54 protein-coding genes and 3 pseudogenes are annotated in these 57,671 nt (G+C 42.8%); 9 read left to right on the top strand and 48 right to left on the bottom strand.

The genetic code is table 11. From position 1 onward, the window contains the following. Positions 1-9: 9 nt before the first annotated feature. Positions 10-186 carry a hypothetical protein gene (locus tag WMO75_RS05745; protein ID WP_158583625.1) on the top strand — a complete coding sequence of 59 codons (177 nt, stop codon included), beginning with the start codon at positions 10-12 and terminating at the stop codon, positions 184-186. A gap of 129 nt (positions 187-315) precedes the next feature. Here WMO75_RS05745 and WMO75_RS05740 read toward each other — a convergent pair whose 3' ends face one another. The 18 genes from WMO75_RS05740 to WMO75_RS05655 form a co-directional block, all read right to left on the bottom strand. Further along, complete coding sequence (locus WMO75_RS05740) at positions 316-1,245, bottom strand: AEC family transporter (RefSeq protein WP_349077738.1); 930 nt, start codon at positions 1,243-1,245, stop codon at positions 316-318. A gap of 326 nt (positions 1,246-1,571) precedes the next feature. Continuing rightward, positions 1,572-2,351, bottom strand: coding sequence for an RpnC/YadD family protein (locus WMO75_RS05735; protein ID WP_349077737.1), 780 nt, complete (start codon positions 2,349-2,351; stop codon positions 1,572-1,574). Between the two features lie 664 nt (positions 2,352-3,015). After that, a complete protein-coding gene (gene tsf, locus WMO75_RS05730; protein WP_227222289.1) occupies positions 3,016-3,954 on the bottom strand; it encodes a translation elongation factor Ts in 939 nt (312 codons plus the stop codon). 30 nt (positions 3,955-3,984) lie between these two features. After that, complete coding sequence (gene rpsB, locus WMO75_RS05725) at positions 3,985-4,713, bottom strand: 30S ribosomal protein S2 (RefSeq protein WP_118252664.1); 729 nt, start codon at positions 4,711-4,713, stop codon at positions 3,985-3,987. Positions 4,714-4,925: 212 nt separating this feature from the next. Beyond that, positions 4,926-5,717 carry a pseudouridine synthase gene (locus WMO75_RS05720; RefSeq protein ID WP_227222288.1) on the bottom strand — a complete coding sequence of 264 codons (792 nt, stop codon included), beginning with the start codon at positions 5,715-5,717 and terminating at the stop codon, positions 4,926-4,928. 19 nt (positions 5,718-5,736) lie between these two features. After that, positions 5,737-7,938, bottom strand: coding sequence for a DUF6449 domain-containing protein (locus tag WMO75_RS05715; RefSeq protein ID WP_349077736.1), 2,202 nt, complete (start codon positions 7,936-7,938; stop codon positions 5,737-5,739). Then, a complete protein-coding gene (locus tag WMO75_RS05710) occupies positions 7,913-8,815 on the bottom strand; it encodes an ABC transporter ATP-binding protein (protein ID WP_349077735.1) in 903 nt (300 codons plus the stop codon). Before WMO75_RS05710 ends, WMO75_RS05715 begins: the two co-directional genes overlap by 26 nt. Continuing rightward, positions 8,812-9,183: a GntR family transcriptional regulator gene (locus tag WMO75_RS05705; protein WP_227222286.1), complete on the bottom strand. Its 372-nt coding sequence runs from the start codon at positions 9,181-9,183 to the stop codon at positions 8,812-8,814. Before WMO75_RS05705 ends, WMO75_RS05710 begins: the two co-directional genes overlap by 4 nt. Before the next feature lie 185 nt (positions 9,184-9,368). Continuing rightward, the gene (locus tag WMO75_RS05700; protein WP_243875189.1) at positions 9,369-10,091 is read right to left on the bottom strand and encodes a CPBP family intramembrane glutamic endopeptidase; all 723 of its coding nucleotides are present in this window, start codon (positions 10,089-10,091) and stop codon (positions 9,369-9,371) included. Positions 10,092-10,201: 110 nt separating this feature from the next. Continuing rightward, a complete protein-coding gene (locus tag WMO75_RS05695; protein ID WP_022214353.1) occupies positions 10,202-10,849 on the bottom strand; it encodes an HAD-IA family hydrolase in 648 nt (215 codons plus the stop codon). Between the two features lie 15 nt (positions 10,850-10,864). Further along, entirely contained in the window at positions 10,865-11,710 is an 846-nt protein-coding gene (locus tag WMO75_RS05690; protein WP_349077733.1) for a hypothetical protein, read from the bottom strand. 29 nt (positions 11,711-11,739) lie between these two features. After that, entirely contained in the window at positions 11,740-13,023 is a 1,284-nt protein-coding gene (locus WMO75_RS05685; protein ID WP_349077731.1) for a serine/threonine protein kinase, read from the bottom strand. A gap of 92 nt (positions 13,024-13,115) precedes the next feature. Continuing rightward, the gene (argS, locus tag WMO75_RS05680) at positions 13,116-14,882 is read right to left on the bottom strand and encodes an arginine--tRNA ligase (RefSeq protein ID WP_022214356.1); all 1,767 of its coding nucleotides are present in this window, start codon (positions 14,880-14,882) and stop codon (positions 13,116-13,118) included. A gap of 12 nt (positions 14,883-14,894) precedes the next feature. Further along, positions 14,895-15,767: a DegV family protein gene (locus WMO75_RS05675; RefSeq protein ID WP_349077730.1), complete on the bottom strand. Its 873-nt coding sequence runs from the start codon at positions 15,765-15,767 to the stop codon at positions 14,895-14,897. A gap of 224 nt (positions 15,768-15,991) precedes the next feature. Next, on the bottom strand, positions 15,992-17,248 hold the full coding sequence (locus WMO75_RS05670; RefSeq protein ID WP_349077729.1) for an ABC transporter permease: 1,257 nt from the start codon (positions 17,246-17,248) through the stop codon (positions 15,992-15,994). A gap of 14 nt (positions 17,249-17,262) precedes the next feature. Further along, positions 17,263-19,227, bottom strand: coding sequence for an efflux RND transporter periplasmic adaptor subunit (locus tag WMO75_RS05665; protein ID WP_022214359.1), 1,965 nt, complete (start codon positions 19,225-19,227; stop codon positions 17,263-17,265). Then, positions 19,224-19,904 (bottom strand): ABC transporter ATP-binding protein, encoded by a 681-nt coding sequence (locus WMO75_RS05660; RefSeq protein ID WP_118252658.1) that lies wholly within the window; start codon positions 19,902-19,904, stop codon positions 19,224-19,226. The genes WMO75_RS05665 and WMO75_RS05660 overlap by 4 nt, the downstream gene beginning before the upstream one ends. After that, positions 19,904-21,421 carry an efflux RND transporter periplasmic adaptor subunit gene (locus tag WMO75_RS05655; protein ID WP_349077728.1) on the bottom strand — a complete coding sequence of 506 codons (1,518 nt, stop codon included), beginning with the start codon at positions 21,419-21,421 and terminating at the stop codon, positions 19,904-19,906. The genes WMO75_RS05660 and WMO75_RS05655 overlap by 1 nt, the downstream gene beginning before the upstream one ends. Positions 21,422-21,720: 299 nt before the next feature. On the opposite strand from WMO75_RS05655, the gene WMO75_RS05650 reads away from it, so the two are divergent. After that, entirely contained in the window at positions 21,721-23,019 is a 1,299-nt protein-coding gene (locus WMO75_RS05650) for a hypothetical protein (protein ID WP_349077727.1), read from the top strand. Between the two features lie 80 nt (positions 23,020-23,099). Here WMO75_RS05650 and aspS read toward each other — a convergent pair whose 3' ends face one another. The 26 genes and pseudogenes from aspS to WMO75_RS05520 all read right to left on the bottom strand — a co-directional run bounded on the left by aspS (position 23,100) and on the right by WMO75_RS05520 (position 51,006). Beyond that, a complete protein-coding gene (aspS, locus tag WMO75_RS05645) occupies positions 23,100-24,896 on the bottom strand; it encodes an aspartate--tRNA ligase (RefSeq protein WP_022214363.1) in 1,797 nt (598 codons plus the stop codon). A 27-nt stretch (positions 24,897-24,923) separates the two neighbouring features. After that, positions 24,924-26,174, bottom strand: a complete 1,251-nt coding sequence (gene hisS, locus WMO75_RS05640; RefSeq protein ID WP_118698659.1) for a histidine--tRNA ligase — start codon at positions 26,172-26,174, stop codon at positions 24,924-24,926. A 12-nt stretch (positions 26,175-26,186) separates the two neighbouring features. Further along, entirely contained in the window at positions 26,187-26,747 is a 561-nt protein-coding gene (locus WMO75_RS05635) for an HD-GYP domain-containing protein (protein WP_118252671.1), read from the bottom strand. A 22-nt stretch (positions 26,748-26,769) separates the two neighbouring features. Beyond that, positions 26,770-28,320, bottom strand: a complete 1,551-nt coding sequence (hemZ, locus tag WMO75_RS05630) for a coproporphyrinogen dehydrogenase HemZ (protein ID WP_118252654.1) — start codon at positions 28,318-28,320, stop codon at positions 26,770-26,772. Then, positions 28,292-28,921 (bottom strand): MBL fold metallo-hydrolase, encoded by a 630-nt coding sequence (locus WMO75_RS05625; protein WP_302701034.1) that lies wholly within the window; start codon positions 28,919-28,921, stop codon positions 28,292-28,294. Before WMO75_RS05625 ends, hemZ begins: the two co-directional genes overlap by 29 nt. Before the next feature lie 26 nt (positions 28,922-28,947). Continuing rightward, a complete protein-coding gene (locus WMO75_RS05620) occupies positions 28,948-31,281 on the bottom strand; it encodes a RelA/SpoT family protein (RefSeq protein WP_118698658.1) in 2,334 nt (777 codons plus the stop codon). 65 nt (positions 31,282-31,346) lie between these two features. Then, complete coding sequence (locus tag WMO75_RS05615; RefSeq protein ID WP_022214369.1) at positions 31,347-31,871, bottom strand: adenine phosphoribosyltransferase; 525 nt, start codon at positions 31,869-31,871, stop codon at positions 31,347-31,349. A gap of 114 nt (positions 31,872-31,985) precedes the next feature. Continuing rightward, positions 31,986-33,698 (bottom strand): single-stranded-DNA-specific exonuclease RecJ, encoded by a 1,713-nt coding sequence (gene recJ, locus WMO75_RS05610; protein ID WP_022214370.1) that lies wholly within the window; start codon positions 33,696-33,698, stop codon positions 31,986-31,988. Between the two features lie 83 nt (positions 33,699-33,781). After that, complete coding sequence (gene secD, locus WMO75_RS05605) at positions 33,782-36,208, bottom strand: protein translocase subunit SecD (RefSeq protein WP_118698657.1); 2,427 nt, start codon at positions 36,206-36,208, stop codon at positions 33,782-33,784. 24 nt (positions 36,209-36,232) lie between these two features. After that, the gene (gene scfB / locus WMO75_RS05600; RefSeq protein ID WP_022214372.1) at positions 36,233-37,597 is read right to left on the bottom strand and encodes a thioether cross-link-forming SCIFF peptide maturase; all 1,365 of its coding nucleotides are present in this window, start codon (positions 37,595-37,597) and stop codon (positions 36,233-36,235) included. Between the two features lie 94 nt (positions 37,598-37,691). Further along, positions 37,692-37,832, bottom strand: a complete 141-nt coding sequence (scfA, locus tag WMO75_RS05595) for a six-cysteine ranthipeptide SCIFF (RefSeq protein WP_015541285.1) — start codon at positions 37,830-37,832, stop codon at positions 37,692-37,694. Positions 37,833-37,908: 76 nt separating this feature from the next. After that, complete coding sequence (locus tag WMO75_RS05590; protein WP_022214373.1) at positions 37,909-38,259, bottom strand: TIGR04086 family membrane protein; 351 nt, start codon at positions 38,257-38,259, stop codon at positions 37,909-37,911. 64 nt (positions 38,260-38,323) lie between these two features. Then, on the bottom strand, positions 38,324-39,985 hold the full coding sequence (locus WMO75_RS05585; protein WP_243111572.1) for a midas domain-containing protein: 1,662 nt from the start codon (positions 39,983-39,985) through the stop codon (positions 38,324-38,326). Between the two features lie 316 nt (positions 39,986-40,301). After that, entirely contained in the window at positions 40,302-40,892 is a 591-nt protein-coding gene (locus WMO75_RS05580) for a YdcF family protein (protein ID WP_118252650.1), read from the bottom strand. A gap of 20 nt (positions 40,893-40,912) precedes the next feature. Further along, positions 40,913-41,677: an N-acetylmuramoyl-L-alanine amidase gene (locus WMO75_RS05575; protein ID WP_022214376.1), complete on the bottom strand. Its 765-nt coding sequence runs from the start codon at positions 41,675-41,677 to the stop codon at positions 40,913-40,915. A gap of 69 nt (positions 41,678-41,746) precedes the next feature. Then, positions 41,747-42,673 carry a DUF5688 family protein gene (locus tag WMO75_RS05570; RefSeq protein ID WP_118252649.1) on the bottom strand — a complete coding sequence of 309 codons (927 nt, stop codon included), beginning with the start codon at positions 42,671-42,673 and terminating at the stop codon, positions 41,747-41,749. 249 nt (positions 42,674-42,922) lie between these two features. Then, positions 42,923-43,399: a low molecular weight protein-tyrosine-phosphatase gene (locus WMO75_RS05565; protein ID WP_227222276.1), complete on the bottom strand. Its 477-nt coding sequence runs from the start codon at positions 43,397-43,399 to the stop codon at positions 42,923-42,925. 215 nt (positions 43,400-43,614) lie between these two features. Beyond that, the gene (locus tag WMO75_RS05560) at positions 43,615-44,829 is read right to left on the bottom strand and encodes a site-specific integrase (protein WP_044960653.1); all 1,215 of its coding nucleotides are present in this window, start codon (positions 44,827-44,829) and stop codon (positions 43,615-43,617) included. 104 nt (positions 44,830-44,933) lie between these two features. Beyond that, positions 44,934-45,155 (bottom strand): excisionase, encoded by a 222-nt coding sequence (locus WMO75_RS05555; RefSeq protein WP_021650362.1) that lies wholly within the window; start codon positions 45,153-45,155, stop codon positions 44,934-44,936. A gap of 424 nt (positions 45,156-45,579) precedes the next feature. Next, positions 45,580-45,852, bottom strand: coding sequence for a helix-turn-helix domain-containing protein (locus WMO75_RS05550; protein ID WP_118698650.1), 273 nt, complete (start codon positions 45,850-45,852; stop codon positions 45,580-45,582). A gap of 36 nt (positions 45,853-45,888) precedes the next feature. Then, positions 45,889-46,086, bottom strand: a pseudogene (locus WMO75_RS20095) (sigma factor-like helix-turn-helix DNA-binding protein); the annotation flags it as partial. 700 nt (positions 46,087-46,786) lie between these two features. Then, positions 46,787-47,209: an RNA polymerase sigma factor gene (locus tag WMO75_RS05540; RefSeq protein ID WP_199704986.1), complete on the bottom strand. Its 423-nt coding sequence runs from the start codon at positions 47,207-47,209 to the stop codon at positions 46,787-46,789. A 434-nt stretch (positions 47,210-47,643) separates the two neighbouring features. Beyond that, a complete protein-coding gene (locus WMO75_RS05535; protein WP_349077726.1) occupies positions 47,644-48,561 on the bottom strand; it encodes a sensor histidine kinase in 918 nt (305 codons plus the stop codon). Between the two features lie 19 nt (positions 48,562-48,580). Further along, the gene (locus WMO75_RS05530; protein WP_349077725.1) at positions 48,581-49,336 is read right to left on the bottom strand and encodes a DUF2705 family protein; all 756 of its coding nucleotides are present in this window, start codon (positions 49,334-49,336) and stop codon (positions 48,581-48,583) included. Next, the gene (locus tag WMO75_RS05525; RefSeq protein WP_117962351.1) at positions 49,329-50,243 is read right to left on the bottom strand and encodes an ATP-binding cassette domain-containing protein; all 915 of its coding nucleotides are present in this window, start codon (positions 50,241-50,243) and stop codon (positions 49,329-49,331) included. The genes WMO75_RS05530 and WMO75_RS05525 overlap by 8 nt, the downstream gene beginning before the upstream one ends. Before the next feature lie 79 nt (positions 50,244-50,322). After that, on the bottom strand, positions 50,323-51,006 hold the full coding sequence (locus WMO75_RS05520) for a response regulator transcription factor (protein ID WP_005423706.1): 684 nt from the start codon (positions 51,004-51,006) through the stop codon (positions 50,323-50,325). Positions 51,007-51,203: 197 nt separating this feature from the next. Between WMO75_RS05520 and WMO75_RS05515 the strand changes: the two genes are divergently transcribed. Further along, positions 51,204-51,563 (top strand): helix-turn-helix domain-containing protein, encoded by a 360-nt coding sequence (locus WMO75_RS05515; protein WP_044996579.1) that lies wholly within the window; start codon positions 51,204-51,206, stop codon positions 51,561-51,563. 168 nt (positions 51,564-51,731) lie between these two features. On the opposite strand, the pseudogene WMO75_RS05510 reads toward WMO75_RS05515, so the two are convergent. Then, positions 51,732-53,147 (bottom strand): annotated as a pseudogene (locus tag WMO75_RS05510) (relaxase/mobilization nuclease domain-containing protein). A 79-nt stretch (positions 53,148-53,226) separates the two neighbouring features. Then, a complete protein-coding gene (locus WMO75_RS05505) occupies positions 53,227-53,517 on the bottom strand; it encodes a CD1845 family protein (RefSeq protein ID WP_118698648.1) in 291 nt (96 codons plus the stop codon). 456 nt (positions 53,518-53,973) lie between these two features. Here WMO75_RS05505 and WMO75_RS05500 point away from each other — a divergent pair, with 456 nt between their 5' ends. After that, entirely contained in the window at positions 53,974-54,333 is a 360-nt protein-coding gene (locus WMO75_RS05500) for a helix-turn-helix domain-containing protein (RefSeq protein ID WP_227222274.1), read from the top strand. 63 nt (positions 54,334-54,396) lie between these two features. Here WMO75_RS05500 and WMO75_RS05495 read toward each other — a convergent pair whose 3' ends face one another. Continuing rightward, positions 54,397-54,732, bottom strand: a complete 336-nt coding sequence (locus tag WMO75_RS05495) for a hypothetical protein (protein ID WP_005426510.1) — start codon at positions 54,730-54,732, stop codon at positions 54,397-54,399. 171 nt (positions 54,733-54,903) lie between these two features. Between WMO75_RS05495 and WMO75_RS05490 the strand changes: the two genes are divergently transcribed. The 3 genes from WMO75_RS05490 to WMO75_RS05480 all read left to right on the top strand — a co-directional run bounded on the left by WMO75_RS05490 (position 54,904) and on the right by WMO75_RS05480 (position 55,760). Continuing rightward, positions 54,904-55,167 carry a helix-turn-helix domain-containing protein gene (locus WMO75_RS05490; RefSeq protein ID WP_015541275.1) on the top strand — a complete coding sequence of 88 codons (264 nt, stop codon included), beginning with the start codon at positions 54,904-54,906 and terminating at the stop codon, positions 55,165-55,167. A 94-nt stretch (positions 55,168-55,261) separates the two neighbouring features. After that, complete coding sequence (locus tag WMO75_RS05485; protein WP_005426514.1) at positions 55,262-55,435, top strand: hypothetical protein; 174 nt, start codon at positions 55,262-55,264, stop codon at positions 55,433-55,435. After that, positions 55,422-55,760, top strand: a complete 339-nt coding sequence (locus WMO75_RS05480; RefSeq protein ID WP_019162149.1) for a type II toxin-antitoxin system RelE/ParE family toxin — start codon at positions 55,422-55,424, stop codon at positions 55,758-55,760. Before WMO75_RS05485 ends, WMO75_RS05480 begins: the two co-directional genes overlap by 14 nt. A gap of 53 nt (positions 55,761-55,813) precedes the next feature. Here WMO75_RS05480 and WMO75_RS05475 read toward each other — a convergent pair. Further along, a pseudogene (locus tag WMO75_RS05475) lies at positions 55,814-56,173 on the bottom strand (MmcQ/YjbR family DNA-binding protein). 400 nt (positions 56,174-56,573) lie between these two features. On the opposite strand from WMO75_RS05475, the gene WMO75_RS05470 reads away from it, so the two are divergent. Continuing rightward, complete coding sequence (locus tag WMO75_RS05470; protein WP_005426517.1) at positions 56,574-56,915, top strand: plasmid mobilization protein; 342 nt, start codon at positions 56,574-56,576, stop codon at positions 56,913-56,915. Then, the coding region (locus WMO75_RS05465; protein ID WP_349077723.1) for a relaxase/mobilization nuclease domain-containing protein at positions 56,864-57,671 on the top strand (808 nt) is incomplete at its 3' end. The genes WMO75_RS05470 and WMO75_RS05465, both read left to right, overlap by 52 nt.

Genomic DNA, 57,671 nt, shown 5'->3' with positions numbered 1-57,671 from the left:
AGGATCTCTATGACATTTGATTTATTTCATCAGTTACTCTATCTCAGCTCCAGTCAAAAGGATTCCTCTGCCTTTCTTCAAAAACTGGAACACATGACTGCCACAGATGTCGCACAGGCTTATGCCTCACTTCAGATTTCTTCCAAGAATCCTCTTCCTGCTTCCGGCATGCCCCATTCTGCCTGAGTTCGGTATTGCGATTCCTTCCATTTGCCGGTAATATTCAGCTTATTTTTTCACTATATACAATATATATAACAAGTGCCATACGGTTTTCTTGCTCCGTATGGCACTTGTTTATAAGTATTCTCTATTTTAATATGTAAAAAACGCAAGGATCATATACACCACGATCGACACAATGCAATACAGTGAATTTGTCGTGGATACATACGCACTTCCATCTTCTCTCTTGAGGAAAGTCTGCATACTGAACGTAGCCGGTGCAGACATATAGGTGATCACCGCAAGATCCAGCAGTGTATTACTTCCGATAAAACTATGTACCGCCAGGAGAACACCCACGATCATAACTGCCTGCAAAGCAATACGCATCACGATCGTCCGGATACACGATCCAAAAAGTTCCGGTGTCAGTTCCATGCTGAAACCTACCACGATCAGGATGACCGCTGTCAGAGCTGTGGTCAGAATACTTTCCACGCTTGTATAAATCCCGCCTGCCGGGCTTGCAAGCAGAAGTTTGATCACGCCTGTCAATCCCGCAATGATTCCCAGAACACTCGCGATAAATGCCGGTGTTTTTACTGCGCTTACTGCAAGATTTTTTACATTGATCTTCTCACCGTTCTCGGTCTGTCCAAGCATTCCCATATAAATACTGAATCCAAAAAGCAATCCCGCAATATCAAGAACTGCGATCTGTGACAGGTTTTCCTGTCCGCAGAGACTTGTGTACAGAGGATATGCCATCGAACCGCCCTCATACACACTGACCATAAATGGCAGATACTTGCGGTAATTTTCGGTCATAAGCGGTTTCATAAGAAATCCGATACTGAAAGATACCACAAGCATGATAAACATGATCCCGACCAGTTTCGCCGTTTCTGCTCCATAATCTGATGTCGCCAGTGCATGAAAAATTGCTACCGGAAGCATGATGTTTGTGACCAATGCTTTCATGTTGTCGATGCCGTTCTTGTTCAGCAGTTTCCATTTCCGGCATAAAATACCAAGAATGATCATCACCAGTACCGGTGATATGATTTCCAGAACTTTCATTTGTTTTTCTTCCTTTTTTACTAAAATAAAAAATACCCTGACCTCATAAAGTCCCAGGTACTTTCCATTATGTTAGCACTCTGAATCTCAGGTTTCAAGGTATTTTTCTTATACTTTTTATATTACTTTGAATGTCTTCCATTTTCCCTGTTTGAATCTCCACTCCGTTTGGAACTGCGCTCCAGAGGATCTTTTTCTGCAGGCTGACATCCAGTTTCATGATTCAGGTGCCAATGTAGCTGACCGGATTTTTTGAAGAAAATTCGATACAGTGCCGCACCTGCGTTATAGACTGCAAGTGTAGGATAGAAACATCCGCAATCAAATTATTTTGCGCATTCCTCAAGCCATTGAAAAATAACTGTTTCCTCTGTTTTAAGTACATCTGCAATCTGCGTGCTTGCCATTCCCAGCTTTGCAAGCTCTGCCGCAGTTTCCTTCGCCTTTCGCAGTTCTCCCTCTGTTAACCCGTTCTGCCTTCCACTGTCATATCCAGCCTCATATTCTGCTTCTCGAAGTTTCTTTTCTTCCTCTTCTTCTCTCAATATTTTGCACTGTTCCATTAACTCTCGGTTATGATCTTCATTGATATTCAGCGTAACTACTCTCAGCTCCAGATTTGGTTTTCCCTCCAAATGTTCAAATGCTTCAGACAGCAGATTTTCCCACCGATCTTCCTTCTTTCTTGTTCCATTATAAAACACAATAAAATTTGGTGCCGGTATCTTCTGTAAAATCGAAGGATACAACGATCTGTGATCCACCAATTTCTGATACTCACTGGATATGTACAATAAATCTCTCAACGGCATATTCGGATTATAGGTTGACTGATGTTCATATAAAAACAAATTCGTGTCTACAATAAATGCCAGATCATTTTTCATCCCCATATAAATAGCATTCTCAAGCGTTACAATTTCCAGTGCCTCTGGATTTTCATATGTAGTTCCATTAATCGCATTGTAAAGTGACAGTAGATTTTCACGATCAGAAAACAGCATCCGAAAAACTGTATCTTTATACTTCTTGTTTGCCCGCAACATCTTCCCGCTCATTTGTTTTTTCTTCGTTGTAACAGTTTCATGGTTCTTTCTTTTTGCCATAGGCATTACCTCCTGTTTTTTGCAGGAGCATCAAGAACGTGTCGTACTATTATTTAGTGCACTCCAAACCCCTGCTTTTCTTTTTAATTGGATTTAAAAGCATGGATTTCTGAAGTGAATATAGAAAATCAGACGGCAAAAAGCCTTGAATTTGTAGAGAAATATGCTTTGACTTTATAGTAGCATTGTTTTTCCTAAAATTCAATATATCTATATTAAATTTTTACTTTGCACATCCGCAGTATTCATCGACTTATTTTCCAACAACTGGGCATTCAAGTCATCTGATTTTACTCCTATTATTGACTCAAATTGTGCTTACTCATGTTTTGAGCATCCAATTTTAAAGCTTTCAATGATCCAGCTTATACTTATTATAATATGAGTCATACAATTTAAGAAGTTTTCGTAGGCTTGATTTATACTTATTGTTATTTAAGTCATACAGCTCCTGTAATTTCGTGGACTTTGTATGTAATTACTATAGTTTAGGTCATTTTCCATCGACATTTGCGTGGACTCTATTGACAGTTATTACAATCCGGGATACTCTCCTCAGACAAAAAGAAGCCCCGAAAACCTTATAACCACTCCCAAATGAGTGCTATAAGGCTTTCAGGGCCTCTTAGTAGTTGAATTATGATAGATATCTAATCTTTACAGATTACATACCAGCCTGTGCTGCAACCTCAGCTGCGAAGTCGTCCTGGCGTTTTTCGATACCTTCTCCAGTCTCGAAACGAACGAAACCTTTGATTGTGATCTTAGCGCCGTTTGCTTTAGCAACTTCTTCTACGTATTTAGCAACGGTCTGTTTTCCGTCTTCTGCTTTAACGTATACCTGATCAAGAAGGCAGATCTCTTTGAGTTCTTTCTTGATACGTCCAGTGATCATACCCTGGATAACCTTCTCCGGTTTCTGGGATTCCTTAGGATCGTTCTGGATCTGAGCAAGAAGGATTTCTTTCTCATGCTCGATGTATTCAGCACTTACTTCGCTGTCGCTTGTGTACTGCGGTTTCAGAGCTGCAATCTGCATTGCTACGTTTCTTGCCATTTCTTTGACTGCATCGTTAACAACATCTGTCTCAACGTCTACAAGAACGCCGATCTTTCCACCCATATGTGTGTAAGAAGCAACGAAACCGTTCTCTTCTTTCACCTGAGCGAATCTTCTGATGTGCATGTTCTCACCGATAACTGCGATCTGAGCTGCAAGAGCCTCGTTTACAGTCTTGGTTGTGTCAAGTGCCCATGGCTCTGCAAGGAAAGCATCAATATCTGCTGCGGAAGTTGTAAGTGCCTGTGCTGCAACTTCTGCAACATAGTTCTGGAATTTTTCGTTCTTAGCAACGAAGTCTGTCTCAGAGTTAACTTCTACAACAACTGCGTTCTTTTCGTCATCAGCAACGAGAGTCTTGCAAAGACCTTCTGCTGCAACACGGCTTGCTTTCTTCTGAGCTGTAGCAAGACCTTTTTCACGCAGGAATTCTACTGCTTTGTCCATATCGCCTTCTGTAGCTGTAAGAGCTTTCTTACAATCCATCATTCCGGCACCGGTCATTTCTCTTAATTCTTTTACCTGAGCTGCTGTAATAGCCATTGTATTTTCCTCCTGGAATTATTAAATTAATTATTCCTCTGTAGCTTCCTCAACTTCTGCTTCTTCAGCTTCTGTTGTTCCCTGATTTGCTTCGATAACAGCGTCTGCCATTTTGGAAACGATCAGTTTTACGGCACGGATAGCATCATCGTTACCCGGGATTACATAGTCAAGTTCTTCCGGATCACAGTTAGTATCGCAGATACCGATAAGCGGAATACCTAATGTATGAGCTTCCTGAACGCAGATTCTCTCTTTCTTAGGGTCAACGATGAAGATTGCATCTGGGAGACGTTTCATCTCTTTGATACCGCCAAGGTTCTTCTGCAGTTTAGCAAGTTCTTTTCTTAATTCAATAACTTCTTTCTTTGGAAGTACTTCGAAAGTTCCGTCAGCTTCCATAGCTTCGATCTGTTTCAGTCTTGCGATACGGCTCTGGATTGTCTTGAAGTTTGTAAGCATACCACCAAGCCATCTCTCGTTTACATAGTACTGTCCGCAACGCTCTGCTTCAACTTTGATAGCGTCCTGAGCCTGTTTCTTAGTACCAACGAAAAGGATGTTTCCGCCGTTAGCTACGATATCAGCTACTGCATTGTAAGCATCGTCAACCATACCTACAGACTGCTGAAGGTCGATGATATAGATACCATTTCTTTCTGTGTAGATGTACGGAGCCATTTTAGGGTTCCATCTTCTTGTCTGATGTCCGAAATGAACACCTGCTTCCAAAAGCTGTTTCATTGAAATAACGCTCATGATTTTTCTCCTTTTTGGTTAAATTCTTCCGCACAGATCACTTTCTATCCGGACCCAACCTCACACCGTAAGGGCACCATCCATCGGAATCTCTGTACGTGACTTTTTATTTGTGCGTCTTTACGCACATTGCAACTTCTAGAGTATAGCATAAGAAAACCCTCCGTGTAAAGAGGGTTTTCGCACTTTTTCTTATGAATTTTACTGATTCTTTAACGTTTTACGCATTCTTTCAGTTCTGTTACTTCTTTCTCTGTCAACGGACGGCATTCGCCTTTTTTGAGATCATCCGGGAGGGTGAGAGTTCCCATGGAGATCCTTTTGAGGTAGATGACCGGTGTTCCGACTGCTTCCATCATCCGTTTGACCTGGTGGAATTTGCCCTCGTGGATCGTCAGATGGAGTTCTGTGTAGACTTCCGGGAGATTTTCTCTGCGGACACGTGCTGTCTGTCCGAAAGATCCGTCTGTCTCTTCAAAGCTTCCGCCTACGATTTCTGCTTTTGCCGGCATGGTCAGTTTCGCTTCTCCGATATCCACGCCTTCTTCAAGTTTCGCGACTGCTTCCGGTGTCACATTCCCCTCTACTCTGACAAAATAGGTCTTGTCCACATGTTTTCCCGGGGCAAGCAGTTCGTGCGCCAGCATTCCGTCGTCGGTGATCAGGAGAAGTCCTTCTGTATCCTTGTCAAGACGGCCTACCGGAAAAAGTCCCTTCCTGTCAGATGGTACATATTCCATGACAGTTCTGTCGTTTCTGTCTTCTGTTGCACTGACGCAGCCCGCCGGCTTATTCAGAAGATAATAGACAAACTCCGGTGCCGCACCAACCGTCTCACCTGCAAGCACGACTACGTCTTTGTCCTGATCGACTTTAAGCTCCGGTTTCTTCGCCGGTGTTCCGTTGACCTGAACCTGACCTTTCTGTATAAATTTCTTTACTTCACTTCTGGTTCCCTTCCCTGCATCCGCAAGAAATTTATCCAGTCTTACTGCTTTTGCCATAATCACTCCTCATTCTGTCTCACTTTCCAAACCAGGCGAGCCACCTGCCCGAACTGTTTATGGTCTTCTGGTAGGTTGTCATTGTATCTCCGTCATCGTCACTGTTATCAGAAAACTCCGGGCTGATTCCAAGTTCCTGCATTTTGTCCAGTACGAAATCTGGTACATCTGCTCTCTTTAGAAACAGGGAATTCATCATCTCCCCCTGTTCCATGTAAACGGCAACAGCTACATTGGAAACTGTCTCCGTATCACCGCCCGCATATGCATTCCGTTCCAGGACCAGTGCATTCTGGATTGCTTTTATTTCCTCTGGTTTCGTATAAAAAAACTCTTCCTGTTCGGAAATGTTTTCCTCTTCATAATAAGTCAGTGAGATCTTGTTGATATCCAGTTCTTCTATTGTCAGAGGATATCCTGTTTTCTTAAGAATTGCAAGTGTATTTTTGAAAGAAGGTGGAACTCCAAGGTTCCAGTCCACATACGTAACTTCTTCATTGTTCTTGCCCGGCACAAGACTGTTGATATTACTTCTGACCGGAAGTGCATAATTAAAGTCAAGCTGAATTATTATTTCTTCCATCATATCTTCTGCTGATGCGGACTCGATGTCTTTTTTCAGTGCATCGAGAAGTTCCTGTTTCTGTCTGTCATCATTCTGGAAGATACTGTACCCCATTCCACATGCATCTGTCATTCCTATGGTCGTCAGATATTTTTCATCCAGATCCAGAAATTCGTATTTTTTCTCTTTGAGATTTTCTTCTGCGTACAATCCTTTCATGAGAGTTCTCAGATTCTTCACATCAGCCCAGTAACCTCTGCATACAACACGCCCGGATTTCAATGTATATTTCACAGAGATAAAATAAGATCTCTTTTTTGCTTTATCAACATTCAGGCTGTCTTTCACGATATTTTCAAGAGCCTCGTATGTCTCGTCTCCGATCCCGTCTGCCCCTGTCAGAGCATTTGCCGGATCGTACCAGTTATAATTATCTGTCAGATCATAAAATTCTCCATCTGCTGCTTTCTCTATATGAGCATAATAATCCTGATCATATCCGTTACTGATATTCACAGATGCAAGCTCCTCCTGTTTCGGAAGATAGCTGTCAAAATGAAGAAGGTCTTTCTGATAGATCATCGCACATCCGAACACAAGCACTCCTGCCAGTACAAGCTGCATTTTTTTTGCAAAAAATTTCTGGAAGCTCATATGGTAGATAATTTCTATCATACCATGTGAAAGTACCGTTCCCAGGATCAGGCCGAACACCCACCAGATCAGTTTTGTCCCTCCATCTGCCTGCGGATAAAAGATCCAGCCCACTGCCAGTCCTGTCGGGATCACGACCATGAATTTCACCAGTACTGCTACCCATCTGTATACCATGGATCTTCCTGCTGCCTCAGAAGGTCTTTTTTCATAGGCGATCCAGGAAAGAACCGCCAGTACAACGATAAGGATCACAAGTGCCACAAGATATTTCGCCGCGTGTCCGGCTGAGTAGGCATCTGCCAGACTGAACGCAAATGCCGCAGGCGAAGCATCCTTCAAAAGAAATGCCATGATCCCATATCTCTTATCTATAAAAGTATCCAGAAAAGTAAGTCCGCATGCCACCAGGACAAGTTCCAGTGCGATCCCGTACAGATACATTCCACCCAAAGTCAGGATTCCCATCAGCATATTTCCCGTTATACATAAGACCAGTACAACGCTGAAGTAGATCATCAGATAAACGAGCAGGTGAAGGCACAGCATTTTTACTGCCATTCCCATAAATTCCAGGCTGAAAAGCCCCCTCGCTGCCCCAACACAGACTGTCAGAAATTCTATAACGATATATGGCACCAGATAGTAGATCAGTCCCATTACTGCCTTTTCTGCAAAAAGTTCTGACCGTTTCATTGGAAGACTGTGATAAAAATCCGTTTTCTTTCTGGAATACAGATACAGGAATCCATTTACTGCATTCATAAATCCTGCCGCCATCGCAACAGCCATTCCTGTCAGGACAAATCCATCCTTCCACAAACGATAATACAAAAGTGTGATCTGATCCTGCGTATATCCCAGATTTCTCCAGGATCCCAGTTTCTCCAGTCCTATCACCGGAAATGCCAGGATAAATCCAAGTGTCAGAAACGCCGGTATCCATGCCTGTCCTTTGGATACCGTTTTGATATATTTAGAAGAAAAGATTCTGGATCTCATAACCAGCCACCTCCGTTTCACTGATAAAAATTTCTTCCAGACTCAGTGGAAGTACCTCGCAGAACAGTGGATTTTTTTCCTGGATCCTGTGCATGATCTCTGTCCTTGTCCCCCTTGCAGTGATAAGCGTGAGGGATCCCTGATGATCGATTTTGAGGACATCCAGTTCTTTCCTGAGTGCGTCTTCCAGTTTCTTATCCTGTAATACACACTGGATCTTGTGGATATGGAATTTCATGTCTTCCAGATCTTTACTGAGGATCATGCCGCCCTTATGCAAAAGACCCACATGGTCACAGATATCCTCGAGTTCCCTCAAGTTATGTGATGCGAGGACCGGTGTGAATTCCCGGCTCAGGATCTCTGCTGCAAAAAGGCTCTTGACCCCCTGCCGCACCACCGGATCCAGTCCGTCAAAAGTTTCATCGCAGAGAAGATATTTCGTTCCTGCACTGATTCCCAGAAGTACCATGAGCAGCTTCTTCATTCCTTTCGAAAAACTGCTGATCCGCTGTTTCTCATCAAGCCGGAACTGCCGCATCAGTTTGGAAAAACGCTGGATCTCAAACTTCGGATAATGAAGCCTGTAAAAAGCCGCCATATCTGCCGGTGTAAAATTTGTCGGAAAATAGCAGTCATCAGATATGTAAAAAAACAGCTCTTTCGCAGTTTCATTGTCATAGACTTCCATATCGTCAACGGTGATGCTGCCTTTATCTGGCTTCAGGATTCCTGCTACCATTCGAAGCAGGGTACTTTTTCCTGCGCCATTGCTTCCAACCAGTCCGAACACTTCCCTCTCTCCAATATCCATGGAAATGTTATTGACCGCCTGAAGTGCTCCAAATGCCTTGCTGCACTCTCTGATCTCTATCATTTCTGTTCCTCCTTGTACCCTCTCTGTACTAATGTGAGCAGTTCCTTTTCTTCAAATCCACTTCGACAGCCTCGCTTTACCAGTTCGAGAAATTCGCTGCGAAAATCTTCTTTGTATTTTTCCTGTATCTTCTGTGTGTCTGCCACGAAATTCCCCTTGCCTTTCATCGGATAGATCAGTCCTTCCTGCTCCAGCGTCATATACGCTCTCTGGATCGTGTTTGGGTTGATCGACAGTTCTATTGCCAGCTGCCGTACAGATGGAAGTCTGGAATCAGCCGGCAGTGCGCCCTGATAGATCAGCGTCCGGAATTTCTCTGTTACCTGTTCGTACAACGGCCGCCTGTCCTGATAGTCTAAAACGATCATAGGTCCTCCTTTCCTGCATTTTCTATGTGTATATAGTGTACTAATTGTTTTAATACACTCATTCTAGCATATCCATGCCTTTCAGACAATACTTTCAAATCTAAAATTTCCATAAAGCCGGTTTGAGCCGTTCGGGCAATAAAAAAACTCCCGGAATAAAATCTCATTCCAGAAGTTTCTTTTTCTTATATGATCCTTCGCTGTTCTGTATCCGTACGGTTTCGGAAATAGCTGATCCCGGCGCACATTCCAGTCAGAAGCAGAACCAGCATCACGGCAATTCCCATCGGATATCTATCAAGCAGCCATGCCGCCAGCTCAGGAAGGACCAGCGACCATATATTGGCACCCATATGGAGCAGGACACTTGTCCACAGGCTGCCTGTCTGTTCAAGAAAATACGCGAAAAGACATCCGAGTATACTTGCATAGACACCCTGCACCAGATTTCCATGATAAATGCCAAAGAACAGACCGGAGATCACGATCGCCTCACCGGAGCGCATATAATCCCGGAGTCTCAGATAGATCAGCCAGCGGAACACGATCTCCTCCGCAAGTGGTGCTATGATTCCCATGCACACGATCAGGAAAAACATGCTCTTGCCATCCGTCAGCTGGCTCATCGTCTCCTGATATTCCTCTGCATTGAGAAAGGAACCTATCATATTGACGAACATATTTGCAAACTGCGCAAAACCAGCTCCCATGACCAGGATCAGTCCGCATTCGCCAATGCTTAACCGATTCGGTTTCTGTCCTGTTACCAGCCCGCCGGCTATTCTCGCCCGACGGTCCTTCTTGTAAAAGTACAGACAGGGAATCATAGTGATAAGTCCGGTAAGCCCTGTGAGCAGGATCGCATTATTATAATAAGCCTCCGTTCCCCCTTCGCCCAAAAGCTGCATCGCAAGCCAGATTCCTGCATACCCTATGATCTGTGAGATCAGGAAATGGATTCCGCATGGATAAAGAACTCTCCATATCCGGCGGATGCGGCTTTGTTTACGCAGAGGGCTCAGTCGAAAAAATGAAGCAGTTCATCGACAGAATCAACGATCTTGAGAGGATTCGCCTCTGTCAGTTCTTCCTGTGTTCCATAACCATATGCAACTGCCACACAGTCAAGTCCTGCCGCACGCGCGCCAAGAACATCGTGCTCTTTGTCACCTACCATGAGAACTTCGTTTCGTTTATCGCTCATGTTGATGCGTTTCAATGCTTCCTCGATCACCTCTGATTTGCTTGTTCTGGCACCGTTCATTTCACTTCCTACAACCACATCAAAATAAGAACTCAGCTTGAAATAATCAAGGATCTGCGTTACATAGTACTCTGGTTTTGAGGAAGCGACTGCCAGAATGTAACCTTTGCGTTTCAGTTCCTGAAGCATCTCCTCCACACCCTCATATGGATGATTCTCGTAAATTCCCTTTACTTCATATCGTTCTCTGTAAAATTCTACTGCCTTGCGTCCAGTAGCCTCGTCCACACCGGCGTATTTCATGAACTGTTCCATGAGCGGCGGTCCGACAAAGACTTTCAGTTTCTCCAGGTCTTCTTCTGGTTTTCCGATCTTTTCCAGTGCATACTGAACGGATTTGGTGATTCCCTCGCCAGACTCTGTCAGTGTTCCATCCAGATCAAAAAAAATTGCTTTATACATAAATTTCCTCCATTGTCAAAAAATATTATACGTTAGTATAGCATTCTTTTTTGCTTCCGTCCACGACAATTCTTTCCTGCACACTATGGCTGTCTCGATTTCTGTCTGCATTTCCTGTGGGTTCAGTTTCAGCAGGATCCTGCTGCTCCTCCAGTGCCAGTCTGCTTCTTTTCCATTTATCCGGATCGAGACAACTGCGATCACACGTGATCGATCCGGGATGATTTCTGCCTCTGCTGCATTCCGGATCTCTTTTCTGCAGTAAATGAGCTGCATTTTCTGGCGGCATTCTTCTTCGGTAAGCTCTTCTTCTTTTTGTGGAACTGTCAGGATATTTTTCTGGATTTCTGAGACCGGGGTTGGAGTGGGACTGATGGATGGGATTGGTGTCATTGTTGGTGTGGGGGAAGGAATTGGTGTTGGAGATATGTCTGCGATCTGTTGTTCTGTATTTTCAATATTGTAAAGGGTATCATTACTGTTCTGATGGTCTGCGGCCCTGGCGGTTTCTGAGCTGTTATTTTGAGACACGGTGTTGTTGTTTGAAGTTCCATCTTCATACGAGTCTGCTGAGAAAAAATCGTTCCAGTCTATTTCTGGCTGTGCGGTATTGGTGTTTTCTGTCGTGTAACTTCCTGCACCTGCGCCAGAGGAATCGTCTCCTGTATTCCAGGAATCTTCTGTGTTGCTCCAATTGTTGTTACTGTCATAATTATCATTGTCGGACGATGTCGTCCCACCTGTGGTTTCTTCCTGATCCCAGCTGGAATCATCCTCGAAACTTCCTGTTCCCATATCAACATCAAAGCCGCCCAGTTCGATCGCCTGGACAACCTTTACTGCGAGCAGTAAAAATATCAACAGCGTAACTCCTGCCAGAAAGTTCTTTTTTATTTTGAGGATGCTTCTTTTTTCCATGCTTCTATCTGATTCTGCGTTATCCGACTGTTGTCTGTTTTCTTTTCTGATGTCTGTTTTTCCCATTCTCTGTATACCTCCATACTCTGTTCATATCGCCCCTGTCTGTTGAGAAAGTTTCCAAACTCCAGATAGCCTGCTCCGTATTCCGGTTCGTATGTGATCAGCTGTCTGTAATAAAACTCTGCTTTGTTTGCTTTGCCAAACAGTTCTCCGTTCCACGCCAGTAATTCCAGGAGGCGGATCTGCTCTTCACTTTTTCTGTAGAGTTTGAGCATCTGCTGTAATCTGTGTTCCGTATCCAGGCAGAAAAGTTCTCTGGATTTTTTATCGCTGCTTTGATATTCCATGCTATAAAATCTGGCTGTCACGGCTGCCAGTGCGTTCTGGAATTCTGGAAGTACCGGCTGCTGTTCTGCGCCGTGGATAACTGCCAGGAGGGTGAGGAGTGCAGCACAGACCGGAACCAGGACGGATTTCAGGGAGAATGGTTTCCAATTGATCTTTGCAAGATATTTTTCTGCTTCTTCTGCATTCTGCCAGCGTTTGTCCGGGTCCTGGCGGCAGCATTTGTGAATGAATTTTGCGAATTGCGGGGAGCGGATATAATAGTGGTATTTCTTTTTTCCGCAAAGTTTTTGCAGTGTTTTGCCGAGGGCGTAGAAATCGCTGGGTGCGGTCAGGATGCCTTCGTATTGTTCCGGAGCGGCGTAGCCTTTTGTTCCCTTTATCGTTTTTCTTGCAGTTTTGTAACTGCACAGGGCGCTTCCAAAATCTATGAGGTAGATTTTTCCATTTTCATCTAAGATTAAGTTGTCTGGTTTTAAGTCGCCATAATAAATGGAGGGTTTTTGTGAATGCAGGTATTGAAAAATTTGAAGAATTGTATGGGTGATCGTTAAGATTTGGTCGAAAGAAAATTGATAAGATTCTTTTAGATGGGATTCAAGGGATTTGCCTTTGATGTATTCCATAACGAGGTAGCAGGAATCGTCTTGTTCGGTGTAGTCTGTCATTCTTGGGAGGGATGGGTGGTTGAGATGTTTTAGAAGTTTTGCTTCGGTTTTCTTTGAGATGGGGAGTTGTTTGATGGTCCAGAAGGTGCCCAGGTCCATATCGCGGGAGAGGTAAGTGGTTCCCTCCCCGCCCTCTCCTATCTTGGATATGATGCAGTAGCGGTTTTTTAGGATTTTGCCTGTTAAATCTATAACTATTCTCCTTTCTAATTTTCCAAAACCGTCCGAGGGGGAACGCACTCGAAGTTGCGAAGGCCGTTTTTCCCCCTCGGGCACCCCCTTTTTCGGCCACGCTTTGTGGACAGGGGGAGATGGTTGAGGGACAGAAACTTTTACATGCGGTCTGGGGCTGAGAAGCCTAGGAGGTCGATGCTGGTTTCGAGGATGTTTTTGGTGAGGCTCAGGAGTTTGAGGAAGGATTCTTTCTGGCCCTGGTTTTCTTCGCTCAGGATCTTGGTCTCGTGGTAGAAGCTGTTGAAGGCGTTGGAGACTTCGTAGATGTAAGCGCAGATTTTGTGTGGTGCTTTTTCTTCGAAGGCGTTTTCGATGGTGCTTCCGAATTTGGTCAGTTCCAGCATGAGGTTTTTCTGGCTGGTGTTTACTGCCGGGAGGAGTTCTCCGGATTCGAGGTTTCCGCCTTCTTCTTTGTAACGGTTCAGGATGGATTTGATTCGTACAATTGTGTAGAGGATGTACGGACCTGTGTTTCCTTCGAAGGAGGTGAAGCGGTCGATGTCGAAGACGTAGTCTTTGGTTGCCTGGTTGGAGAGGTCACCGTATTTGATTGCGGAGAGGCCTACTACTTTGGCTGTTTCCTGCGCATCCTGGTCTTTGACGCTTCTGTTTTCGACAATCTTGTGGAACATTTCTTCGTCGATGTCTGCGATCAGGTTTTCAAGACGCATAACGCCGCCGTCTCTTGTCTTGAATGGTTTGCCGTCTTTTCCGTTCATGGTACCGAAGCCAAGGAAGGAAAGTTCTGTCTCTGGTTTTACGAGACCGGTCTTTCTTGCGCAGCGGAATACCTGGATGAAGTGGAGTTCCTGGCGTTTGTCTACGACGTAGAGGATCTCATCCGGATCGAAGAGTTTTACTCGTTCTACGATCGTTGCAAGGTCTGTTGTTGTATAAAGGGATGCTCCGTCGGATTTGAGAAGCATGCATGGCGGGATTTCTTTGGTGTCTGTGTCTTCTTTGACATCTACAACGAGTGCTCCCTGATCTTCGTATGCGAAGCCCTGGTCTTTCATCATCTGGACCATATCCGGGATGTATGGCTGTGCGTCGGATTCCTTTTTCCAGAGGTCGAAGGATACATTTAAATTGCTGTAGTTTCTCTTGAGGTCAGTTACGGAAACCTGCATGATGTGGTTCCAGAGAGCCATGTAGCCTGGTTTGCCCTGCTGTAACTGATGTGTTGCCTCAAGTGCCTCGTTACGGTATTCCTCATCTACTTTGGATTTACCGCTTGCACATGGATAGATCTCTTCCAGTTCGCTGATGGTGAACGGTGCTTCCTGCGGGTATTCTCCCTGATAGCTGTCGTCAAAGTAAACAAGCTCCGGTTTGCGGTGTTTGAGTTCTGTGATGATAAGGCCCATCTGGAGTCCCCAGTCACCGAGATGTACGTCACCGATCACCTTGTGTCCTACATATCTGCCGATACGTTTGATACTCTCTCCGATGATCGCGGAACGAAGATGTCCTACGTGGAGCGGTTTTGCTACGTTCGGTCCGCCGTAGTCGATGATGATGGTCTTTGGTGTCTCTGCAGTCCTGACAGAGTATTTCGGGTCTGCTTCCATTTCCTTAAGGTAGTCTGCAAGGAATTCTTCTCTGACTCTGAGGTTGATAAAACCTGGTTTTACAACCTCTGCCATAGAAAAGATCTTGCTGTCCTTGAGATATACAACTACATCATCTGCGATCATGAACGGTGCTTTCTTGTAAGCTTTGGCTCCTGCCATTGCTCCGTTGCACTGATATTCACATAAGTCAGGACGGTTGGAAACGGTTACTTTGCCGTATGACGGATCATATCCGGCTTTTTCAAAAGCAGAAGCAAGTTCCTCTGCCATTAATTCCATAAGTTTTTTCATTATCATATCTCCTTATTTTACAGTTACTTTTTTGGAGCAGGCTACGGCGAGTGCTCCGTGTCCGATGTGGCAGGCTACACTTAAAGAAAGCGGATCCATATGGATGTCCAGACCCGGGAATGCTGCCTGAACTTCGTTCTTGAATTCCTCTGCTTCTTCTTTATTTCCTGTATATGCCATCTGGAGGCACATCTCTCCTGCTTCTGCATATTCCTTAAAACGGCTGTCCCAGTCTTCTCTCATTGCTTTGAGCATGACTTTCTTTGCCTGTTTCTTACCTCTTACCTTGGCATAGGCATCCAGCTTCTCTCCCTGGATCTGAAGAACCGGTTTCAGGTTGAGGACAGTTCCGATCGCTGCTGCTGCCGGAGTGATCCTGCCGCCTTTTTTGAGGTATTTCAGTGTTTCCAGTGTGATGTAGATACTGGATTCCATTTTTTCTGCTTCGAGAACTTCTTTGATCTCTGCGGCTGTCTTGCCTACATCACGCAGTGCCAGTGCATCCAGAACGGACTGACGCTGTGTTACGGAAATCCTCTGATTGTTGACAACCTGTACTTTGCCGCCATATTCTCTGGAAAGTGCTGTTGCAGTATCGCATGCTGCACTTAATCCGCTGGACATTGGAATGTGTACAACCTCATCATACTCCTCCAGAAGATTATCCCACAGTCCGCAGACTTCTGCCGGGCTTGGCTGTGAAGTAGAGATTGCTTCATCGTTCTTGAGTTTCTCATAAAATTCTTCCTGAGAAAGTGTGATTCCCTCAAGATACATAACATCATTAATATAAAAAGGCATCGGAAGAACAGAGATTCCAAGCTCTCGTCCTTCATCCTGTGTAATGCCACTGTTACTGTCTGTTACAATCGCAATTTTTCCCATACTGTATCTCCTCATGTGTTTTTCTGCTTTCAGATAACAATACTCATATCCTTATTGAATCATTGCATACTGTTTATAGTTTAGCACATCTCACCCGGTATCTCAATTAAAAATATAAAAGCCAGATATTTTTTACATTTTATATAAAAAAACCTCTATGGTTCCCGGGAACCATAGAGGTTTTTTGTTACTGTTCACTCCGTTCACAGTAACGGATTTTTGACTTATTCACTTCGCAGTGCATCGATCGGGTTCAGGTCTGCTGCCTTAACAGATGGGAGCAGTCCAAAGATAACTCCGATCAGCATGGAAAATATTACGGATCCGATGATCGCCGGAATACTGATTGCCGTCGGTGCTCCCGAAAGCTTGGAGACCACTTTCGACAGGACAATTCCGACAATAACTCCAATGATACCGCCAATACTTGTCAGCATGGCCGCTTCTGTCAGAAACTGGAAAAGAATGACCTTTTTTCTTGCTCCGATCGCTTTCTTTAGACCGATCTCACTCGTTCGCTCTGTGACAGATACCAGCATGATGTTCATAACACCGATACCTCCTACCAGCAGAGAAATACTTGCGATCCAGATCAGCTGTGTATTGGTGCTTTCGCTGAGTTTCTGCATATTTCTTACCTGCTGCATCACATCGTCAGCCTTGTATTTGAACTTGGAAGAATTTGTATCAATTTCCTGATTCATAACTTCCGCTGCTGCATTTCCGGCAGAACTCATATTGTCTGTAGAATCCGCACGGATCACTGCATTCTGCGGCTCGTCAAACTGAAAAGCTGTCGGCCAGGTGGTTTCCGGGATCATAACTGTTCCCATGATGGTCTGATAATATTCATTGAACTCGTCAATCGTCTTGATGTTCGGAAGATAGTCGTCACTCTGCTGAACAACCCCGACAACGGTAAACGGTTCTGATCCAATCTCAATCGTCTTACCTACCGGGTTCTCTCCTGCAAACAGATTCTCTGCTGCATTATCATCCACAAGAACGACCTTTCTCATCTCATTGAGATCTTTCTGTACAAAACCTCTACCCGCTCTGACCATATACCCGCGAGTTTCCAGATACTCCATGTCTATTCCATAAATGCTTCCGCCCTGGAAACTGACATTCTGATAATAAACGTTGCTCGCATAAGAACGACTGTAAAAAAATGTCGCATTCTCTACATGATCCAGTTTCCGTACTTCTTCTTTCTGTTCATCTGAAAGAAGCGGTGCAGCTTTCCCATCACTCATTCCGTAATCCTGGTCATAAGCACTGTCTCCATAATTAAGCGTAATGGAAACCGTGTTATTACCCGCACCGATCAGGTCTTCCTTGATCTGTTCATTTGTTCCCTTCAAAGTTGAAACGATTGCAATAATGGAGGCAATACCGATAATGATACCAAGCATTGTCAGAAAGGATCGCATTTTGTGAGACCAGATTCCCTGAATGGATATTCTGATATTTTCAAGCATAAATTCCCACCTTCCTAGTAGCCATACATTTCGTCTGCTGAAACTTCTTTTGTTTTGACACCATCTGCAACATCATCGCCATAAGGAAAAGCAATTTTGTCTTCTCTGGTGATTCCTCCTGTTACGAGAACACTGTATCCACTGTTTACATTGCCTCCCACTTTCAGAATCTGTTTTTTCAGCACACCATTATCATCCTTGTAGACATAGCTGACTCCATTTTCAGTGCGGACAAATGCTCTGTCCAGAACAATTCCATTGCTGACCACATTTCCTGCCAGCATAACCGTAAGCCAGTCGTCATCTGATACTTTAACGGAACTGTCCTCTATAGTAGCTGTATATTCGTAGTAAGAAGCATTCGGATTCCCACTTCCATAATAGGAAGAATCGCCCGAAACAGGATACTCGGACACGTATGCCACCTTTGCATTAAAGTCACCATTTGAAGTGGAACATTTCAATTCTGTGCCTTCCTTTATCTGATCCAGCATCAGTTCACTTACCGTTCCTTTAACATAGTATCCTTCTTTGCTCTTAACTGTCATAAAAGTGCTTCCATCAGAAGATGAAGTTGTGGAATCTCCAACCTTTGCCACAGTTCCATCCAGTCTGCTGTAAATCGTTTCTTTCTGAACCTTCTTTTCCAGTTTACTGATATTCAGTTTGCTTTCCCGAATATCCAGACTCAGACTCTGAATTCTTGATTTCTGGATTTTGATTGCTTCATCTCTGGTAATTGAAGCGTTTCCTGAATCATCCGCATTATCATAATCTCCACCATCATCTGGTAATTCATCCTCATACTGACTTGCACCATCCAGTGTATATTCAATTTCCGAATCATTATCTACACGTTTGTCAAGAAGATTTCCATCAATGAGATAATACCCAATACAGGATGACTTTCTGTCCTGATAATCTGTCACCTGATTATTCTGATGAAATTCCAGCTGATACCAGTATCCTGTCTTTCCCGCATCTCTTGTACCGTCACTGTTAAACTGTGCCATTTTGTTAAGGAAAGAACCTTTTGCAACTACATATCCTTCGGACGAGTCACACAGGAACACAAACGGATCATCCTTTGTACCAGTTCCGGTAATAGGTTCTGTTTCATCATTCAGGATCTTCACAAACTGTGATTCTCCATCCATCAGTTTATCTTTATTCTCACCTGGTGCTATATCCACAATTTTTACATCATCCACAAAATCGTCCTGCGGCTGATCTGCTCCCGGTGTTTCCGTTGGTGTTGGTATCGGTGTCTCTTCCGGTGTTTCTGTTTGTTCAGGAATCGGCGTAGGTTCCGTATCATCTTCCCCTGTATCATCAGAACCAAAATCCACATCTGCGCTCGTATCTGCTTCCTCAGAGGAAGCTTCCTGCTGCGTATCCGTAAAATCCTCGGTCGAAGCTGTGCTTTCCAGCATGGCTGCCGCCAGAATTGGATTCATTACTGCTGCCAGATAAACTCCGTTCAGGGAACTTCCAGCCGAAGCCAGCTCATCTCCGGTGCTGCTTGTATCTGTGTCCGATGGCTGGTCTGCATTCAGAGAATCACTGCCTGCATCGCTTTCCTCAACAGGACCTCCATTCTGAAGACTCGCAAGTCGTTTCTGTGCCTTTGCCAGATTTTGTTCCTGCTGTTCCTGCTTCAGTTTCGCGATCTTGAGTTCCATCTGCACCAGTGTCATATCAAAAGAAACCAGTTTGTCTCCTTTTTTTACTGTATCGCCTTTTGATACATAAACATCCTGAACGATCATGTCTTTGTCTATGGTAATACTTTGAACTGCACTTGTAGCGATATTTCCCTCCAGGCTGGTATCATCCGTATAATACTGACTCGCCAGGCTGTCCACACTTACAACTGACACTTCACTCTGATGTGATTTTCTGTAATAAACTGCACCACCGGCAGTACCGCCCGCTATCAATGCAGCGATCAGAACTCCTATGATGATTTTTTTCTTCATGAATTCACCTCTTTTTCCCTGAGTTCACCGTCACGGATCGTTACTACACGTTTCGCATGTGCTGCGATTTCCGGATCATGCGTGATCATCAGGACTGTTACCCCCTCATCATTTAACTTCTGAAAAAGCTCCATGACCTGTGCTCCGGACTTACTGTCCAGTGCTCCTGTGGGTTCATCTGCAAGAAGCAGTTTCGGACTGTTTACGATTGCCCTGGCGATCGCCACTCTCTGCATCTGTCCTCCGGAAAGCTGGTTCGGCTTAAAGTCAACTCGATCAGCAAGTCCTACACGATCCAGTGCTTTGAGGGCTCTCTGTCTGCGTTCTTTCTTTGGAACTTTGGCATAGTTAAGCGGAAGTTCCACATTTGCTGCTGCTGACTGCCGCGGAAGAAGATGAAAACTCTGAAAAACAAAACCGATCTTGTTCAGACGGATATCTGACATGTCATTTTCGGAACAGGTTCCAATCTCCTGACCATCCAGAAAAAATTCTCCCTTTGTCGGTTTGTCAAGACATCCTATGATATTCATAAGTGTTGTCTTGCCTGAACCGGACGGTCCCATGATTGCCACATATTCTCCCTCTTCCATGGAAAAGTTGATATCTTTCAGTACCGGAACGCTCATTTTGCCCTGCTGGTAATCCTTATAGATTCCTTTTAATTCCAAGATCATTACTCTGCCTCCGTATCATCCTGTATCGGGACCAGATCTTCGTCCGGGAGATCACCATCTGTCATATCTGCCGTATCATCCCAGCTTCCATCATCTATTTCCCAGTCATCCGTCATCTCTTCAGAATCATCGGTCATATCACCCGTATCGTAATCACTTATCATGGTGTCGTCTGTTCCGTCATACCCGTAGTCAATGCTATCCATATTATCATCTGCCGGAAGTTCATCAGAACTCATATCAGAAACAGGCTCCATATCTACATTATCTGACTCAACAGCTTCTTCTCTGTTTTTGGTCGTTGCCATTCCCTCTTTGAGATTTTCTGCCGGGTAAGCAATATAATCATCCTTCGTAAGTCCGTCTACGATCTCATATTCTCCCAGTTCTTCATCATACTGTCCAAGAATCACGCTGCGCTTCTCAAGTTTCTTGTCCTTACCCATTGCCCAGACATACGGCTGGTCAGTATCTGTATCTGAAATATACACTTCACTCAGCCACAGGCCTGCTTTCTGATCTTCCTGTCCTTCGTCATTTTCTATGTAAACATGCTGTCCAAGCATGAGACCGTCAGAAGAATCAAGATTCACATAAAATGGATAGGTACTTGAAGAAGTCTGGGAATCTCCACTTGCATCCATCATACCGAAGCTGTTGCTGTTACTGTTGGTAGTTGCACTGTCCTTATCAATAGTACCCATGGTCCCATGCCAGATCTGACTGCTGTCCACACGAGACCGGACAATTACCGGTTCTCCTTCTACAATGTTCTGGATATTCAGTTCATTTACAGTTCCTTTGACTCTGTACGAACCAGTACTCAGAATCGTAATAAATGCATTGCTGCTTCCACTTCCTGTATCAGAATAAGAAGACATATCGTTAGCACTGTCATCCAGACTGTCTCCATCATCTGTTGATAATTTAGATGTGTCAATCTTCTGAATTACACCATCAATCGAACTTCTCACCTCAGTATTACCTGTTGCGCTCTGCAGTTTATCAATTTCTGCCTGCTTGCTTTTCTGATTATATTCATTTTTTTTGAGATTCATTTTGTTTGTCTCAATTTCAATTGTATAAGACAGCTGATTGTCCTGAGATGCCTGTTTCTTTTCTTTCTCGAGAGTAGCAATCTGATCATTCAGGCTGGACTCCTCATTCTTGAGACGGTCCAGTTCCAGCTGCGCTTCCTCCAGGCTGTCCTGAATACTGCTGAGATCATATTCAAACAAAAGCTGTCCTTTTTTGACCTGGTCTCCTGTCTTGACCTGGACTTCCTTGACAGATCTTCCACTCTCCAGTTCCACCTCAACCGTTTCCTGCGGTTCTACCGTGCCTGCATATCTGTTGGATACACCTGCAGCATCTCCATTGATCTCACTGATCAGTGTTACATATATAACATCTCCGCTGACTTCCTGCTGTCCAAACACTCCTGTTTTCCAGCAGACTCCCGCTGCGCCTCCTCCTATTATCAGGATCCCCAAAAGGATCAGAATTCTTTTTTTCATAATATGAAGTTTCCTCCTTACAGCCCTTCGCCATCGGACATTCTGACATATTCCTGTCGTTTTTTGTTTCTTAATTTATGTTACATGATTACTGCTACAATTCTGTAACAGCTACTTTTTTATCTTACCTATCATAGCAGATTGTTTCCAAAAAAGAAAGTCTTCCACAAAATCATTAAGATTTTCACATTTTTTTCACGTTTTCTTTCCAAAAACAGAGTAAAATATCCATTTTTTTGACTTTTGAGCTGATTTTTGGTAAAATGTATAAGAATATTTTTTTGAAAGGAAAGATACTTATGAAGATTGCCAAAAATCTGATCTCTCTTTTCGTTTTTATCCTTGCAGTTGTCTGTTTTGGCGGCTGTTCCCACCTCGATAAAACCGATGTAAAAACAGTGATCAGCAACGAACTGAATCTCCTCAAGAATCTGGACTCCGATACTGCCCAGAAATATGTATCCTATAAAGAACTGTTCCCCGACGCAACAACGGAAACTTCTCTTTCCCAGGAAGTAGAAGAAGTTTTTTCTCTCTTCTTTCAGGATTTTGATTATCAAATTCTTGATCTTGACGTCGACGAAGATAAAAAAGAAGCCACAGCAAAGATAAAGCTGACTACCATAGATGCTCAGACCTTAGCTTCCGATTACGCCGAAGCTTCCCTCAAAGCAGCAATCCTCAAGGCAGCCAGTTCTGATTCAGCAGACACCGAAGAAACTACAACTTCCATGGAGGACCGTTATCTGATCCTTGATGATCTGTTGAAGCAGAATCACTATGAAACTATGGAAACGGAATGTACCATCAGGCTCACAGACAAGGGTACTTCCAAACAGGAATGGGAGATCATACGGACCCATTCTCTGGAAAATGATCTTGTCGGCGGTCTTATGACTTATCTGTCCGACAGTGATCTCATGTCTCCAGAAGAAACACTGTCCGTCTATTTAGATACCCTCAAAACCATGGATTCTAAACAAATGGGAAATTATCTTGGTCTGGAAAGTCTTTTGAACACTTCAGATTCTGCCAAGAATTCCATTGCATCAGCTCTTGTCGATCAGGTTCACAAAACTCTTGATTATCAGATCACCAGTTGCAATATTCAAAGTTACAATGCTGTCGTAACTACAGAAATTACAACTTTTGACAGTGCATCCATACTTTCTGATTATCAGAGCAGCCGGGATACTTATCTCTCCTCTGTTGATGCCGTCATTGATGGTTCTTCCAAAAGATATGAGCATTCTCTGGAACTTCTCCTTAACAGCATTAAGGAAAACACAGATACCGTCACTTCTTCTGTTACTTTTCATCTTACCAACGACGGTGTATCCTGGAAACTCCTGGAAAACAGTGAAGCCATCGGAAATGCTATATTTGGAACGCTCAGCACCACACCTGTCCCAGATGAAAACAGCGAACTTTCAAATGATGAAAGTAACTCCGAACCATCTGACGAAACACTGTCTGATTCTTCCGAATATATCGATGAAGAAGATTTCGATTCCGGCTACGATTTTTCGGATGATGACGCAAATGCTGATAATTATGAAGATGACACTGCATCCGATGACAGTTCCTACGAAGAATAAACTTTCGTCCTTCTCCAGATCAAAAAACTCCTGCCAGACCTTTATATCACAGGCTGGCGGGAGTTTTTGTATATAATTAATTATTCAGCTTCTTCCGGAGCTGTCTCAAGTCCAAGTTCTTCAAGCTGCTGCTCGCTTACTCTGCTCGGCGATTCTGTCATCAGGCAGGAAGCATCTTTTACCTTCGGGAAGGCGATGACGTCACGGATGCTGTCAACTTTTGCCATCAGCATTACGAGACGGTCAAGTCCGTAAGCCAGTCCAGCGTGAGGCGGAACTCCGTATTTGAATGCATTCAGGAGGAATCCGAACTGTTCATAAGCAGCTTCTTTGGTGAAGCCAAGCATCTCAAACATCTTCTCCTGGATATCATTCTGGTGGATTCGAACACTACCACCACCGATCTCGTTACCATTCAGTACGATATCGTATGCTTTTGCACGGATCTTTCCAAGATCTCCGCTCTCGATCAGCGGGATATCTTCATCCATCAGCATGGTGAATGGATGGTGCATTGCTGTGTAACGGTTTTCTTCTTCGTTCCACTCAAGAAGCGGGAACTCTGTTACCCATACGAAACGATATTCATTCTTATCAAGAAGATCCATCTGTTTTGCAAGTTCTACACGGAGAGCTCCGAGAACATCGTATACAACTTTGTTCTTGTCTGCTGCAAAGAGAAGCAGGTCCCCCGGCTTACCTTCCATAGCCTGAACAAGTGCATCCATCTCTTCTTCTGTCATAAATTTGGCGAAAGAAGATTTGCGGGTGCCGTCTTCTGCGATCGCGATGTAAGCAAGACCTTTTGCACCATAAGTCTTTGCAAACTCAACGAGTTTGTCGATCTTCTTACGCGGCATGCTGCCCTGGCCTTCTGCGTTGATACCACGAACACTTCCGCCTGCCTCAAGAGCACCCTTGAATACTACAAATCCGCAATCCTTAACTACTTCGCTTACGTCATGCAGTTCCATTCCAAAACGCATATCCGGCTTGTCAGAACCGAAACGGTCCATAGCTTCCTGCCAGGTGATTCTCTGGATCGGAAGTTTAACATCTACATTAAGAACTTCTTTGAACAGGTATGCAAGGAATCTCTCATTTACGTCGATGACATCATCAACATCTACGAAAGAAAGCTCCATATCGATCTGCGTAAATTCCGGCTGACGGTCCGCACGAAGGTCCTCATCACGGAAGCAGCGTGCGATCTGGATATAACGGTCATATCCAGAGCACATCAGAAGCTGTTTGTAAAGCTGCGGAGACTGTGGAAGTCCGTAGAAAGAACCTGGATGGATTCTGGACGGAACAAGGTAATCTCTTGCACCTTCCGGTGTACTCTTACCAAGCATTGGTGTCTCAACTTCAAGGAATCCTTCGTCTGTGAAGAATTTACGGGTGAGCATCATAACTTTGCTCTTCATCATCAGATTTCTCTGAAGGTCCGGTCTTCTCAGGTCAAGGTAACGGTATTTCAGACGGATCTCGTCTTTTGTCTTGCTGTTTTCCTCGATCGGGAAAGGCGGAACATCGGACTCTGCCAGGATTCTTAAGGATTCTGCACGAAGTTCGAGTGCACCTGTAGCAAGGTTTTCATTTACAGCGCCGCCACGGTTCTCAACAGTACCTGTAACTGCGATCACAAACTCACTTCTCAGTTTGCCGGCTTTTTCGAATCCCTCTTCATCAATGCCGCCATTTTCAAAAATAACCTGCATGATTCCGGAACGGTCACGAAGATCAACAAAGACAAGTCCACCTTTGTTGCGGGCCTTCTGAACCCATCCCATCAGAGTTACTTTGCTGCCGACCATATCGTTTGTTACTTCTGCACATCGGCATGTCCTGTGCAGACCTTTCATACTTTCAGCCATGATTTTTCTCCTTTTGAAGCATTTATATTATTTATTAAAGAATTCTACAAATTCTGTATATCCTTCTGCGGTCATCTGTTCCTTCTGGAATTTCTTGTTTTTCTTCATGATAGAAATATTGACCTGAACGCCGTTCTTACGCTCTTCTTCTGCCTGTTTCAGAATTGGAAGAAGTTTGTCTGCCGGCATGTTTTTCTCGATCAGATATGCTTTCTTGGCTGCGCTTGTCGGGATCTCATATCCTCTCTCCAGAAGCAGCATAACGATTCTCTCAAATCCGATGGAAAATCCACATGCAGATGTATTCTGACCTGTAAATTTACCGATCATCTCATCATAACGCCCGCCGCCGCCGACAGAGCCGCCAAATTCATCCATTGCGATCTCAAAGATTGGACCTGTGTAGTAAGACATTCCACGAACCAGAGTCGGATCGAAGGAGATCTTGAAATCTGCGTTCTTTACAGAATCTACTGCTGTGATGATAGTTTCCAGATCTTCTGCAACCTTCGGATCAAGGACATCTCTCAGTTTCTCCTTGCAGTAGCGTACGCCCTCAATGTCAGAAGTGATTTCTTTGAACATACCAAGGTATGTATCAATGCTTTCTTTGCTGAAGCCTTCTTTTTCGAGTTCTTCTGCTACGCCTTCAAGACCGATCTTGTCCATCTTGTCAAGAATGATAAATACAGTATCAAAGCTTTCTTCCGGGAAGCCGCTGTACTGTGCCATAGCCTTGAGGATCTTTCTGTCGTTGATACGGATCGTGAAGTTATGGAAATCCAGTTTGCCAAGCAGTGTGGTAGTCGCCATGACCAGCTCGATCTCTGCAAGGTATGTGGACTCACCAAGAATATCGATGTCACACTGCATGAACTGACGGAAACGGCCTCTCTGCGGACGGTCTGCTCTCCATACATTTCCCATCTGCAGTGCCTTGAATGGTGCCGGAAGCTGGCTGGCATTGTTGGAATAATATCTGGAAAGCGGTACAGTCAGGTCATAACGAAGTCCGGAGTCTACCAGATCTGCCTCACACTCTGCTGTATCAAGTTTCAGTTTTTCTCCACGTTTGAGGATCTTGAAGATCAGTTTCTCATTTTCCCCACCCTGTTTGCTGCTGAGATTCTCGATGTGCTCCACGCACGGAGTCTCAATTGCTGTAAATCCGAATTTGCCGTAAGTTTCACGGATCATGTTCATCACATAATTACGGATCTCCATTTCCTTTGGTAAAATATCTTTCATACCGGTTACCGGTTTTTTCTTTAATGCCATGCTGTCCTCCTGTTATTTGTTATCATGTACCACTCTCTGAAATGCAAGAAAAACTTCCATATCAAAGTTTTTGATCTCATCGATCATCAGCTCTATCACACTGCTTACATCAAATGCCTTGCGGTAAGGTCTGTCTGAGATCAGTGCTGCATATACATCACAGACTCTCAGGATCCTGGCGCCCAGGGGAATACTGTCACCGGACAGATTGGATGGATATCCACTTCCGTCATAATTCTCATGGTGATAAAGGATACTCTGAAGAACTGTTTCCGAATAATCCTGATCTTTCAGTTCTTCATAACCAAGTGTCGAATGCATCCTGACATATTTCAGTTCCTCAATCAGAAGCGGATCGTTTTCCTGTCCGTTAATGTATCCTGTAAGTTTCAGTTTGCCAATATCATGAAGTATTCCTGCAATGGCAAGCTGATAACAGAACTCCTCATCCTGCCCCAGCTCCTTCGCTACCGCATACGCAAGATTACTGACCGCAATTCCGTGATTCAGTTCGGCAGACAGATCAAATTCCAGAAGCCTGTCCGGGGACTTTATCTCTTCTTCTTGTGTCATTTCCAACGTATATACCTCCTGCCTAGAGCCATTTCTGTATTCCTGCACGTTTTCTTTCTATCATTTCATCGATACGGGAAATATAATTAGTTACGTCTTTGACATTCTCTGCACGCTCGATGCGTCTGCCATGGTCAAAGACCAGTTTGGATGAGCCGCCTGCGCCAAGGGCAATGATCGGCTGTTTTTCTTCCATAATTAGTATATTGTAAATCCCGGCTTTGTCAACCTTTGCATAGCCTACATTTTCAAAATTACCCTTCATATTCTTCTGTCTGTACAGATAATAAGGTCCCATTTCCATTTCATAGGCTGTTTTCATGGTCATATCCATGATCTCCTGGTTGTTCTCAAACGTCATTTCCTGATATTTGTCTTTGAACATATTCAGGCGCGCTGCTCTCTTTACCGCCAGGGAATGTACCGTCAGACTGTCAGGTGCAAGCCGTCTGACTTCCTCTAATGTATGCTCCACCATCGCTTTGTCCTCACCTGGAAGTCCCACGATCAGGTCCATATTGATATTATCAAAGCCACACTCTCTTGCAAGTTTAAACGCCTGCTCTGTTTCCTGTACCGTATGTCTGCGTCCGATGATATCCAGTGTCTCCTGGTTCATGGTCTGTGGATTTACAGAAATCCTCGTGACAGGGTAATTTCGGATCATCATCAGTTTTTCTCTGGTGATACTGTCCGGTCTTCCTGCCTCGATCGTAAATTCCACAAGGTGCTCGCAGTCAAAATGTTCCATAAGGGAATCAAACAGGACTTTCAGCTGTTCTGGTTCCAGAGTAGTCGGTGTTCCGCCTCCGATGTAGACAGTGTCCAGTTTTTTACCCTTTTGTCTCATAATCTCAGAGACAGCTTTGATTTCTTTGCACAAAGCCTCAAGATACAGATCTACCCTGTCCTTCCACTGTTTCAGCGGATAAGAGCTAAAAGAACAGTAAAGGCAGATACTCGGGCAGAACGGGATTCCGACATAAAGACTGTAACCATTCTCATAATCAATGTCCTTCAGGATTTCCCGCTCTCTGTTTGCGATCGTGATCGCCAGTGCAGTTTTCTGGGGGCTGACCATGTAGCGGTCTCTCATTTCCTGCGCTGCTTCTGTGTTTTTCATTCCGGACTCAATAAGTCCCATTGCCAGCTTCGCCGGACGGATCCCGGTCAGGTTTCCCCATGGAAGGGTTTTGCCCGTCAGGCTGACCAATAACCTGTACAGTGCCAGTTTCACGATGTCCTTGCGTTCTTTACGGATTGCATGTGCCTGTTCTTTCGCATCAGCATCTTCTGACGCCGAACAAGAAACAAGGGCATCCGAAGACTGCCCTTCTACAAATTCTGCACTTGTCACACCTTTGTTCTCATGATCCTCATAGCGGATCATGCAGGACTCATCCTGCTTTTCGATCCGGAAATAAAGATCACAGCCTTCCTTTCTCTCATCATAGGAAGAAGTGATTTCACTTCCTGGATAAAAAGCACGGATCAGTTCATAAATATCATGTTCAAATTCTTTATCAAGAAAAAGTATATCAATCTTATACAAATGGATTGTACCTCTTTTCATAACCGATTGTTGTCGATGCATCATGCCCCGGATATACCTCTGTCTCATCCGGCAGTGCATCCAGAAGACGATGAAGGCTTCTGACGATTGCTGCTGTGCTGCCCTCCGGAAAATCCGTTCTTCCTACTGATCCATGAAATACGGTGTCGCCACTGAAAAGCACACCCTCATCCTTGATATAATAACAGCAGCTTCCAACAGTATGTCCCGGTGTCTCGATCATCTGTACTGAAAATCCGGCCAGTTCTACGGTCTGAAGATCCTTAAGATAAACATCCGCATCCAGTGTACAGCTTCCATGGCCAAACACTGACAGATTCACCTTCGGATTCAGAAGTGTTGTCTCTTCTTTTTCGCTTGCATAGATTGGAATATTGTATTTCTTTCTTACCTCATCTGCTGCCATGATATGATCAAAATGACCATGCGTCAGAAGGATTCCGACAGGCTTGCCCTGCATCTCGGAAACTTTGCGCTCGATCGTATCCGCCGCATCTCCCGGATCCACGATCAGCAGTTCACCATTTTCTTTATTTTTGAGGAAGTAGCAGTTTGTGTATACACTTCCGACAATGCATTTTTGTAATTCCAGTTTTTTCATGCACTCTTTCTCCTATATATCGTTCATCAGCCTGGAGTTCCACGTTCTACATCAAGTACGCTCTCGATCTGACGGAGTTTCTCAATGAGAGACGCCAGTTCTTCCTTGCTTCCGATCTCAAAGCTGATGGAAATTGTGGCTTTCTCCTGCTTGTTGGTACGGCTGTTGATCGTTCGCATATCAATCTTACGTTCTGTGAACACTTTAGAAAGGTCTACCAGAAGACCTGTACGGTTATTGGCAAATACCTGAATATCTGCCATATATTTCTCAGAGCTTTTGTTCTCTGTTGGCTGCCATTCTGCCTCGATCAGACGGGAACGGTCTGTCTCTGACATGTTCAGAACGTTTACACAGTCCGTCCTGTGGATCGTGATTCCACGGCCTCTTGTGACAAAACCTACGATCTCATCTCCCGGAATCGGACTGCAGCACTTGGAAAAACGGACTGCAACATCATGGATACCCTTTACTACGATTCCGCCCTTGTTCTTGGTTATATGAAGCTTCTCCTGCTGTTCACCGGCCGCCTCAAGGACCTGCTCATCAGTAAGATGCTTCTGATTTTCCTTCTCATAAGCTTCCAGTAGTTTATTGAAGACCTGGCCTTCCTTAAGTCCGCCATGTCCGATTGCTGCCAGCACAGAATCCCAGTCACGGAAACCATACTTGCGCATAACAGATTCCAGAAACTGTGATTTGGTATAATTACTGATCTTATATCCCTTGGACTTCGCATACTGTGTCAGCATTTCCTTGCCCTTGAGGATATTGTCTTCTTTAAGTTCTTTCTTGAACCACTGATTGATCTTGTTCTTTGCCTGTGTACTCTTGACGATCTTGAGCCAGTCACGGCTCGGTCCCTGGGAATTCATCGAAGTGATGATCTCAATACGGTCACCATTCTTGATCTGATACTCGATCGGGACAAGCTTGCCGTTTACTCTCGCACCTACCATACGGTTTCCTACCGCACTGTGTACACTGTACGCAAAATCGATCGGTGTGGAACCATTCGGCAGAGTCTTGACATCTCCCTGCGGAGTAAAGCAGTAAACACTGTCCGCAAAAAGGTCTAGGTCATTCTTGAGAAGGCTCATGAACTCCCTGTTATCGGACATGTCCTTCTGCCATTCAAGGATCTGACGGAGCCAGTTCAGCTTCTCCTCCTCGCGCTTATCTACCGGCAGTTTGCCATCGGAAGATTCCTTATATTTCCAGTGTGCAGCGATACCATATTCTGCTGTCTTGTGCATTTCGAAAGTACGGATCTGGATCTCAAATGGCTGTCCATTTGGTCCGATCAGTGTGGTATGCAGGGACTGGTACATATTTGGCTTCGGCATGGCAATGTAATCCTTGAATCTGCCCGGGATCGGTTTGTACATCTCATGGATGACGCCAAGGGCTGCATAACAGTCCTTGACTGTATCTACCAGAATACGGACTGCAAACAGATCATAAATCTGATCGATCGTCTTGTCCTGATTGACCATCTTCTTGTAAATACTGAAGAAATGCTTGATTCTTCCATCCACCTGTGCCTTGATTCCGGCATCGTCCATATGCTGCTTGACCTGGCTTACGATATTATTGACAAATTTCTGGCGTTCACTCTTACGAAGAGCGACCTTGTCCACAAGATCATAATATACATCCGGTTTGAGATATTTCAGTGACAGGTCATCCAGCTCCACCTTGATCTTGGAAATACCAAGACGCATGGCGATCGGTGCATAGATGTCCATGGTCTCTCTTGCCTTTTCCTGCTGTTTCTCCGGTCTCATATACTGCAGGGTACGCATATTATGAAGTCGGTCAGCAAGTTTGATCAGGATTACACGGATATCCTTTGCCATGGCAAGAAACATCTTACGAAGGTTCTCTGCCTGCTGTTCTACCTTGTCTGAGGAATAGCTCAACTGTCCCAGTTTTGTTACACCATCTACAAGAAGCGCAACCTCTGCGCCAAATTCCTTCTCCAGTTCCTCGCAGGTCATCCAGGTATCTTCTACAGAATCATGAAGAAGACCTGCAACAATTGTTTCCTTGTCCAGTTCGAGATCGGCAAGGATGATCGCAACGCACAGCGGATGAATGATATACGGCTCTCCTGACTTTCGCTTCTGATCCTTATGTGCCTCTCTTGCAACTTCGTATGCCTTCTCTATCATAGAAATATCCGTAGAAGGATGATATTTCTTTACGCTGGAGATCAGCTCATCGTATAAGACTTCCGGGCTTGTAAAATCATTCATGGATTTTACTGCCGCATCTGCCCGTTTTACAGATTCCAGTTTTTCTTTTTCTACCTGATCCGGATTCTTCTCAGGCTGTGCATTTTGTTTCTTCTCTGCCATTCTCTCCCACCTGCCTGCCATCGTTTAGATTTTGTATCTGTGCTTCTTATCGGGTTACTTCTACATTATTTGCCATCGTATTTGATGACAGAAGCTACATCATAGCCTGCAAGTTTTTCTCTGCCTTTCAGTCCGGCAAGTTCCATAAGGAAAACAACCTTGACTACTTCACCGCCAAGTTCCTCTACCAGTTTGATCGCAGCTTCGATAGTACCGCCCGTTGCGATCAGGTCATCTACGATTGCAACCTTCTGTCCTGGTTTGATGGAATCCTTATGCATCTCGATCGTGGCACTGCCATATTCCAGATCATAGCTCTGTGAGACAGTTTCGCACGGAAGTTTGCCCTTCTTACGGATCGGTACAAATGGTTTGTGAAGATTGTATGCAATCGGCACGCCAAAGATAAATCCTCTGGATTCTGTTCCTGCGATCACATCTACCTCTGTATCCTTAAGACAGGCCTGCATGGAATCAATTGCAAGCTGTAAACCATCCGCATCCTGAAGAACACTTGTTATATCACGAAAAATAATGCCCGGTTCCGGAAAATCCGGAATGCTTCTTACATAATCCTCTACTCTTTTCATATATGCGTACCTCCGACTTTTTGTATAAATCTAGGTAATCAGTATATCACTTTTTTTTGATGGAATCAATGTCTAACCCGACAAGAGTCGTGAAAATACAGGGATTTTCGACTTTTAACAGTAGTTGCGAATGACAACCTGCAGGGTTTCACGTCCCTGATATACATTGATCTCCGGGTAATATGTCACGGAAATCTCCTCCTGCTGCCGTACAAAATCCGCAAATTTCTCCGCTTCTCCGAAGTACACCGCATCCATCTGCATGCCGGTCTGATCCTCCAGTTTCATCTTTGCCACATTCTGATTCTTCCCAAAAATCCTTAAGTTTAAAACCCGTAACCCCTTTTGTGCAAAAATCGGCTTGGTGTTTCCTTTGCCAAACGGCTCCAGAATTTTTAACTGCTCTGTAAGTTCCCTGGAAAGATAAGAAACCGGCATTGGTACATCGATCACGATCTTTGGACGGAGTTCTTCTTCTGTCAGAGTACAGTTTGCATTCAGCTGTTTTCGGAACAGTTCAACATTTTTTTCTTCGATAGAAAGTCCTGCTGCCATCGGATGTCCGCCAAACTGGATCAGAAGATCTCCGCATTTGACCATTTCTTCGTACATTGAATACGCTTCTATGGAACGGCCGCTTCCCTTGACAGAGTTTTCACCCTTTGTGAGAACAAAGACCGGTTTATGATACTTTTCACGGATCCTGCCCGCAATGATACCTGCAAGACTTTCGTGACAGTCCGGAAGATAGACCACCAGCACACGATCCTCATTTAAGCCCGTCTCTTCGATCAGGCGGATGGCTTCTTCTTTTCCTTTTTCTGTCATTGCCTTTCTGCTCTGGTTCAGGGCAAGAAGATCTCCCGCCAGCTCTGCTGCCTTTTCTTCGTTTGTTTCGCAGAGAAGTTCCAGTGACCTCGCAGCCGTGTCAAGACGTCCGCTGGCATTGATGCATGGTCCAAGCACAAAACCTACATGATATGCCGTGATCTCCGCACCATCCAGATTATTCGCACGGATCAGTGCCCGAAGTCCCGGTGTATGTGTCGCCGAAAGCTGTCTCAGACCTTCTTTTACGATGATCCTGTTTTCTCCCTGCAGATCCATGACATCGCCAACGGTCGCAACAGCTGCCAGTTCTGTAAAATCCAGAACTTCACTTTGTGAGATTCCATTTTTTTCATATAATGCCCAGATCAGTTTCCATGCAACGACTGCCCCGCAGAGGTTTTTGTTCGGATACGCACAGTCTGCCTGTTTCGGATTGATCACCGCATCTGCCGGCGGTATGATCCATTCTTTTCCATTTTCTGTCTCTTGGAATGGAATGTCATGGTGGTCAGTGATAACTACCGTCAGGCCACGTTCCTTTGCATCCGCGATCTCTGCCGAAGCTGCAATTCCATTATCACAGGTGACGATCGTATCAATCCCATCCTCCACTGCTTTCTGGATAAGCTGTTCATGGATTCCATATCCATCTTTGATCCTGTCCGGAATATAGGTGTCCGCATCCGCCCCCAGTCTCTGGAATCCTTTGAGCAGAATGCAGGTCGAGGTAACGCCGTCTATATCATAATCCCCGATAATCCTGATTTTTCTGTGTTCTTTTATTTTTTCCTGAAGGATCTCCACTGCTTTGTCCATGTCTTTCAAAAGCCACGGTGATGGAAGTTCCTTTAATGTCCCATAAAGATAGGAACGGATATTTTCTGTTCCTTCTACATCCCTGTTCCTGATCAGTCTTGCGATCACCGGATCGATCCCGAATTCCTGGCTGATCTTCTGAAAATCTGCACGTTTCGCGCAGACTACCCATTTTTCCATAGTTCTTTCTCCCTGTGTCTTCTTCCATAAAATACATATTCCCGGAACAGATATCCTGCCCGGGAATATGGTTTATTTATTGATTATTCTGTTTTGTTTTCGTTATCTGCCGCTTCTTTTGCCGCTGCTTCCTGAGCTGCGAGACGTTCTGCAACTCTCTTGCGGTTTTTCTTCTTCGGCTGATTCTTATCCTTCTTGGAAGGCTGATTGTTCTGTGCTGTATTGGTCGGCTGTTTTGCAGAAGATTTGCTGGAACCTGCTGTCTTGCCAGCCAGCGCTGCCTGTGCCACGGCTTTGCCCTGGCGGCGCTTCATTACCAGCCACAGTGCACCTGTAATGCATACAGAAGAATATGCACCGCAGATCACACCTGCCATCAGAGGAGCTGCAAACTCACGGATGGAGGATACTCCAAGGATGTACAGTACTGCAACCATTACGAAGGTTGTAAAGGAAGTATAAATACTTCTTGTCAGTGTCTGTGTGATACTATCGTTTACGATCTGCTCCAGATTATCCGGATTCTTTCTTCCATGCATGTTCTCACGGATTCGGTCAAAGATGACGATCGTTGCGTTAATAGAATAACCAACGATTGTCAGCATGCAGGCAATAAAGGTATTACCTACAGAAATTCTGGAGATCGCATAGAATGCAAGAACAACCAGAACGTCATGGAGAAGTGCAAGGACCGCACTGCTCGCAAAACGGATATCCTTGAAACGGAACCAGATGTATACCAGCATGCAGAGTGTTGCAACAAGAACTGCAACGATCGCATCTCTTCTCATCTCAGAACTTACAGTAGCAGAAATACTTTCTGTTGTGATCAGGCTGTCATCTACATCGAAGTTCTCAACCAGAGCCTGATCCAGTTTCTCACGTTCTTCCTGTGACAGAGTACGTGTCTTGATCACTACCTGATTTGTTCCAGATACCTTGGTCGGCTGTACATTCTTGTCTCCTGTAACCTCTTCTACAACTGGTGTAACTTCAGAATCGATCTGCTTGATATCCATATCTTCGTTGAATGTTACTGTTGTAGCTGTACCACCGGAGAAGTCAAGTGCATAGTTTAATGCTGTTCCGCCAGTCTGATGATGAACCACCATTGCAACCGGACCGCTCAGGATCAGGATAATGGAAATAATGAAAAATACTTTACGCTTTCCAACAAAATCAACAAATTTACGCTGTTTTGCACTTCCGTAGAATTTCGGATCACGGACACCTACTGCATACAGTGCATTTACGATCAGTCTTGACACAACCAGTGCGGTAAACATAGAAACTACGATACCAATAGCCAGTGTGTATGCAAATCCCTTAACCGTACCGGAACCTAACCACATCAGGACCAGTGACGCGATCAGAGTTGTAACATTACCATCAAGGATTGCGCTGAACGCTTTGGCAAAACCTGCTTTGATGGAAGTTCTCACGGAGCTTCCTGCTGCGATCTCCTCCTGGATACGTGCGTAAATGATAACGTTGGCATCCACCGCCATACCGATACCAAGGATGATACCCGCGATACCTGGAAGAGTAAGTGTAATATCAAATGCATTCAGTGTGATCAGCACGATCGCTGTATACAGAACCAGTGCTACACCTGCAACCACACCAGGAACACGATACATCAGGATCATAAAGATGATGACGATCACAAGTCCGATCAAACCTGCCATAACGCTGGTGGAAATTGCTTCCTCACCAAGCTGTGCTGCTACTACGCTGGAACGGAGTTCTTCAAGTTCGATACTCAGAGAACCGATGCGGATATAGGAAGCAAGATTCTGTGCTTCTTCTACACCTGACATACCGGTGATCTGTGCCTGTCCTCCGGTGATTGCTTCATTTACCTTCGGAGCACTTAAGATCTGGTTATCATAAACGATTGCAATCTGTTTTCCGACATTTGCCTCTGTTGCTTCTGCAAATTTCGTCTTACCTTCATCTGTAAGAGTCAGGCTGACAGCATATTCTCTGGAACTGTTTTTGTCAGACTGGAAAGCGCCTCCCTGGGCATCCTTCACATCTGTACCTTCCAGTACTACTGATCCTGCTTCGCGGATCTCATCCAGACTTCTTGCAAGCGCATAACCGCTTCCTGTGCTTGAGAAGTTTGCATTACCGTCATCGTCTGTCTGTGTGATAAAACACAGAGAACCAGGTTTACCAAGATCATTGAGGATCTGGTCTGCATCTGTTACTCCTGGGATTTCTACTGCGATACGGTCGCTTCCTTCTTTGTACACCTGTGCTTCTGTACTGTACTGTTCTACACGCTTCTGGAGCTTGTATACAGTATCTGACATGTCTTCAGCACTTGGGTTGCTGTCTTTTGCCTGATAGGTAATGCTGACACCACCTGACAGGTCCAGACCGGTCTTGATGTTCTTTGCTGCACCGGTTCCTGTTGGTCCGAGGCCAATCCCAGCCGTGTAACACAGAAAGACTGTGATAATGGCGGTCAGGAGCAGCGCAACGATTGCTCTGTTTTTCTTCATCGTTCTTTCCTTTCCTGAATTATTTTATTCCGCTAATGCGGCCTTTATCATGATCGCGCACTCCACTCTCTTACGCTGAAGTTCGCATCCGATATCATAATTGCCATTAATATCTTTCTGGAAATGATAAGCATTGGCAGCACATCCGCCACTGCAGTAAAATCTTGCAAAGCAGTCCTTGCAGGATTCCTTTGTATATACATTACATTTGCTGAAATCGCAGCGGATCTCCGGTCTTGTGATTCCCTCGTCCACATTTCCCATAAGGAACTGTTCCTCACCAACAAACTGATGACATGGATAAAAATCACCCCACGGAGTTACCGCCAGATATTCGGTTCCTGAACCACATCCGGACAGACGCTTGTACACACAAGGACCACCGGTAAGGTCGATCATAAAGTGGAAGAAATTGAAGCCCTTGCCGGCCTTTTCCCTGGCGATCATTTCCTTTGCCAGTTTATCATATTCTTCCTTGATCTGCGGGATATCTTCTTCTCTGATCGCATAATCCTCTGTGTCAGCCGCAACTACAGGCTCTACAGAGATCTGCTTGAATCCGAGATCTGCCAGATGCAGAACGTCATTGGAGAAATCAAGATTATGATGAGTAAAAGTACCTCTTACATAATACTTGTCCTGATTTCTGGATTCTGCGAATTTCTGGAATTTCGGAATGACCAGGTCATAGCTTCCGGCTCCCTTGCGGAACGGACGCATGAAGTCATGGACTTCCTTACGGCCATCTACGCTGAGAACAACATTTCCCATCTCACGGTTACAGAACTCCATCACTTCGTCGTTGAGAAGGACACCATTCGTGGTAAGTGTGAAACGGAACTTCTTATTATGAAGTTTCTCCTGTTCTCTTCCGTAGGCAACCAGGTCCTTGACCACCTGCCAGTTCATCAGCGGCTCACCGCCAAAGAAATCAACTTCCAGGTTTCTTCTTGAACCGGAATTTGCGATCAGGAAATCCAGTGCTTTCTTTCCAACCTCGAAGGACATCAGCGCACGTCTTCCGTGATATTCTCCTTCTTCGGCAAAACAATATCGACAGGCCAGATTACAGTCATGGGCAATGTGCAGGCACAGAGCCTTAACTACGGTCTGTCGATTCTTGGTAAATTCTTCTATTACATTCTCATATGCATCTCTGGTAAAGAGCATTCCCTGCTCCTTAAGTTTCTCGCACTCGGAAACAGAAGTACGGATATCTTCTTCCGGGAAACGATCCTTTAATTTGGAAACAATTTCCTCTGCGTTCAATCCTTCTTCCATATATGGAAGCACTTCGTATGTAACCAGGTCTACCAGATGGATGCATCCACTGTTTATGTCCAGAACAATATTGTATCCATTGTTCTGATATCTGTGAATCAGACTCATCTCTCTGAAAATCCTTTCATTATAAAAACTTTTTAATCATAAGAATAAGCAGCGGATTTCACTCCGCTGCTTAACTGATTGCTTTGAACTTGCTTTATTTGTTCTCGCAGCTCTGATTTCCTACAGTACAGGAAGTTTTGCAAGCAGACTGGCAAGATGTCTGACATTCACCACATCCACCTTTTTTCACTGTGTTCTGCAGATTCTTTGTATTTAATGTTTTGATATGTTCCATATTATCATACCTCCTTATGTATAGTTATCTGGGCATAGTATAGCATAAATCCTGCTCAATTAAAAGCATTTTTTTCTTAAGATAGCATGCCTCCAAGAGTACCTCCTCCAAGGCACATACAAAGCGTTGTTATCATATGTCCCGGGCTCATATCCCAGCTTCCGCTCACGATAAAAGAAACAGTTCCCAAAAGTATGAAATAAGAGAGACCTACCAGGGCGCCCCAGCGGTATTTCTCTCTCCTGGTGATCTTTCCCGCCAGAAATCCACCAGCCATGCAGGAGATCACATAAATCACGATAATCCCAACCGTGACCGGACCTGTCCCGATATCCATCTGGAATACAAGAAATGCAAGAAGCAAAAGACATATTCCTGTCAGCGCATACGCCAGAAACAAAGATCTGAGTACTGCTTTTATTTTCATGCAGGCAACCCTCCCATATAGATTATATGAAAGGATCACCTGTATATTCCCTCGGATTTATTTATTATTTTTTTCTTTTTCTCAGATAAACGATCACACCAACGATAGCTGCTGCTGCAATTGCAAGGATCACAAATGGAAGAATGCTGGTCGTATCTCCTGTATGTACCGCTTTAACAGAACTACTGTTATCTTCCTCACTGTTCTCATCTTCGTCAGAAGAATCTGAAGAAGTCTGTGCAGTACTGTCCTCCGGTGCAGATGTAACTTCTGTATTCGTGGTATCTGCTGCTGAACTGTCTGTAGTCGTAGTTGTATCTGCTGTATCAGCGGCTGCTGAATCATTTGTATCATCTGCTACTGGTGTGAGATCCGCTGAACCGGCAGCATCCGGAGTTTCTGTCACTACTGCTGTGTCGTAGCCATCTTCCTCAATTTCCTCACCAACCAGTGTCTTACTTCCTGCAATTCCAAACGGACTGAAAGAATGTGTGCTGAAAATCATGGTACTTCCATCTACACTCGGCACAATTGTTTCCATTGCTCCGCTGTCCAGAAGATGTTCGATCGTATAGCTGTAGCCGGCTTTAACCGGAACTGTCACACTGACGTATTCTCCATCCGGAACCTCATATTCTGTATCATTCTTGAGATCCCACAGTTCAAACTCGTAGGACTGGAAGACATTTGCCTCAGATTCATTGGTAAATTCATAATCATCTCCACTGGCAACACGGAACTGAACATAGTACGGCAGGTCGATTCCTGATACGGTAATTCCATTTGCACTGTGATTTTCTTCAGCAAGTGCTGCCTTCTGAGCATCAGTCAGATCTTCCTCAAAATCTGTAGAACGGTTATCCTCTTTGATATCCTTGTCTGCACCATCAAAGATATTGTCCTTGTCAGCTTCCGGAGTCACTGTTGCCTCTGGTGTCTCGGTTGTTTCCGGTGTTTCTGTTACTTCTGGTGTCTCAGTTACCTCCGGTGTTTCAGATGGAGTGACCTTCGCATCTTCTTCGGCAGTATCTTCTGTTTTGTTGTTTTCTTCGGATTTCTGCTCTTCCTTTGTATCTGTTTTGGTTGTTTCTGACTCACCATCAGCTTCTTCTGACGGCTCCTCAGTGATTTCTGCTTCTTTCTCAGAGCTTTCTTCTTCAGCCGGAGCTGCTGTTACTTCTGGTGCTGCTTTCTGGTCATCCTCTGCTGAATCTTCCTTCTGCCCCTCATTTGCGTCGGAAGAATCCTGGTTTTCGTCATAATTATCCTGATTTTCGTCATTTTCTGTTTCGGAATCGTTATAATTTTCGTCATAATTCTCCGAAGAATCTTCATTCCACTCATCAGATTCCTCTGAATTTGATTCCATTCCACTTACAACCACTGTCACAGTGCTGTAAATTGCGTCAGATTCTCCATCCCATCCGGAAATTTTTGACAACACAGAAGAATCGTATGGTTTGAATACGACATCATACGACTGCACCCTTTCAGACGGCACGCTGGATGAATCTACCCAGGAAAGTGTTCCATACTCACTGTCCGGAAGTGAAATATCAGAAAGCGGCATTGGCTGTTCTACGGTCACGTTATCCGGGATCAGACTGCTTAACTGCACAGATGTGCTCTCAGCATAAGCCGGTGAAACTGAAACCTGTCCTGCCATAAGAGTTGCTGCAAGAGCTGCAATTGCAAAAAGATGCATATTTTTATTATTATTTTTCATAATTATTCTACCTCAATCTATTCTAAACATTATATAAATGATCAACAATTTATCCTGACCAGATGTGCTTATGTTATAATTCATTTCATTGCCCGTCCATAAAATCCGCTCAGTTATATTCTATCTATCAGTAAATTTAATTCAAATATTCTGACATTACTTTTTTCAAGATATGCCAAACTTCAATATACCAAACTTTTACCTTTTTGTAAATATTTCGTAACATAATATTTTCTTTTACGACACACGTATTATATCACAGTTCTGCTTTTTTCGACACCCCTAAATTATTTTTAGAATTTACAAATTATGGGATTTATTTTTGCATCATTATCTGAAATTGGCTGACAATTCGTTTTATCTCTGCCAGCACTTCATCAATTCCATGCTGAGTCAGTTTCCAGTTTTCTTTTGTAATTTCATCCACAGAGCAAGGGCATACCAGAAATTCTGTTTCCGGATACGCCCTCTGATAATACATAAATGCTCTTCTGGCATGATAATTCTTGCAGCACAAAATTGCTTTTTTCACTTTTAATCCGGCCTGATCTGTCACTTTTCTCGAAAAAAGTGCATTCTGCCATGTAAAAGTTGCCTCGTCTTCCCTTAAAACGGCATTCTCCGGCACGCCGTTTTTCATCAGTACATCCTTCAGGAATTCCCATTCCGTCTGGTAGGCTCCATTATATTTCTCTGCCTCTCCTGTCACTCCGGAAAACTTTCCTGCAGAAATACTGTATCTTCCACTTGGAAGAACCATCGGCGCCAGCCCCAGTCGATAAAGCTCTGCCGCTTTTTCTGCCATATAAGGGTAACTGTTTCCCGGAACAAAAATAATATCCGCCGATTCCGGCTGATTCTCCATAAAAACAAAGTTTCCTACTTCCTCCAAAAATTTCTCGTACATAAATTTCTCCTGTCTGTGTTTTATTTTGTAACGATTATCGTACTGTATCCCGCGTCCCGGAGTCTCTGTTCCATCTGGATCGCATTGCCGATCTGCTGAAAAGCTCCTACCTGAACCTTATACAGATCACCTTCATAGAGCAAAAATGCAGGAAATCCCTGATCTGTCAGCTGATACAGCATCCTGTCTGCATTTTCGCGACGCCGGAAAACTCCTGTCTGAACCCGATAATACAATGGCTGTTCTATCGTCTCATCATTCAGGGTTCCAAGAATAGATGTCGCGATCGCCTCTGCAATTTCCTTCTGTTTCTCGTCATACAGCTTATTGTCCTCATCTGAATTCAGAAATCCTGTCTCCACCAGAAGTGCCGGCATCCTGGTCTTACGAAGAACGACAAGACCTGGCCGCGCATTGACCCCCAGTTCTTTGAATCCAAGTTCACCCAGGGCTCCCACAATATTCTGCGCCATATCATATTTGATTCCACTCTTATCATATACCAGCACTTCTACTCCCTGATACTGATTCTCCTCCGGGCTGCTGTTTCTATGGAAAGAAATAAAATAATCTGCACCCGCCTCGTTTGCAATCTTCGCTTTCTCAAAAGGTGTCTGATAAATATCTGTAGTTCTAGTATACACCACATCTATCCCATTGTCTTCCAGGATCTTGCCCACTGCCAGCGTCAATTCCAGATTATCATCTTTTTCTTTTCTTTCCTTATATATAGCACCTGGGTCTGTACCACCATGGCCTGCATCCAGCACAATTTTATACGCCAAAGTCTTTCCTCCAGAAATCCTTTCTTAATATTATATGCATCCACCCGGCATTTGGCACTGTCGTTTGTATCACAAGACACTAAATGATCCTGTCTCAAGATCATAATGATAAATCTGATATGTCAGAAAATCTTCTGGCGGAGTCGTTTCATTCACGGTATCCTCCAGAACCTTTTTTAATTCTTCCGGATCTGCACTCTTTTCATTGTGGATCATCACCTCATGAATGCTGGTAAACACCATATAAAATCCTCCCCCCATCAGCTGCCCGATCCGCTCTGCCACACCGGGCAGAAAAATTGCCACAGCTCCATTCGTCCGGATTGTCGTACTGAGACAGTTCCCCAGTACATCTTTCTTCAGCTTGTAATCACATAACAGGTTCATGAAATTCTCTCCTGCATAATCCGGATCAAAAATCAGCTTTTCCCAGCAATAGATCCTTGGTGGCGAAATAAAATATGTATTCAGCAAAGCTTCCTCAAAAACCTGTTTTGGCTCCTGCTCCCACTTTTCCAACATGTGTCGTTTAATCTTAATGCTTGCACTGCTGCCATTCAGTTCTCCCATTCTCGCGTAAAGCACCAGTGCAATGTCGCCAATCGTTCTGTAAATACAGTCTTCAAGTTCTACCTGATTTTTTTCTATATTTAAAAGACGGATAAACAAGTCCTCTTTTATCTTATCATAATCCTCAAGATTTCTGGAGCGCTGAAAACATTCTGATCTTGCGATCGCATCCAGCCGCTCAACGATCTCCCGCACAATCGCTTCCATGCTCCAGCCATTTTGATATTCCCTGAACAGGTCCTGCACATACAACGCACAGACTTCCATGATTTCCTCATTCCGCTGTCTCTTCAATAGAAGCCGATCCCCCGATGTAGGTGGATATTCCGTTTCCTGCTTATAACAGATCATCTCCTCATCGTATCCTGTCGCTTCAAGTAACTCTGAACGAAGTGTTTCTACAAAACTTTCGTATGTCATTTCCATATTTAATTTCCTCGTCTTTCTGAATGTTCGGGCGAACGCCCCTGATAAATGATAGATAGAAAGGGAGCCTGACTGCTCCCTTTTAAGAGTTGCTGTATGAACAGTATATACAGATTTGAAATGTGTGTAAAGAAGTTTTCATCGACAAATTCTCCCCGTCGATGTTGAATGTCGTTGAATAAAAAAGAATCTAAACTTATTTCGAAGGTATTTGTCCATTCTGCATACTGACAAATATTACTGTTTATTTTATATAGAGCCTTTGCGCCTCAGATATTCCAGAAATCCCTCGCATCCTTCTACAATATCTCTGTATGTCAGCTCAAAGTTTCCCGTATACCACGGATCTGCAATATCCCTCGGCCGGTCTGAATAATCCAGCAGAAGACTTACTTTGTGTTCCGGATCACTGCCAAGGATCCGCAGCATGTTTCTCCTGTTCACGCCTTCCATCCCGATCAGATAATCATATTTATCATAATCCGATTTCTTAAGCTGCACCGCCCGCTTGCCCTCACAGGAAATCCCATGCTTTGCAAGCTCCCTCTGCGCCGGCGGATAAACCGGATTCCCGATTCCATTCCAGATCTCCTCCGTACTCGTCGCAGCAGACGCAATATAGAAATCCGACTGCAGTTGTTTTTTGTTGATCATGTCTTTGAAGACGAATTCTGCCATTGGGGAACGGCAGATGTTGCCGTGGCAGACAAATAACACACTTATCATTGCTTAAAACTCCTTGAAATGCTGTATTTACGCTGTTTGCAGGCATTTTCCGATAATCTTCAATCCTGTCATTTTCCTGTATATCACAGCATAAATTCGTATATTTTCTTATCCAAATTTAGTAACTTCTTAGTAATAATCAGCCTGGAAAACAGGCTTTCTAAGAACCTTATAATCAGATTATTCTTAATTCTTTTTTCTATTATTTTATCATACTATGCCAGTTTTGCAATCCTATTCATCTCTTCTTTTGCATCAATTAATCCCAGATGCGTATATACATTTAACGTAACCCCTATATCAGAATGTCCCATTAAATATTGGAGTGCTTTCGGATTCATTCCAGCTTTCGCCATATTGGAACAATATGTATGCCTGCATACATGAGGCGTGATCTTTGGCATTTGTTCCTCATGAGTACGATTATACTTTCCTAACGCCCACTGAAAATGTTTTTCCCAATGAAGTGCTACTTCAGGCATATCTTTTTTATCCAGAAATAAGAATCGACTATATCCATCTATAATCGGCTCAACCCTTACTTTTTTACGGTTTTTCACAATCTGTTCAAAACATTCATAAACTTCATCTGTCATCGGTAACATTCGTGTTCCACTTGAAGTTTTGGTATCTTCAATGACGTACTGCATTCCTCTGGTTCTCTGAAGCTGATGATTCACATTGATTTTTCTCTCCTGAAGATCAATATCTTTCACTGTCAATCCACAAAACTCAGAAATACGAAGTCCAGTCTTAAACAAAATAAACATTCCATTATAGTATTTTGAGTAATGGTCATCATTTCGGATAAACTCCAGAAATAACTCTTCCTGTTCTTTTGTAATTGCCTGTCTTGTAACACTGTCATTTACGACAACTGTACATAATTGAAATTCAAAAGGATTCTTGCGCAGTAAATCATCTTCAACTGCCATCTGAAATGCAGGTCTTACAATTCCACGCACACTGTGAATGGAACTGTATCCTCTTCCATCTGCTTGCAGCTTAATAAACCATGCTTTTGCATCCGACAATTTTATTTTATCTATTCTTCTGGTTCCGAATTCTTCTTTTTTTATTATATTGATCACAAAATCATAGTTCGCCTGAGTATTATGACGAACCCCCTTTTTTTGTCCAATATATTTTTGAACCAAATCCAAAACTGTTAAATTTCCTCCGTAAGGTACTATACCATCATGTAAATCTCTTTGGATATTTTTTTCTTTTTCCCTTAGAGCTAAGCATGGTCTGCATCCAGTTGGCAGAGAATCTGTTGGCTCTAATTTCCAACTATACAAAAACTTCTGCTTTCCATAACAATCTGTATATACAAACGCATATCTTCCATCTTTTCTCTGACTTTCTCCGTTTCGTAAAATTCGACCTTTTTTATCTCGTCGTTTTTGGTCACGTTTTGTTTTACCCAAACGTCTTCGCCCCTTTCTACGAAGAAGCCCTAGCACGATATAGGTATTATATCATACCAGGGCTAGCATTTCCACTTTAAAGTGCTAAATTGTTCGTATATTTTTTACAAAGACGTAGTCTGATCCAGAAAGGCCTCAAATTTCTTACGGTTAATCAATGACTTACACCCCACCTGGACTGTAAAGCAACATTCTGAATTTAGATGTTCCGAAATAAGCATCCTTATTTTCTTTTCACCTATTCCAAAATATTGCACTGCTTCATCCACCGTAAGCATATATTTTTCCCAAATTGGAATCTTACCTTTTTCAATTTTAATCGCCACTCTTCTCTCCTCCTTTTCTCTTTGGACAAAACATTTTTATCTGCCCATGACAATTTACAATTTTATACACTGTCATCGGCAGATAAAATTACAATACAGGTGGCAGTTCAGTACTCTGCCCACATCGGTTTTGCACCGTCATTAAATATGACCAGATTTTTTCTGGAAGTATCATTATCACAGATATGCTTCGTCGCCCTGTGCAGCTGCTACACATTTTGTCAAATTCTTCTCGCTCCATACCTTTACTTCAATGTTATATTTCAGCATTTCCTCGTATTTACTCCATTAACAGAGCAGATATATCATGGCGGATTTACCTAGTGGCTCTACATATCTTCACGTCCTGTATGTAAAACAATATACAATTTTCAAGGTACAAAAATTCCTGAAGGGGAAAAGGAATCTATATTAAATACTCCCTTTACTGATTACTTTTCCTTACATATGATTTCGTATCAAATCCCAAGGTCTTAGTAATCAGTTTTGCTTCCAGGCGTTGACGCAGAGTTTCATCTACACAATAATGCACCTGTCCAAATTCGTCAAACATTTTTCTGATAGCCAAAACTGTTATGTACCCTTCATAATGCTTCAACACTGCCTGGATTGCCTCAGTATCACCAGTTGATGCTGCCTCAATAACATGGAATGGCAGCAAATCAAATGCGCATTTCTGTTTTTTACTTTTTTTCATTTGCAGATTCCTCCATATTTTTCTCATCAGTTCCAGTGATCGTCTACGATGCTCATTAATTGTGCTGCGTACAAGATTCATTTCTCTGGCAATGTCTGCATCACTCATATCCATAAAATATGATAATAACACAACATTCCTTTTCTTTTCAGTAAGTGTCTGCAGTGCTTCAGCAATCAATGCATCTTTGACTTCTATGTCGTAACCCAGGACCTGAAAACGATGTGTTTCCATTTCATGCTCATCCATTATAAAAAGTCTGCTCAACTCCTTTTCTGATAATTCTGACAACATCACTTCATACTTCTGGCGATATGCCATATGCTTTTCATAATTAATAACTTCACTTTTCAATGCCAGCTTGCACAGAGAATCAAACTGATGTCTGACTGTCTGCTCATCTTGAAAAGAGGATTGCTCCATAAGAGTTCACCTCCTTCCCCGCCGGTAGGCAATAAGCAAAGTTCTTGCTTCCCCTTCACACATATCCCAAACAGATGAGTGCATTTGTCGGGGTGTGGGAAGAAATTTTTAAAAAATTTCTTAATAAATACGAGAAAATTGTTTTTCCTGTATTTTGAGGTATATAAAAAACGTCCTAATCCTGTTTTGAAACAAGACGTAAGCACTGTGAACAAAAACAGCTTTCTCGTTATATACGGGAATCGGAAAAGCATGGCTATCATGTGGAAGCTCAAAGCTAGCCTTTCTTAAATACGATCAATATCTCACTACAGGCAGCCAATACTGTGACTGCTTTATAGTGATGCTTTCATAATTGTTAAAAACATTTGTTGTCAAGGTTCAGTTTTTTGCTACGAGTTTTATTTTCGTAGCAAGGTGCAGAAGGCTTATGGGAACCTCGGGCCACTGTGACCCGAAGTTCTGTTGCCTTTCATAAGCCTTTTCATTTTTGAGGCAAAAACGGTACGCCTTACAAAAATTTTTTTAAATATTTTTCTAAGTTCTTCAGTCCCCGCTCAATCGCCACACGAACCACCTTTTCATCCGCGCCCTCAGCCCGGGCAATATCCTTTTTTGTCATGCCAAGAATGAAATGAGCATAAATCCGTTTTGCCTGTTTATCAGGCAGACTGGAAATGGCTGCGTGAAGTTCCTGCATGGAAATCTTGCGTTCATACAGTTCATGGGGAGAAAGAGAAACAAATACCGCTTCATGCTCCAGCCCATCATCCCGATCAAGGGAGTAGTAGGCTTTATGGCGGTAGGTACGCAGACGGTAAGCCGCCTCTTTCCGGTCAAATTCCTTGAACATTTCAGCAACTTCCTCTGATACTTCCATAAAACAATCTGATGTATAGAATGGGTAATAGTCCCGCAAATTGATAATAGCCATATAGACCTCCGTTTCGGTTGTTGGTTGACAAGTGACCGAAACGAAACCGGCGGGGAACGGCACCGGGGCTGGACTTCGGGCCAGTATGACCCGAAGTTGTCCCATAAAAACAGAAAAACGCCCGGACGGCATGAAGCCATACGGACGCATGAAATAGAACTGTCGTTTACATGATAATATTTTTCATATAAGTAACCAGAATACCCCGGAGGAGGGGCAAGGCTTTTTTTAACTGATGTAACTCATGGGTATTGTGAATCACTAACGCAGACATGACGGCATCCTCCTACGCCACCATGTTTGTGTTAGAATATTATTTGCACGAAAAATGGCGGCTTTGAAACCGCCATCAAGTTTTTTATGTGAATAAGCAATGTAATACACCTACTTTATAAGCGGTTTTTTTTAACCACCAAAGCAGGCTCATCAGTTTTTTATCCTTTTTGCTTAGGAAAGCACACTACAATTTCAAAAACATTATTATTTAGAGAAGCACTGATAGAACCGCCCATTTTTACTGTTAAATTCTTTGCTATTGTGAGACCCAAACCGGTTGTTTTGCGGGAACGGGATAAATCTGTTGTATAAAAACGATTAAATATTTTGTCTATATCAGATTCATTTATGCTGTCTGTAAAATTCTGAAAAGAAAAATGGTAATTTTCATTATCATCATAAGATGAAAAATGATAATCACTTTTCCCATGTGACAAGGCATTAGAAATGATATTTTCAAAAATTCTGGTTACTGCTTTTTCATCTCCATAAAATGGAAAAGAAATCTCTGCAATACTTAATGCTGTAATTATTTTGCGTTCCTCAAAAGATTTAAAAAAGGAAACTGCAACAGAGCGTAAAACAGCATTTAAATCAAATGTAGTATAAGAAAATTCCATTTCATCAGCTTCTATTCGTGCAAATTCAAACAACTGATTTAGTAACTGATTTAAAACATTCAATCTTTCGTTTATAACAGCTGCTGCATCTAAATCTTCCTCGGACAACTCCGGCGATTGTAGAAGCATTTGGGTATATCCTTGAATAGCAGTCACAGGTGTTCTAAGATCATGAGCTAAATTTGTAATTGTTTCTTTGATTGCCTCATCCTTTTTTTGTAATGAATATACTTGTTTGTGGTAAACTCGAAGCAATTCATTTAAAGCATTTACAAGATCGGTTATATCGGAAGAAGGAAAATCTAATGTCAATTCCGCATGGGTAAATGAATGTAAAAGTGTTTGCAATTTCTGGCTTAACCGGGTTACCTCCCTACGATGAAACAAGTAAAATGATAAAACAATAATAAGAGATAGTGTCACAATGATAGCATATATTTGAAGTACCACACTCATAACATTATCCCTCCCTGCATTATGTAATATCTCTTTTCTTGAAAATTGTTCCTATAACTCCACCAAATATAATCATATAGGCGAAGAAAATGATAATTGCGGTTGGAAGCCATTGAACTGCCATATCTATTCTTGTTTTATTGATATTACTAATTGCCCAAAAAATTGTGATGTTATATCCTAAGCCCAAAATACTTTCCAATCCATGAAGAACCAGATAACCAAAAAATATAAGCAAAGCATTAACTGCCATGCTAACTGAACTGTTTCTTATGAGAAAAACAAGTGAAATTGCGAGCGTTGATACAGCCATATGATATAATGCCTCACAGAATATGTAGGACACTATATTGCTAATGCTTGTAAAAGTAAGACCGCTTATTCCAAAAAAAATTTTATTACATAACAAACCAATTAAAAAGGCAGACACCAAAAAAAAGAATGATACACTCCAGCCAATTACCAATTTTGATAAGAAGTAACTCCATCGTGACAGACCTTTTTCTATATAATGTTTTACAGTCCCTTGACAAAAATCATTTGAGAAATAGTAGCTGCAAAAAATAATCAAAGGGAATACAACCGGGTAATAATTAAAAAAAGAATCCCAGTAATTTGAAGAAACTTCTGTACCTACCAAATATTCCCTCATGCCAATCGTTGCTTTTTGTGCATAAGCACATAAGAATATCCATCCTGTCATCATAAGAAAACATACTTTCAAGACTTTTCCATGTATTGCTTTATAAAAATCAGCTCTAATTAAATTAAGCATTGACTATGCCTCCTCTCATTTTTTCATTAAAGTAATCTTCCAGTGACTCCTTTGTTACAGTACATTCATCAACAGAAATTCCATGATTAACCAGTAAGGAGTTTACAATTCCGGGATTGTCTACATATTCAAAAATCCGAATATTATTATCGGAAAGAATTTCGTAGTTTTTAGTATGGAGATTTTTCTCTATTAAAATAGCGGCCTGTGCAGTATCTGATGCCTTAATTTTTAAACAACATTGACATTTTTCATTTAATTCTTTTGCAGTGATTTCTTCAATCAGCTTGCCATTTTTAATAATGCCGTATTTCGTTGCAATTTTTGACAATTCCCCCAAGATATGACTGGAAATCATAATAGTAATATGTTCTTCCCTATTTAGTTTTAATAAGAAATTCCTCATATCTTGTATTCCAGTCGGATCTAAACCATTAATAGGTTCATCAAGAATCAGAAAATCAGGATTTCCCAACAAGGCAATGCCAATGGCTAAACGCTGTTTCATACCTAATGAAAATTTTTTGACAATTTTATTTTCATATTGTGACAGACCCACCTGCTTTAAAATTTGCTGTACAGATTCTTTGCTTGACAGTCCATATGCTTTTCTAAATACTTCCAAATTTTGTTTTGCGGTTAATTCTGCATAAAGTGCCGGAGATTCAATTACACAACCAATACGATAACGCTCGGTCTGGGGAACAAAATTTCCAAATAGTTCAATAGAGCCTTCTGATGGTTCAACCAAACCTGCAATCATTTTCATTAAAGTAGACTTACCAGCACCATTTTCTCCAATCAAGCCATATATTTCGCCTTTTTTAATAGAAATGGATACTTTATCAACAGCATAATAATTTGTGTATTTTTTAGATACTGTGTTCGTTCTTAATATATATTCCATGATATATCCCTCCTTGTGGTTTTAGTGTAAGGGATAAGTTTAAGTAAATTATTTTCTAAATCTAAGGATTTCATAAAGATTATATGTCCATCTTAAACCCAATTCCCCAAACCGTTTTAATATATGATTTACTATTATCTATTGCAGCAATTTTTTTGCGTAAGTTGCTGATATGAACATTGATAGCATTTTCAGTTCCCTCTAAAGTTTCATTCCATAATTGCTCATAAATCATATCTTTCGTAAATACTTGTTGCGGATGTTCCATAAGCATTTTCAATATAGCAAACTCATTTTTTGTAAGGGGCAATTTTTGATTTTTTAGAGTGGCCTCCATTCCTATTGTATCTAAATTTAAATCGCCACAACATAACAAGGAATTTGATGTATATTGATTTTCATAAATCCGTCGCAAAATCGTTTCAATCCTTGCAAGTAGTTCTTCTATATCGAAGGGTTTCGTTACATAATCATCAGCACCGTTTTTCAATAAGAAAATTTTACTTTTAGAATCTTCTTTTGCAGATAGACCGATTACAGGTACATTTTTTGTTTTCTTTATTTCTGCTAAAACTTGTTCGCCAGAAAGACCGGGAAGCATTAAATCCAAAATAATCAGATTAACTTTTTGCTTTTCAAGAAAAAGAAGGGCTTCTGTTCCTGAATAAGCAGAATATGTTATATAACCATTTTTCCGAAGATATTTAACAAGCATATCATTGATAGCCATATCGTCATCAACTATTAGAATTGTGTAATTCATATAAAATACCTCTCTTTAACATTGATCAATTTGCAGAATATAATTTTATGGCATATTCGTATCAACTTTATCACAATCGTTTGCTATATTCAATCATGTGGCTATCTGACAGCGAAATAAAATACTACTTAACATCAAATTTCATTACATTCTCATAATTCAACCCGAAATGTACAATGATATAGGGTGATATGAGAATGAACCAAGATGAAATCAGGTTTGACTTTCATGGGCTCGGGCTGGCAATCAAACAAGCTAGAGAAGAAAGAGGCTGGACACAGGCCTATGTGGCGGAGCTGGTCGGCAAGACAGACCGCACGATTATGAATATTGAAAATAAGGGACAACATCCCAGCTTCAATTTATTTTTCAAACTCGTTACCATGTTCGATATTTCCGTAGACCAGTTTTTCTACCGGGAAGAACAGCGGGACGAGCACAGTTGCAGAAAGCACATTGATGTACTTCTCAACTCCATGAATGAAAAGGAGCTAGTTGTCATGGAGGCCACAGCCGAAGGGCTCAAGAAAGCCAGAGAAACGGAGGTTCAGAAATAAGAGCCTCTGTTTTTTTGTGCTATTTTGGGGGTGTCGCTAAATGGCAAGCAATGCCTCTGTGACCACAAGTGGCACAAAGGCGGCTTGTTGGGGCTCGCCCCAAACCCGTATCTTCGGGCCAACATGGCCCGAAGTGTCAGCGTCGCTTTGCTCCTTGTTTTCATAATCTCAACGCTCCTTTTCATGCTTTCTGCCCGGCTCGGTGTAGCCCATCAAAGTGTCAATGTTCGCCTTGATCGTGACGATCTCCTGCATATCCCGTCGTGCCTTCTGGTATTCTCCATAGAGCTGTTTTTTCTTTGCTGTGAGCTTGCGGCCTTCCTCCTTCAGCACATCCATTTTAGGGAGCTTCGCCCCGCCCAGCAGAGAGCGCATTTCCGCTTGTGCAGCCCGGTACAGTTCAAGGTCGGCCTCATGCTCCGCAAGGAATTTCCGGCTGTACTTCGTCGCCTTATACTGCTCAAAGACCGGACGGGTTTTGGCATACTGAACCGTTGCGGCCTTTAGCCCGGCATTGGTTTTCATGGCCTGTTCCGTCTGCTTGATCTACTCGGAAATGGCATGGAAACGTTCTGCCGCCTCGGTGGCTTTCTGTGCCAACTGCTCATAATCGGTCAGTCCATTGTCCTGTATATAGGCAAGGGCAGCGGCCATCTGCTTAATGTTAAATACCTTCGCCCAGTGTTCATATCCCGGTCCCTTACCGGCAGCCAGTTTTGCTTGAATATCCACCGCCAGACTGATTTTCCGCTCCGAATGTCCGGGGCGTTTTTCTTTGCCCTCAATGGCGGACAGAACATCTTGCAAGTCGTAGCCGTCCCCCAGCGTGGAGGCACGCAGACGGGTGAAGCGTTCCTGCCCTTGCCCGGTCAGCCGGAAACTGATACCGCCGCCCCGAACCTTCTTGACCTCATACCCGGCCCTCTTCATCAAATTGAGAAATTTGTCCAGATCAGCGGGGTACTCCGCCAGCGCAGTATCAATGGCGAGGCGCAGCCTGTCCTGATAGGAAAGCGGTCCTTTTCGTTCTTTCTGCCATTCTCCATAATTCCGATACTTACCCTTGCTCCGGGGCTTCGGGTTCTCCACGATGGATAGCCCGTTTTCAAGGCACAGCCTGTCAGAGAGCCGACGGAGGGCGAAGCTGGAGCCCCAAAAGTTTCGGAATTTCCGGGTGCAGTCAAGGGTGGTGGAGTTGTAATAAATGTGACAATGGATGTGCTGCTTGTCGGTATGCGTGGTAACGATAAAAGCGTGCCGCCCCTTCGTCCAGCGCATAGCCAACTCATAGCCGATACGGTTCGCCTCCTTCGGGGTGATCTCGCCCGGATAGAAGGATTGTCGTATCTGATAGCACAGCACATCATTTTCTTTTTTCTGTTCCCGGCCCGTCATAGCGGCATAGCTGGCCTTTGCCAAAAGGAACTCGTCCGCCACGGTGGCCGGATCACATTCATAAGCGGAGATATACTTTCCGCTTTCTGTTTTCTCCGGGTCCTTGCCATAGTCCAGACAATCCCGGATTGCCTCAGCAATCGTTTCGCCTTCGCCCGCATGGCGCTGTAACAAAGTTGTGGTAGCCAAAAATCATCCCTCCTTTCCATGAGAAAGGGGCGGCCCATCCAGACCGCCCCAACTTCGGGCCAGTATGGCCCGAGGCTGCTTAACTTGCCAGAAACCGGTACAGAGCGGATTTGCCTCCATCCAGCGTCCAAAGAAGGGAGCCCGCCGCCGCTTGCAGTCCATACGGCGAAAGAAGGAAGGCAAGAAACAGAAATACAATCCCGCCTATGGGCGTCGGCGTGAAAAAGAGAACGACACCCAGCACCACCAGAATCACAGAGGCAATCGTCAGCAGGACGGCACAAATATCAAACAGGAACACCAGCAGAGCCGCCAGAAGGGACAACGCTAAAGCAAAGGGAGCGACCAATATTTTCAGCAGTATCTTCATCTTCAAAACCTCCTTTATCTATCCTTTCTACCTCTATTTTATCATGCCTGCCCGGGGACATAAATGTTGCGAAAGATTAGTAAATCCTGTCCTAAATCTATTTTCAAATAAAAACGGATGGTCTAATGAAATGGGTAGTTTTTAGCCCATCGGACGCTATTTATATCAAAAGATAATATTTTGCCATCATTTTTTGTGGCATATAATTCACTTTTTGAGGTAAAGAAATTTATTTGCTTTTTTGAACTATTTATCTATTTCATCCGTCACGTAATGACGGATATGATACCAGACAATAAAATTCTTAATCTTTCCTATACCTCCGGATCTGTTTTACGGAAATTCAGAATTTTATATGTCTTTTAAAAAGTGAAATATCACCCTCTTTTTTAGTGAAATATTAGTTCATTTTCTTTCAAGAAAGGGAACTATACACTAAACATGGAGGTGTATCATATGCCAAAACAAACAGATAAAGAACTGGGATTGTTTTTTAAGAACGCCCGACACGAGCAAAAATTGACTTATGAAGAATTAGCTGAAAAAGCAGAAATGTCCAGCCGATATTTAAAGGAAATTGAAAATGGGGGCCGAGTTCCCAGTTTTCATAAAATCAGAAAACTGGTACGCGCTTTAAATGTTCCTCCTGAACCATTGTTTTATCCAAACAATCATACAGATAATCTTGATTATCAACGCCTGCTCATGTACCTGTCAAAATGCAACGATGAGCAAATTACCGCTATCCTTGCCATCGTAGAAGCATACCTGCGCACATACAAAATTCCTACAGACCACTATAAACAAGATCCCTGAAATTCATTTGAATTCTATCTGAATTATTCTGAAGAAGCGGTATGGTTTCCCATACCGCCACTCTTAACGTGCATATTTTTCTATCATTCTCTTAACATTCGTGGATTTCTTTATTGCCCCTATATTAATAAGAAACTCAACTACATCCATCATTCCCTGGTAATAAGCCCGCTGCTCCTCTTCATAATGGAAATGTTCTAACTGATCCAGATATTTATTCCAGAAATTCTGCTCACGCTCTGGGATTTTTTCCAGATGTAGTGGCAGCTTCTTTTGTATTTGTTTCAAATTCTTCTCTGCTTCTTTCCATTCTTCCGGCTGTACTGTATATTCTCTTTCTCCGGAGTCACAGCGCAATTCCTCAAATAAATTCGATACTGCTTCATAAAATTCATTCATCTTCTTTCCACCTCTCATTAGAATTATTTCTCATTACAGGCAGCATTATCATTTTCTTATTTCAAAAATCAAATAAACTTTCCAAAAACTTCATCTTTAGAAGTATAGTAACAATATTTTTCCTTAAAATCAATAATAATACTTCATCTTTAGAAACTTTTGAGGATCAGAATGATTATTTATTGGGATAAAAAAACGAACAGTAAAAACAGAATAGGACAACGGGTAAAAGAATTACGAAAGGCTCATAATCTTACTCAGAAAACACTCGCTGCCAAATTACAACTTGCAGGATATGATTTTAATGATCTGGCAATCCTGCGAATTGAACAAGGCACACGTTTCGTTCCCGACTACGAAGTTGTCGCACTGGCCGAAGTATTTAATGTTTCCTGCGAATATCTTCTTGGTCTGACGGACGCTCCTGCAAAATAATTCAATTGTATTGCTGCCCATTCTATGCTAAACTATGGATAGATACTTCTGAACAACATACACTATTTATAAACCGTATGATTGGAGTGATTTCATGGAATTAACAAAAAAAGTCCCTACAACCGATAAAAACCAGGAAAACAATCATCTTCTCCGCATGTTAGACCGGGGAATTGATGATATGGAAGCTGGTCGTGAATTGCCACTGGAAGATGCTTTTCGCAAAATCACAGAATTAAGGGATGCACGAAGAAATGCAAGAATATAAAATTATTTTAACCTGGGAAGCAATTTACGATGTCACAGACATTGCAGATTATATTGAAGAAGAATTCGGCCAGCAACGTGCTGACCGTTTTCAATCTGATCTGAAAGAACAAATGCAGAATTTAGGCCAGTTCAGTACTGCCTTTCCCCGAACTCAAATTCTGTACAGAGGATATTCCATACATAAAAGATCTTTTCCGCCATCTATTATTTTTTATATTATAATGGAAGAAACAAAAGAGATTCATATTCTCCGAGTGTTGCGCCATGAACGAGATTGGGAAAATATCCTGTTGCAAAGATCAACTTATACATATCCAGAATGAATACCTGGGAGCCGATCAGAGATTTTTCTGAAAGGCTTCCTTTTTAATTTTAATTACTTCCCACTGTCAATTAAATCATAACTCATATCCAGAAAATCTAGCGTCTTAGCTTCACTGACAGATTCATCCAAAAGAATCGTAATCCAGTGTCGCTTATTCATATGATACCCCGGTAAAAATCCATACGTTTGAATTAACATCCCAACCAGATCAGGATCACATTTTACATCCAGGATATTAATTTTTCCATCTTCTTCTAATCCCAGTGTTTTCTTTTCCACTGCCATAATTATAGCATACCATTTTCCATTTTTATGTCGAAGCACCGCAGAATCAGGATCTTTTTTCCATAAATATTCCGGTTCCGTTCCATATTACTCTTTCACATATTGAAAAATTTCCTCACGTTTCAAATTTATCCCTCACTTACGATTTCTTGCTCTGATTATACGCTATCAGGATTATATTCTCAACCACTTCTCACAGTTCCATTTATGTTTTATAGCTTTTGCATAGCCTGCTTTGCAGGCTACACCCCAAAAGAAGCAAGCACTGCCAGTGTCATGACAACTGGCTCATTTTGTCAAATTCCCTTTCCGGTTCATTCTACCAAAATGTATCAGGGAGTATCCCTGGCCCTCTCATATTTTATAATTTCTTAATTTGACGCTTTCACCCAGTCCTGTTAAAATAACTTACAGATACATCTGTCCAAACCAACAAAAAACCAAATACCATAACTGTCATAGCCGAACTGGTTAGACAGTTTTTTTGTACTCTTTTTTATAGAAAAAAACGAATTGGAGGATTTCAATGAGCAAACGTACCAGAATTCATCCCGTACAATTTTATTTGAATGATGACGAACAATACATTTTAGAAGAAAAATATCGTCTTTCCAGGATGAAAAGCAAATCTGCCTTTCTACGGAAAATGATCTTATATGGATTTGTATATGAAGTAGACTACTCTCATATCCGAAAAATGAATACCCTGCTGGGCAATATCAGCAGCAATTTGAATCAGATCACCCATCGTATAAACAGTACCAATACAGTTTACCCAAAGGACCTGGACGATATAAAGGAGTTAATGGAAAAAATATGGCAGTTACAAAAATCCATGGTATCAAAACAACCGTTGATAAAGCAATAGAATACATCTGCAATCCAGATAAAACTGACCAGAATCTATATATTTCTTCCTTTGCCTGCTCTCCCGAAACAGCCGTTCTTGACTTTAAATACACTTTGGATCATACACATGACTGCAGAGATCCGCACAATACAAATAAGGCATTTCATCTGATTCAGGCATTTTCCCCTGGTGAAGTTTCCTATGAAGAAGCCCATCAAATTGGCAAAGAACTTGCGGATCGCTTACTGGAAGGAAAATACTCCTATGTTCTGACAACACACACTGATAAAGGTCATGTACATAACCATTTAATTTTCTGTTCTGCAGATAACATCACTTTTTCTCATTACCATGACTGTAAAAAGAATTACTGGAAAATACGAAATCTCAGCGACACTTTATGCCAGGAACATAACCTGTCCACAATTATGCCAGATGGTAAAAAAGGAATGAAATACAATGAATGGGCTGCAAATAAATCTGAATCCAGTAAAAAAGCGCAGCTGCGAAAAGATATCAGCCAGACAATCCGAATCGTTTCCACTTATTCAGAATTTCTTACATTTATGGAAGCTAAAGGATATGAAATAAAAAACGCAGAATTTGGCAAAAACAGCAGAAAATACATTACCTTTCGTTCTCCCGATATGTCCCGTCCAGTGCGTGGAAGTGCTAAATCTTTAGGAAAAAATTTTAGATCGAGTAGGAGACGGCTTTTGCCGCCGACCTCTCACACCACCGGACATGCGGTTCCGCATCCGGCGGTTCAGTTAA

The sequence above is a fragment of the Blautia intestinihominis genome, from assembly GCF_040096655.1.
GTDB classification, from domain to species: Bacteria; Bacillota; Clostridia; order Lachnospirales; family Lachnospiraceae; genus Blautia_A; species Blautia_A intestinihominis.
The sequence above is the reverse complement of the archived record's forward strand: the minus strand, read 5'-3'. Positions and strand labels throughout refer to the sequence as shown.

Excerpts from the sequence above, each read along its gene's own strand:
- WMO75_RS05745 (WP_158583625.1), top strand. The coding sequence starts at position 10 with ATGACATTTGATTTATTTCATCAGTTACTCTATCTCAGCTCCAGTCAA.
- WMO75_RS05740 (WP_349077738.1), bottom strand. The coding sequence starts at position 1,245 with ATGAAAGTTCTGGAAATCATATCACCGGTACTGGTGATGATCATTCTT.
- WMO75_RS05735 (WP_349077737.1), bottom strand. The coding sequence starts at position 2,351 with ATGGCAAAAAGAAAGAACCATGAAACTGTTACAACGAAGAAAAAACAA.
- tsf (WP_227222289.1), bottom strand. The coding sequence starts at position 3,954 with ATGGCTATTACAGCAGCTCAGGTAAAAGAATTAAGAGAAATGACCGGT.
- rpsB (WP_118252664.1), bottom strand. The coding sequence starts at position 4,713 with ATGAGCGTTATTTCAATGAAACAGCTTTTGGAAGCAGGTGTTCATTTC.
- WMO75_RS05720 (WP_227222288.1), bottom strand. The coding sequence starts at position 5,717 with ATGGCAAAAGCAGTAAGACTGGATAAATTTCTTGCGGATGCAGGGAAG.
- WMO75_RS05715 (WP_349077736.1), bottom strand. The coding sequence starts at position 7,938 with ATGAGATCCAGAATCTTTTCTTCTAAATATATCAAAACGGTATCCAAA.
- WMO75_RS05710 (WP_349077735.1), bottom strand. The coding sequence starts at position 8,815 with ATGATAGAGATCAGAGAGTGCAGCAAGGCATTTGGAGCACTTCAGGCG.
- WMO75_RS05705 (WP_227222286.1), bottom strand. The coding sequence starts at position 9,183 with ATGATCGTTTTAGACTATCAGGACAGGCGGCCGTTGTACGAACAGGTA.
- WMO75_RS05700 (WP_243875189.1), bottom strand. The coding sequence starts at position 10,091 with ATGCAGCTTTTGGGCGAAGGGGGAACGGAGGCTTATTATAATAATGCG.
- WMO75_RS05695 (WP_022214353.1), bottom strand. The coding sequence starts at position 10,849 with ATGTATAAAGCAATTTTTTTTGATCTGGATGGAACACTGACAGAGTCT.
- argS (WP_022214356.1), bottom strand. The coding sequence starts at position 14,882 with ATGAAAAAACTTATGGAATTAATGGCAGAGGAACTTGCTTCTGCTTTT.
- WMO75_RS05675 (WP_349077730.1), bottom strand. The coding sequence starts at position 15,767 with ATGGGAAAAATTGCGATTGTAACAGACAGTAACAGTGGCATTACACAG.
- WMO75_RS05670 (WP_349077729.1), bottom strand. The coding sequence starts at position 17,248 with ATGCTTGAAAATATCAGAATATCCATTCAGGGAATCTGGTCTCACAAA.
- WMO75_RS05665 (WP_022214359.1), bottom strand. The coding sequence starts at position 19,227 with ATGAAGAAAAAAATCATCATAGGAGTTCTGATCGCTGCATTGATAGCG.
- WMO75_RS05660 (WP_118252658.1), bottom strand. The coding sequence starts at position 19,904 with ATGATCTTGGAATTAAAAGGAATCTATAAGGATTACCAGCAGGGCAAA.
- WMO75_RS05655 (WP_349077728.1), bottom strand. The coding sequence starts at position 21,421 with ATGAAAAAAAGAATTCTGATCCTTTTGGGGATCCTGATAATAGGAGGA.
- WMO75_RS05650 (WP_349077727.1), top strand. The coding sequence starts at position 21,721 with ATGAAGATTGCCAAAAATCTGATCTCTCTTTTCGTTTTTATCCTTGCA.
- aspS (WP_022214363.1), bottom strand. The coding sequence starts at position 24,896 with ATGGCTGAAAGTATGAAAGGTCTGCACAGGACATGCCGATGTGCAGAA.
- hisS (WP_118698659.1), bottom strand. The coding sequence starts at position 26,174 with ATGGCATTAAAGAAAAAACCGGTAACCGGTATGAAAGATATTTTACCA.
- WMO75_RS05635 (WP_118252671.1), bottom strand. The coding sequence starts at position 26,747 with ATGACACAAGAAGAAGAGATAAAGTCCCCGGACAGGCTTCTGGAATTT.
- hemZ (WP_118252654.1), bottom strand. The coding sequence starts at position 28,320 with ATGAAAAGAGGTACAATCCATTTGTATAAGATTGATATACTTTTTCTT.
- WMO75_RS05625 (WP_302701034.1), bottom strand. The coding sequence starts at position 28,921 with ATGAAAAAACTGGAATTACAAAAATGCATTGTCGGAAGTGTATACACA.
- WMO75_RS05620 (WP_118698658.1), bottom strand. The coding sequence starts at position 31,281 with ATGGCAGAGAAGAAACAAAATGCACAGCCTGAGAAGAATCCGGATCAG.
- WMO75_RS05615 (WP_022214369.1), bottom strand. The coding sequence starts at position 31,871 with ATGAAAAGAGTAGAGGATTATGTAAGAAGCATTCCGGATTTTCCGGAA.
- recJ (WP_022214370.1), bottom strand. The coding sequence starts at position 33,698 with ATGGAAAAATGGGTAGTCTGCGCGAAACGTGCAGATTTTCAGAAGATC.
- secD (WP_118698657.1), bottom strand. The coding sequence starts at position 36,208 with ATGAAGAAAAACAGAGCAATCGTTGCGCTGCTCCTGACCGCCATTATC.
- scfB (WP_022214372.1), bottom strand. The coding sequence starts at position 37,597 with ATGAGTCTGATTCACAGATATCAGAACAATGGATACAATATTGTTCTG.
- scfA (WP_015541285.1), bottom strand. The coding sequence starts at position 37,832 with ATGGAACATATCAAAACATTAAATACAAAGAATCTGCAGAACACAGTG.
- WMO75_RS05590 (WP_022214373.1), bottom strand. The coding sequence starts at position 38,259 with ATGAAAATAAAAGCAGTACTCAGATCTTTGTTTCTGGCGTATGCGCTG.
- WMO75_RS05585 (WP_243111572.1), bottom strand. The coding sequence starts at position 39,985 with ATGAAAAATAATAATAAAAATATGCATCTTTTTGCAATTGCAGCTCTT.
- WMO75_RS05580 (WP_118252650.1), bottom strand. The coding sequence starts at position 40,892 with ATGTACGAGAAATTTTTGGAGGAAGTAGGAAACTTTGTTTTTATGGAG.
- WMO75_RS05570 (WP_118252649.1), bottom strand. The coding sequence starts at position 42,673 with ATGGAAATGACATACGAAAGTTTTGTAGAAACACTTCGTTCAGAGTTA.
- WMO75_RS05565 (WP_227222276.1), bottom strand. The coding sequence starts at position 43,399 with ATGATAAGTGTGTTATTTGTCTGCCACGGCAACATCTGCCGTTCCCCA.
- WMO75_RS05550 (WP_118698650.1), bottom strand. The coding sequence starts at position 45,852 with ATGAAAAAAAGTAAAAAACAGAAATGCGCATTTGATTTGCTGCCATTC.
- WMO75_RS05540 (WP_199704986.1), bottom strand. The coding sequence starts at position 47,209 with ATGGCTATTATCAATTTGCGGGACTATTACCCATTCTATACATCAGAT.
- WMO75_RS05535 (WP_349077726.1), bottom strand. The coding sequence starts at position 48,561 with ATGAGTGTGGTACTTCAAATATATGCTATCATTGTGACACTATCTCTT.
- WMO75_RS05530 (WP_349077725.1), bottom strand. The coding sequence starts at position 49,336 with ATGCTTAATTTAATTAGAGCTGATTTTTATAAAGCAATACATGGAAAA.
- WMO75_RS05525 (WP_117962351.1), bottom strand. The coding sequence starts at position 50,243 with ATGGAATATATATTAAGAACGAACACAGTATCTAAAAAATACACAAAT.
- WMO75_RS05520 (WP_005423706.1), bottom strand. The coding sequence starts at position 51,006 with ATGAATTACACAATTCTAATAGTTGATGACGATATGGCTATCAATGAT.
- WMO75_RS05515 (WP_044996579.1), top strand. The coding sequence starts at position 51,204 with ATGAACCAAGATGAAATCAGGTTTGACTTTCATGGGCTCGGGCTGGCA.
- WMO75_RS05505 (WP_118698648.1), bottom strand. The coding sequence starts at position 53,517 with ATGAAGATACTGCTGAAAATATTGGTCGCTCCCTTTGCTTTAGCGTTG.
- WMO75_RS05500 (WP_227222274.1), top strand. The coding sequence starts at position 53,974 with ATGCCAAAACAAACAGATAAAGAACTGGGATTGTTTTTTAAGAACGCC.
- WMO75_RS05495 (WP_005426510.1), bottom strand. The coding sequence starts at position 54,732 with ATGAATGAATTTTATGAAGCAGTATCGAATTTATTTGAGGAATTGCGC.
- WMO75_RS05490 (WP_015541275.1), top strand. The coding sequence starts at position 54,904 with ATGATTATTTATTGGGATAAAAAAACGAACAGTAAAAACAGAATAGGA.
- WMO75_RS05485 (WP_005426514.1), top strand. The coding sequence starts at position 55,262 with ATGGAATTAACAAAAAAAGTCCCTACAACCGATAAAAACCAGGAAAAC.
- WMO75_RS05480 (WP_019162149.1), top strand. The coding sequence starts at position 55,422 with ATGCAAGAATATAAAATTATTTTAACCTGGGAAGCAATTTACGATGTC.
- WMO75_RS05470 (WP_005426517.1), top strand. The coding sequence starts at position 56,574 with ATGAGCAAACGTACCAGAATTCATCCCGTACAATTTTATTTGAATGAT.